The organism is Mesorhizobium sp. BH1-1-4 (assembly GCF_020165665.1).
GTDB lineage: Bacteria > Pseudomonadota > Alphaproteobacteria > Rhizobiales > Rhizobiaceae > Mesorhizobium.
Genome location: NZ_JAIUIN010000021.1, coordinates 1 through 57,447 on the forward strand (window position 1 = coordinate 1; position 57,447 = coordinate 57,447).

Below are 57,447 nucleotides of genomic sequence, written 5' to 3' on the forward strand. Positions count from 1 at the left end.
GGATCGAACCGGCCCCGCCTTCGTTGGATGGATCAGCGGGCCGCGGTCCAGCCCTTGTAGTCCTTCAGGTTCTCGGCCGTGATCAGCTTCGGGTCGAGCAGCACGGTGGCCTCCGCCGGCTTCTTGCCGGCCAGCAGTTCGGCCGCCATGGTCAGCGACTGGCCGGCCATCACATAGGGATCCTGCGAGGCCGAGGCCTTGATCATCGATTTGCCGGAAGACAGTTCCTTCTCGATATCCGGCGCGCCGTCGACCGCCGTGAAGATGAACTCGGAGCGGTTAAGCTGCTTGGCGGCAAGCTCGGCGCCGATCGCCGTCGGATCGTTGATGGCGAACACCGCGTCGATCTTGTCGAAACGGGTCAGCAACGACTGGAACACCTTCAGGCCGCCGTCGCGCGAGCCTTCGGCGTTCTGGTCGTCCGACAGGATCTTGATGTCGGGATGCTGGGCAAGCACGTTCTTGCAGCCCTTCACCCGCTCCAGGATCGACGACGACGCCGGCCCGTTGAGGATGACGTAGTCGCCCTTGCCGCCGGTGTGGTCGACCAGATACTGGCAGGCCTCTTCACCGGCCTTGACGTTGTTGGTCATCACCGTGACATCGGCGCCCGGCGCCGAAACGTCGAAGGCCGCGACGATGATGCCGGCGGCCTGCGCCTTCTTCACCGCCGGCGCGATCGCCTTGGCGTCGACCGCGTTGAGCATGATCACGTCGACGCCGGCGGCGATGAAGGAATCGACCTGCGAGACCTGCTTGTTGAGGTCATAGTCGGCCGACACCGATGTCACCTCGACCTTCGGATTGATCTTCTTGGCCGCGTCCTCGATGCCCTTGATGGTGGCGACGAAGAACGGGTTGCCGAGCAAGCCGACCGAGATACCGACCTTGTTGAGGTCCTTGGCCGATGCCGGCGCGATCGCGACGGCCGCGAAAGCGGCGCCGCAGAGCAGTTTGGCGATGGTCTTCATTACGCTTACTTCCTCCTGATGCCCCGCGCCTCTCGCGGTGCGTTACACAAGCCGGTCTTTGAGGCCGGCGACCAGGTCACTCACGTTCTCGCCCCTGCCTGGAGCCGGTAGCGGTCGAGGGCGACCGCCACGATGATGACCAATCCCTTGATGATGTACTGCCAGATGTCCGAGACACCGGCCAAGATGAGCCCGTTGGAGAGCACCGCGATGATTAGGCCGCCGATCAGCGTGCCCCAGATCGAGCCGACGCCGCCGACGAAACTGGTGCCGCCGAGGATGACGGCGGCGATGGCGTCGAGTTCGTAGCTTTGCCCGAGTTGCAGGCCGTTGGCGGCGTAGAGCCGGGCCGCCGACATGGCGCCGCCGAGGCCGGCAAGCAGGCCGGAAACGCCATAGACGAAGAGCAGCACCAGCGGCACCTTGATGCCGGTCAGCCGGGCGGCCTCGGCATTGCCGCCGACCGCATAGATCCAGGTGCCGAGCACCGTGCGTTTCAGCACCACCCAGGACAGCACCACCACCGACAGCGCGATGATGACCAGCCAGGGGATGCCGAGCACCGAACCGTTGCCGATGAAGTCGAACGGCAGGTCGGAATTGAACACCGTCGTGTCCTGCCCGAGCAAGCGGGCAACGCCGCGCACGGCGGTCAGCGAACCCAGAGTGACGATGAAGGGCGGCAGCCTGATATAGGCGATGAGCAGCCCGTTGATCAGCCCGAAGCCGAGCCCGACCAGGATGGCCGCCGGCACACCGAGCAGGCCCCAGTCCGGCACCAGCGACACCAGCACCGCCACCATGGCCGCGGCGGCGAGGATCGAACCGACCGACAGGTCGATGCCGCCGGTCAGGATTACGAAGGTCATGCCGGCGGCCAGCACGATGTTGATCGACGATTGCTGCGTGACGATCAGCAGGTTGGTGCCGGTGAGAAAGCGCGGGTTGATGAACTGGAAGCCGGCCGCCAGCAGCACCAGCACCGGCAGCATGCCAAGCGCCGCAAGCGCGGTGCGCAGCCGCCGGTTCCTGGCCACCGCCTGGTCCACACTCTTCGTCCCGGTCGTCCTGTCTGTCATCGCTGAGACGCTCCCGTCGCAAGTTCCATGATCGCTTCCTGGCGAAGCGGTTCGCCTTCCGACGCCGTCACCTCGCCAGCGATCGCACCATCGCGCATCACCAGCACGCGGTCGGCGACGCCGATCACCTCGGGCAATTCGCTTGAGATCATCAGGATGGCGATACCCTTGTTGGCGAGATTGTCGATCAGCCGGTAGATTTCCGACTTGGCGCCGACGTCGACGCCGCGTGTCGGCTCGTCGAGGATGACGACCTTCGGCTCGGTTTCGAGCAGCCGCGCGAGCAGCACCTTCTGCTGGTTGCCGCCCGACAGCGAGCCGGCATTGGCTTGCGCGGAGCCGGTGCGGATGGAGAGGTCCGCAATGGCCTTCGCCGCACGCCTGTCCGCAGTGGTGAAGTCGCGCAAGCCGCCGGCCCGCGCGTCCCTGGCCAGCACGCCCATGCTGATATTGTCGGAAATCGACATGTCGAGGAACAGGCCGAGTTCCTTGCGGTCTTCGGTGAGGTAGGCGATGCCGGCATCGAGCGCCTCGCCCGGCGAGCCGATGGCTATGGGCCTGCCGTCGAGTTCCATCGTGCCGGCGCTGCGCTTGTCGGCGCCGAAGATCAGCCTGGCGAGTTCGGTTCGGCCAGAACCGACGAGACCCGCCAGCGCCAGCACCTCGCCGTGATGGAGGTCGAACGAACAGTCCTTCAGCAGGCGCCCGTCGGACATGCCGCGCACCGAGAGCGCGACAGCGCGCTTCTCGCCCGGCGGGCGATGGTCCTTCTTGTAGAAGGCCGAGAGATCACGGCCGACCATCATCGACACCAGCCGCGAGGCGCTGAGGTCGGCGCGCTCCAGCGTCCCGACATAGCCGCTGTCGCGCAGCACGCTGACGCGATCGGCGAGTTGGTAGACCTCTTCCATGCGGTGGCTGATATAGATGATGGCGATGCCTTGCGTCTTCAGCGTCGCGATCACCTCGAACAGAAGGTCGGTCTCGCGCGAGGTCAAGGACGTGGTCGGCTCGTCCATGACGATGATGCGCGCATTGGTCGAAAGCGCCCGGGCGATCTCGACCAACTGTCGTTCGCCGAGCGACAGGCTGGAAACCAGGGCGCGCGCCGAGAACGAGACGCCGAGCCGCGCGATGATTTCGCCAGCGCGACGGTTGCACTGGTCACGGTCGACGATGCCGAAGCGGCGGGGTTCATTGCCGAGGAAGATGTTCTGCGCCACCGTCAGGTTCGGCGCCAGCGACAGCTCCTGGTAGATCACCGCGATGCCTACGGCGCGCGCCTTGATCGGATCGCCGGTCGCGGCGGGCGCACCATCGATGAGTATCTCGCCCCCCGCATCCGGCCGATAGGCGCCGGACAGCACCTTCATCAACGTCGACTTGCCGGCGCCGTTCTCGCCCATCAGCGCGTGCAGTTCGCCGGCATGGACGCTGAGCGAGACGTCCTGCAGGGCACGGATCGCACCGAAGGTCTTCGAGATGTGGCGCATCTCCAGCACCGGCTGCCGCGTCGCCTGTGTCTGCACGGCCGCGCTCATCGCGCACCACCCGCAGCCTTGACGGCGGCGCCATGTCCGGCAGCGACGCGATCGCGCCAGGCATCGCGATAGCCGGCAAGGCCACTGAATTCTGTCGCCCGCACCGGCTCCGGCGGCTCGGCGGCGAAGTCATGACCTGCACTCTCGAAGGCAAGCGCCGCAGCGCCGGTGGCACTGCCTTCCAGTGAGGCGCCTTGCAGGAAAGCCTGGCCGGGACGCAACTGCGCCAGCAGCCCGGCAAGCAGGCCGCCCGTGTTCAGCCCACCATCGACGATGACGGTATTCTGCGAATTGATGAGATCGAGGCAGAGATCGATCATCAGCGCCACGTAAAGCAGCGCCACCGCCGCGCTCTGCCCGTCACTGGGCTTACCGCCGATGATTTCGCCGCGATGGCTCGGCATTGGCCCGCCCGGCGCGAAACTGGGCAGCGCCATGAGGCGAGCATCGAGCGCCTGCTGTATCGAGCCAAGCGGGATCGCGCCTTGCCAGCCGCCGCTGATGACGGCGAATTCGCGCCCGCCCATGAAGCGGATGGTCGGCACCGGACCGCCGTCGACATCGACGTTGACCAGCATGTCGCGCTCACGGTCGAGCGCTTCGAGCGGGCAGTCGGGATTGAGCACGACGACCCAGGTGCCGGTCGAGACGACGGTCAGCGGTCCAAGGCCTTGCCGGCGATAGGCATGCAGGGCCGCATTGGAGTCGTGGACGCCATTGTGGATGGCGATCGATCGCTTGGTATCGCCGAAGCGCTGCTCGCCGATGACGGCGCCGGCACGTTCGAAAGCCGGCATCCGGCCGCGCCAGCCCTGGGCGTCGACCAGCGAGGAGAAATCACGTTCGCGCGGCGCCCACAAATGCGAATGGCACCCGAGATAGGAGACTTCCGAAACCGGCCGCCCGCCGAGGCGCCAGCTCCAGTACTGGGGATAGCCGAGGATCGATGTCGCTGCCGTAAAGGCATCGGGATCGACCTCCTGCAGCCACAGCATATGGCGGCCATAGTTGAAGCCGAGCGGCAGGCGCGGCGAAAACGTCTCGGCGAAATCCGGGATGCGGCGGTCGATCCGCGCCGCGATCTCGGCCGGTGGCTCCTGTTCGTAGTCGAGGATCGGATGCGTCAGCGCCTCGTCGTCGACAAGGGCGAAGGTGCAACCATGGCCCGACACCATCACCCCTTCGACACCATGGTTTTCGACCGCGTCGGTGACGGCACCGAACGCCCAGTCATGGAGGGCGGCTTCGTCAAGCACGCTGAAGCCGCCTTGGTGCGTCCATTTCGGCTGCGTCCTGCGTTCGTCCAGGATGCGGCCGTCCTGGCCGAAGACGAACAGCTTCGAATTGGTCTTGCCGAAGTCCAGCACCGCCACGTTCACGGCGTCGCTCCCGAGGTAGCAGCAATCCGCACCATGACGCCGGCGTCCTCCAGCATGCGCGCATCGGCATCGGAGAGGCCGTCATCGGTGACCAGCGTGCCGATGCGCGACAGCGGCAGCGCGACGTTGCGCGCGTGGATCGAGAGTTTGCGGCTGTCGGCCAGCACCACGATCTGGTCGGCGCAGAGGCTGAGATCGACAATGGAGCGGACCAGCAGCGGATGCGATTCCAGCAGCCCTTCCTGGTTGAGCCCTTGCGTGCCGAGAAAGAATTTCGAGGCATAGAAAGGCGTCGCCTGGGTCGGCGAATGGATGATGCCGGGTTCGCGGTGCAGATCACCGCCGGCGACCGTCAGGCTGCAATGGCCATGGTCGCTGAGATAGGCAGCGAGCGGCATCGAATTGGTGTAGAGCCGGATGTTGCGGTCGGCGAGCTTGACGCCGAGATGGAAGCAGGTCGAGCCGCCATGGACGATAACCGCGTCGCCGTCGCGCACCATGGTCGCGGCGACGGTTGCAATCTGCCGCTTGGCCTCGACGGCGAGGTCCCGGTTCTCGTCATAGGGCCGGGCATAGGCGACGCCCGCATGCGAGGCGCCATCGAGCGCCGATATGCCGCCATAGACCTTGCGGGCTTCACCGGCCTCGTCGATCCGGTCGATATCGCGCCTGACCGTGGCTGCCGAAACGCCGAGCCGCTCCTGCAACTCGCGCACGGAGGCGAACGGGCGATCCCGGAGCAATTCGACGATCTGACGCTGGCGGCCGAAGTCGCTCAACTCTTCCTCCCTGATGCCATTTTTCTACGGCAACTGGTGCAACTTACTCAACATTAGTCGGATTGCAAGCTAGTTTTGACGATAGTAGATCACCATTGACGTAGATCACTCATATCTGCGATATCAACGCCAGCAGCGGCCCGGCGACGGGATTTCGTGCAGACGTTGGAGGAAAGGCGCCGTGGCAACCCAAGCTGATGCACAGGAACTGGCTTCCCTGCGGGCGCTCTCGGCCAGCATCGGGCTCAATCCCCATATGACACAGGCGGCGGGCGGCAACACTTCGCTCAAGGCCGGCGACACGCTGTGGATCAAGGCCTCGGGCACCTGGCTGAAGGATGCGCTCAGCGACGACATCATGGTGCCGGTGGCGATGGCGCCGCTGCTCGAGGCGGTCGAACGGCGCGATCCAGCCGCCGACAAGCCACAGGCCTTCGCCATCGAAGACCTCAATCCGCGTGGCCTGCGGCCGTCGATCGAAACCACCGTGCATGCCTTGATGCCGCAACGCGTGGTTTTGCATGTCCACTGCGTCGACACGATTTCGCTTGCAGTGCAAGCCAATGGCGAGACCGAGATCGCCAGGCGGCTCAGCGGCATCGAATGGGCTTGGGTACCGTATTTCCGTCCGGGCCTGCCGCTTGCCCGCGGCATTGCCGAGAAGCTGCGGCCTGGGGTCGACGTGCTCATCCTTGGCAATCACGGGCTGGTGGTCGCTGCCGAAACCGTCGCCGGGGCCGAGGCTTTGCTGCACCGCGTCCGGTCGCTGCTGGCACGGCAGCCGCGCGCGACCGCCGCGCCGGATATCGCCGCCTTGACGGCGCTAGCCGACGGCTACCGATTGCCGGCGGATGTCGAGGCGCACGCGGTCGCCCTCGATCTGGAAAGCCTTGGCATGGCCGAGGCCGGCAGCCTTTATCCGGACCATGTCATCTTCCTTGGCCAGGGCTCGGTCGTTGCGAGGCCGGGCGAAGACGTGGCCGGCGTCACCGCGCGGCTCGGCGCGGCGCCCCCGGCAATCCTGTTTCCCGGTGCCGGCGTGCTGATGCGCGGCGACGCCAGCGCAGGTGCCGACGCCATGCAACGCTGCCTCGCCGACGTGACCGCGCGCGTCGACAGCAAGGCGCGGCTGAACTATCTCACCGCCGCCGAGACTGACGAACTGGTCAACTGGGACGCCGAGCAGTATCGCCAGAAGCTCAACGCCGCCAACACGGCCTGACAAGGACGGACGACATGACGCCACTTGTCGTCGGCATCGATATCGGCACCTCCGGCGCCCGCGCCGTCGCCATGCGCCAGGATTTTTCCATTGCCGGCCAATCCGCCGTGCCTCTCGACAGGTTTGGCCAGAACCCTCGCGACCCCTCGGTTTGGTGGCAAGCGGTCCAGGCGGCGTTGGCGGAACTGCTTTCTGGCGTCGACCGCGCCGCGATCCGCGCCGTCGCCATCGACGGCACGTCGGGCACGCTGCTGCCGGTCGACATTGATGGGCGGCCTCTGGCCGAGCCGCTGATGTACAACGACAAGGTCGATGACGCCGCCATCCTGGCGGCGATCGGCCGCGAGGCGCCGGAAGCGAGCGCCGCCCACGGGGCGACTTCAGGCCTCGCCAAGGCTTTGCGGTTCCAGCATCAGCCCGGCATAGCGGCGGTGCTGCACCAGGCCGACTGGATCGCCGGCAACCTGTCCGGACGCTTCGATGTCAGCGACGAGAACAATGCGCTCAAGACCGGCTATGACGTCGAGCAGCGCCGCTGGCCGGACTGGATCGCGGCCACCGGCATGCACATGGATCTGCTGCCTGATGTCGTGGAGCCGGGTGATGTCACCGGAACCCTCACCGCGGCCGCCGCCGAGCTTTTCGGGCTGCCGCGCGATGTGGTTGTGGTTGCCGGCACCACCGACGGCTGCGCCTCGTTCCTGGCGACGGGTGCGACAGCGTCCGGCGACGGCGTCACCGCGCTGGGGTCCTCGCTCACCATCAAGATCCTGTCCAACCGGCCGATCTCGGCGCCGCGCTTCGGCATCTACAGCCATCGTCTTGGCGACAGCTGGCTGGCGGGCGGCGCGTCGAATTCCGGCGGCAAGGTGTTGGCCCGGCATTTTCCGCTCGCGCGGATCATCGAACTGAGTGCCACGATCGACCCCACGACCGAAACCGGCCTCGACTATTATCCGCTTGGCACGGCCGGCGAGCGGTTCCCGATCGCCGATCCGGCCTTGCCGCCGCGTCTCACCCCACGGCCTGCCGACGACGCCGATTACCTCAAGGCGATGTTCGAGGGCATGGCGGCGATCGAAGCGCTTGGCTACGGCAGGCTGGCCGAACTTGGCGCGCCCGCCCTGACATCGGTCAGGAGCCTCGGCGGGGGCGCGGCGAACCCGGTATGGACGGCGATCCGGCAGCGCAAGCTGGGCGTCGCTTTCCTGCCGGCCCTCTCGGACGAAGCGGCCGCCGGTGCGGCACGGCTGGCGCTTAAGGGTGCAGGCAAGGCAGGCCTGCTATGAGGGCCAAAAGCATCGAACATCTAGATGGCATCGGGCCACTGGCGGAACGCTACGAAGTCTTCCTTCTCGACCAGTTCGGTGTGCTGCATGACGGCCACGCCCCCTATCCCGGCGCGGTAGCGGCGCTGTCCACGCTGAAGCGCGCCGGCAAGACGGTGGTGCTGATTTCCAATTCCGGCAAGCGTGCCGGTCCGAACGAGGATCGCCTGCTGAAGCTCGGCTTCGCGGCCGGCAGTTGGGACCATTTCGTGTCCTCCGGCGAGGTGGCGTGGCGGCGTTTCCACGAAATGGCGGCGACCGGGGCGTTGCGGCCCGGCACCAAATGCCTGCTTATCAGCCGCGACGGCGATCGCAGCGCGATCGAAGGCCTGCCTTTCGCGCTGACCGAAGCCGGCGAGGATGCCGAACTCGTGCTGATCTCGGCCAGCGAAGGCGACCGCCACGACCTCGACCACTATCGCCGGCTGCTGGCTCCGGCAGCGGTGAGGCAAGTGCCCTGCTACTGCACCAATCCAGACAAGGTCATGCTGACGGCGGTAGGGCCCCGCTTTGGCGCGGGCGAGATCGCCGATCTCTACGAAAGTCTCGGCGGCGGCGTCACCCGCATCGGCAAGCCCTTTCCGGCGATCTTCGATGCCGCGCTCGCCCTGGCAGGCGAACCGGAGCGCGCCAGCGTGGTCTGCGTCGGCGACAGCGTCGAACACGATATTGCGGGCGGCAACGGTGTCGGCATCGCCACGGCGCTGGTGTCGGGTGGAATATTGGCCGACACGGCCGACCTCGCCGCCGTTTTCGACGGGTGCAAGGCCTGGCCGGACTACATCACGGGATTGTTCAGCTTTCGCTGACCGCTTCGAGCATGCGCCTTGCGCTTTCCTCGTCGGTGATCAGGATCGTCGGCGCAATCAGGTTCATCGCTCCCAACAAGGCCTCGATCTTCTCCGCCCCGCCCGAGGTCAGGATACGGATCGGCGCCTTGCGCAGCCGGTCGACATCCACCGACATCACATGGTTGTTGACGGGATGGTCGACCAGGTCGCCATTGCGGTCGTAGAAATGGAACAGCAGGTCACCGACGGCGCCGCGCGCCAGCAGTGCCTCGCGGTCCGCTTCCCTGAGGAAGCCGCCGCGCGAGAAAGTGGTGGCCGAAGCAATGCCGCCGACACTCAGCAGAACGGCGTCGAGCGCGTCGGCCATCTCAAAAACCTCCTGCAGGCCGCAGCGTTCGATCAGCGCGATCTTGGTCTCGACGCTGTCGACGACGGCTGGCGTCGGCATCAGATAGCCGTCGCCCTGGAAAATCTGGGCAAAGCGCCAGGCGAACTCGGCCGGGTTGACCCGGCGCGCGACGCCAACGCCGCCAAGCAGCGAAATCACCCTGAAATCGGTCAGCGATTTGGCGCTGATGAACGGCAAGGTGTGGAACAGCGTATTGCCCCAGCCGACCCCGACCTGCATGCCGGACTTCATCGCATCCGACAGGAACATGCCGGTCTTGGCGGCGATCGCCGGGATCGGATCGGCGTTGGCCGCGGTCAACGGCGCCACCAGCGCCTGCTGCAGGCCGAAGGTCCTTTCAAGCGCTCGCTCCAGCCGCACGATCTCCAGAAGCTCGCTCTCGATTGTGATCTTGACCTCGTTGCGCGACCTGGCCTCCGCCAGCATGCGCACGATGGTGACGCGGCCGACGCCAAGCACATCGGCGATCTCGTTCTGCGTCATCTGCTCGACGAAATACATCCAGGCGGCGCGGATCCGGAGGCGGTCTGTCCGGCTCTCGCTGACGACCTGCTCGGCCGCTTCGGCTCCTGCTCGCCTCTCGTCGGCCCGCCTTTCCTCAATTTGTCGTCCCCTGGCCAAATCATTCCTCCCCCGCGGCGACGGGCACGTGGCCGTCGCCGATTCTGCGTGCTGGTCTAGTATCGCCTATTGATCTACCAATCGATAGGAACAATGTAGAGGTGGCGGCCGGCCCCACTGCATCTGGTCCCGCACGGCACATTCGAGGCAAACCGCGATGCTCCGACAAATCTCCGAAGACGTCCGCGTCAACCTCAAGGACCGGCTGCGGGAAGTCCGCGACATCATCCGCCAGAGCCGCCATGACGGCGCCAGCGAGGCCAGCCTGCTGCGCGAAGCGACCAGCCATCTGCCGCCGTTTCCGGGCAAAGGCATCGAAGGCCTGCTCAGCCATGCCGCCAGTGCCGTCGACGAAGCGCTCTCGATCGCCGAATCCTTCGTCCCGCATGAACGCCCGATAAGGGTGGATGGAACGACGGTAAAAGGTCTCGGCACCTATTTCCCGGCCGGGAACGAAGAACAGCAGCTGAACGCCGAGCGCCTGTTCCGGCGCGACATGTATTACCTGACCAAGGCGGTGCTTGCCGGGCTCAAGATCGACAATGCCCGTATCCATGAAGCCGGATTCGCCGCTGTCCATGCGGCCATGCGCAAACGCCGTGGCGAGATGTTGGCCGCGCTCACCGCGCCCGATGCTGGATTGCAGGCCATCGCGGCGACGTGTTCGGCGTTGCTGGTCGAGTGCCTTGGCCAGCGCCCGATCCGTTTTGGTGACGCCGCCCCGGACGCGGTGGCAATGGGTGACAAGGCGCTCGAGGTAAGCTGCCTGGCGCCGGTCGTGCTGGCCTGCGGCCTGGCGACAACCGGCCGCGATGGCGCGCCGGAGCCCGACATGCTTGAGATCGCGATCCTGGCCGCCGACATCCGTCGTGACCGCATCGTCCAGGCCTGTGCCAAGGCGAGCCCGGTCGACGAATTGACGCCTGTCTTCGCCACCTTGCTTGCCCACTTGCCGTAAGCTCCAGCAGCAGCGGTCGCGGAAACTACTCCCCGGCCGTCATGGCCATGATCGTCTTCTTGGCGCGCTGGATCGAGGCCGGGCTCATCGACAGCTCGGTCAGGCCCATCTCCAGGAAGGCTGGAATGAGATCCGGCCGACCCGCCGCCTCGCCGCACATGCCCACCATGATGCCGGCGGCGACGCCGGCCTTGGCCGTCAGCTCGATCGCCGACATCACCGCAGGATTGGTGACGTCGTTGAGCTTGGCAACGGTCGGGTTGAGCCTGTCGGCGGCCATGATGTACTGGGTGAGATCATTGGTGCCGATCGAGAAGAAAGCCACCTCCTTGGCCAGTGCCGGTGCGATCAGCACCGCGGCCGGGGTTTCGATCATCACGCCGAGATCGAACGTCGCGTGCGGCACGCCTTCGGCCTTGAGCTCGGCGGCGCATTCATCGACCAGTGCGCGGCTGCGCGTCACTTCGGAAATATCCGATACCATCGGCAGCATCACCTTGATGTTGCCGTGTACGGCGGCCCTCAGCAGCGCCCTCAGCTGACGCTTGAAGATATCGGGCCGGTCGAGGCACATGCGGATGCCGCGCCAGCCGAGGAAGGGATTTTCCTCGTCGGGAAACTCGATGCCGGCGATCGGCTTGTCGCCGCCGATATCGAGCGTGCGCACGATGACCGGATAGGGGGCGAAGGCTTTGGCCAGCGCCGCATAGGTCTCTGCCTGCATGTCTTCCGACGGCAGGTGCATATGGCGCATGAACAGAAGCTCGGTCCGGAACAGGCCGACGCCCATGGCGCCGACTTCCTGCGCGGCCTCGATCTCCTCCAGCGAGCCGATATTGGCCGCGACCTCGATCACCCTGCCGTCAGCCAGCTTCGGCGTCACCGTCTTGAAGGCGGTCAGGCCGGCACGCTCCTTTGCCGCCGCTTCGACACGGCCGGCGAAATCGGCGCGCGTCGCCGCGTCGGGATCGATGATCACCTGGCCACTATTGCCGTCGAGCGCCACCTCTCGCGCCGTGCGCAAGGCGTTGACCTGGTCGCCAAGCCCCAGCACCGCCGGAATGCCGTGCGAACGGGCGATGATGGCGATATGCGAGGTGGCGCCGCCATGGCCGCACACCACGCCGCCGATGCGTTTCAGCGGCGCGCGCGCCAGATCCCAGGCGCCGATATCATCGGCGATCAGGATCGCACCCTGCGGGATGTTTTCGAGGCTCACGTCGTCCTGTCCGAGCAGCACCAGGCAAATCTGCCGCCCGACCGCGTGGACGTCGTCCGCCCGCGCATTGAGATAATGATCGTCGACGGCGCTGAAATCGGCGGCGATGGTGGAAGCGGCGGTGATTGTGGCCGAGATCGCGTCATTGCCGCCCTTGATCGCCTTTTCGGCCTCGCCGGTCAGGCTGTCATCTGCGGCGATATCCCTGAGGGCCGCGACGATGCCGCGGTCTCCCGCCGACAGACTATCCTGCGCCAGGGCCCGATCCATGCGCGCCTGGACGGCGGCGACGGCGGCGCGGAACCTGTCGATCTCGCCGGCGATTTCTTCCGCCTGCAGCATACGGCCCTGCCCGGCGATGTCAGGCGGGAAATGCGCGAAGGCCGGCCCGATGGCGACGCCCTCGCTTGCGGCAACGCCGCGCAAACCACCTGCATCCTCCGATGCCGCCGGCACGGATTCGGTCGCCGGCGCCAGCGCCGTATCCTTGCCTGCGTCATTCGCCGGGGTGTGGGTTTCTTCGTCTTCCAGACCCGCCTTTGGGTTCTCGAGATAGCCGATCAGCGCCTCGATCGCCTCGATGGCGTCGGCGCCGTTCGCCCGCACGGTGACTTCCTGGTTTTCCTTGACCGCCAGCAGCATCAGCTTGACCGAGCTCTTGGCGCTGACCGCCTTACCGTCCTTGACCAGTTCGACGTCGGATTCGAAACCCTTCGCGAGCTTCACGAAGCGCGTGGCGGGGCGGGCGTGCAAACCTTCATGCACTCTGACGATGGTCGAGCGTTCCATGGCAAATACTCTGCTTTTTTGGGCGCCAAAGCCAGACTGGGCGGGGCGCGAGTGCTTTCAGGCGGCGATTGTGATGATCGCGTCTGTCTTCAGGGCGGCGACAAGCGCCTGGGCATCGACCGGCGATGCGCAGATCTCGCCTGGCCTCTCGGCCTCCGGGGCGCCGTTGAACGAGATGACGACGTGGCCCATTTCGAGCACCTTGCTCCAGGCGCTGGAGCCGACCGCGGTTATGACGGCTGAAACCGGGCCGATGGTGATCGAAGCGCCCTTCGCGGGCGCTCCGTCACTCGGGCCTTGCTCCGTCCTGTGCAGGACGGAGACTTCGGCAAGCTCGGGCGGCGAGCCATCCGCGAACAGGATGACCACGCCTCCTTCGGCAAGGTCCGCCACTTCGGGTCCGATTGCAGTGACCCGTGTCTTGAGAAGAACCGACATATGGCGAACCTCGTTGTTGTTGGTTTTTCAGAACACGATCAGGGAGACGACCCAGGCGATCAGCACCGAGACCGGACCCATGATCTGACGGCTGATGAGCACCGCCGGAACGCCGATTTCGATGGTCTTGGGCTTGGCCTCGCCGAGTGCCAGGCCGACGGGGACGAAGTCGCAGCCGACCTGGGTGTTGTAGGCAAACAGCGCCGGCAGGGCCATTGCCGGCGAAATCGTGCCGTTGGCGATCTGCGGGCCGATGATGGCGACGCCGATGACCTGCGCGATGACGGCGCCTGGCCCCAGGATGGGCGACAGGAAAGGCAGGCCGCAGATCGCCGAGATGACCAGCAGACCGACGATGTTGTTGGCCAGCGGACCCATCGGCTGCGCCAGCACGTCGCCGATACCGGTATAGAGGATCAGGCCGATGAGCATGGTCACGAAGGCCATGAACGGCAGCACGTTGCGGATGACCTGGTCGATGGTGCGGCGGCCGGCATTGAAGAAAATGCCGACGACACGACCCATGACGCGGCCAATCGTGCTGATGAAACCGATCAGCCCGCCTTCGCTGGGCAGCGCCGCCGGGGTCGCGGTGTTGTTGGTAGAACTCATCGATGCTGCTCCCCCTGCAGTGGTGACCGCCTCGGAACCGTCGGCCATTGTGACGTCGGCCGGCTTGACGCCCGAAACATAAATATCCTCGGTGATGAACTGCGCGAGCGGCCCGGACTGACCGACCGGTGTCAGGTTGACGGTCGGGATACGCTTGCGCGGGTAGACGCCGCAGCGTGCGGTGCCGCCGCAGTCGACGACGACCACCGCCATTTCGCTTTCGATCGGCGGCGCCTTGAAGCCGTCGACGGCTTCGGCGCCGGTCATGTCGGCGATGAGCTGCGCCACCGGATGAATGCCGCCACCGGTGACGGAAACAACCTTGCTGCGCTGTTCGGTCGGCTCGATCACGAGCGGACCGCCCCACCCTGTTTTGCCCCGGGTGATCCTTACGGCTTTGTATGTCTTGGCCATGATGTCCTCCCCGCCCTTACAGCTCGACGCCCTGGCGGCGTGCCATGATGGCGGTGATGCGCTCGGTCAGCATGCCCTTGAGCAGGATGACGACGAGGCCGACGATGGCGTACCAGATCGCCACCTTGACGTGGTAACCGGCGACGACGGCACCCTTCTTTTCCAGTTCCAGCAACGCGACCAGAATGCCGCCCCAGACGAAATATTCGCCGGGGTTGATGTGCGGGAACAGGCCGAGCGGCGGATGCACGTAGGACACGGCCGCGTCATAGAAGGCGGGCTTGTGCTTCTCTTCCAGGAACGATCCGAACGTATAGGCCATCGGATTGGTCAGGAAGAACACCGCAAGCAGCGGCAGCAGCGTATAGCGCGTCAGCGCGATCCTGCCGGCGCCACGCGCCAGGCCATGAACGCGCTCTTCGCCGACCAGTTCGGTGACGGCGTAGAAGGCGGTCATCAGCACCACCAGCGTCGGAATGATGCCGGTGACGAAACCGGCGAACACTTCGCCGCCCTTCTGGAAGATGCCGATGAAGTACTTGCCGATGGCGGTCAGCCAGCCGAGCTGCTCTTCCTGCTGGACGTCCTTCAGCTTTTCCTTGAACTGGTCGACGGTAATCGGCCCGCTGTCGGCTTGCGCCAGGACAACGAGATGGTCGGAAGCATGCTCGACGGCAAGCTTTCCATGCAATGCAGCATCCGAAACCATGGCACTCGCGACATGCAAATTGTGCACGGCCATGTCGGCATGCTGCGCCAACAACGAAAATACAGACATTTCTCCTCCTTATGCCGGCCCGCCGGGTGATCCCGGTCGGCGCACGGCCTCCTCTATGCCCTTGCTACGTTCAAACCGGACAGGCCCGGCTTCTTCCCCGGCTCCGACCGTGCTTTGTCGATCTGTTCGATCGCCCGCTTCACGGCCTCGGCCACACCGGGTTCCCCCTCCCCCATGATCGCAGGGTTGGACCGGAGTCGATCGAGGGGAACACCCTCGAATTCTTCATGTCGCTTGAATTTGGTGAAGACGGAACGGCCGCTCATCACCATCATGCGGCGCACGATCAGGTCGGGCGTAACCACGACCAGCGCGATCGTGCCCTTGGCAAATCGGCCGCGAAAATTGCCGGCGCCGACGAAGCCATCCTTGTATTGGTCGGTGACGCCACGGAAGACATCCGAATAGTGCCGCATCTGCAGCCAGACGCCGAGCGACTGCAACGCCCACACAATAACCAGCAGAAGCAGTCCCCACTGCCAAATCGCCATTCGGTTCTCCTCCCGAGCCTCAATTGAAGTGCACCTTGGACCGGCGCGCGACAACAGCAAAGTGAGAACATTTGTTTCCGTGAATGTCAATATGTATGATATTGGCCATGGCCACGGTCATCCACAGGGCCGCCGCGCGATTTCGGTGGCGGCACGTCTGTGCTAGCCTGTGACGAAATGGGATGCATGCAATGGAACTGCCCTTCAGGGATGAACTGGCCCTCATGCCCGACCTGCGCCACAGGTTGCGGCAGTTGCGCTGGTTCCGTGCCACCTTTCGCGGCAGCGCCAAGGTCGTTTCTGACACATTCGGCGTGCGCTTCGAAATCGACGAGGCCAAGCTGACCCGGGCTTTTCTCGACTGGGTCGAGGTCATGGAGGCGCAGAAGCGCTTTGCCGCGATCGATCGCGCCGACTTCATCGTCTTTGCCGCCGGCCTCGTGCTGCGCGAACTGATCAAGCAGGCACCGGCCAGGGAGATCTCCGGCCTTACCCAGCTTATCGAAACGGATCAGAATGCCAGCACGCTGGACATCATCCGCTTCTGGCCGGAAGGCTTTCTCTACACCAACTACTGCGTCTCGGTGATTTCGGCGATCCATGAGCAGGAATTCGGCTCGGCGCCCAGCATCGACAAATGCGCCGACGACCTGCGCACATGGTGGTCCTATCGCGAGAACGTCACCGAGATGCCGGCCTATGCCGTGGCATTCCTCGACCGCTTCCTGGGCGCGGAACCGAACTGGATCACGCCCGATCGCGCCCAATCCCGGCAGGCCATGCAGAGGGCGCTGGGGTCTTCCCGCGCCAGCGATGCGTTGCGCCAGCTTTGAGCCATCGCCGGTTCTCATGTCTCCCAAAAAACGCCGCACTATTGAACATTTGATTTTTTGCCGATAGCGATGTGCGAAATTTGACTTGAGGAGACGAGCGCGTGGCGCGAGCAAGGCCTATCATTTTCGATTGCGACGGCGTGCTGGTCGACAGCGAGCCCCTGGCCGCCAGGGCCTACGAGCGCGTCTACGAAAAGCACGGCATGCCGGGCGTTGACGGCGGCATCATCGCGCAGTGCGTCGGCATGAAACAGGCCGACATCATCATCAGGATCAAGGAATTGACCGGCCATCAGTTTCCGGCGGCTGCCGACGGCGATATCTGGGCCGAGACAAAAACCCTGTTTTCGCAGGAATTGAAGCCGACACCGGGAATCGCGGCATTCCTGGAAACGCTCGAAGGCGATCGCTGCGTTGCCTCGTCATCCTCCGTCGAGCGTATAAACCACAGCCTGGCCATCACCGGACTGGCAGGGTTTTTCGGCAATGCGATCTACAGCTCCTCGATGGTCAAGAACGGCAAGCCGGCGCCCGACATCTTTCTGTTCGCCGCGGCAAGGATGAGTGTCAATCCGGGCGACTGCATCGTCATCGAGGATTCGCCCTTCGGCATCCAAGGCGCGGTCGCCGCCGGCATGACGGCGATCGGCTACACCGGCGGCGGCCACACCTATCCCGAGCATGCCGCGCGGCTGATGGCCGCCGGTGCCGATTTCGTCTGCGCCGACTGGCATGAAGTTAGCCGGCAATTGGTTGGACTCGGTGTCCCTGCCTGAGTAAGGGAAGCTAGAGAGGATGGTTTGGCGGCCAGTCGCTGCGTGGAATTTCGGCGCCGACTCGGAAGTTGAATGACAAGACCCTCGTCGCATCGGCATCCACCTCGCATCGGAAGCTCAGTTGGTACCATGTGGTTGTCGTGCTGAAGGCCGCTTCGGGGCGGTCGAGAACATTACCGGTCTTCAGCGGGATCGTCGGCAGCCATTTGGGAGAATAGTCGGCACCCTGCAGCTCTTGGTCCAGCACGTTGGCGCAAAGGGTCGCAACGCGCTGACCGCGAGGTACGCCACTCATGGAACTCGTGGCCAACGCGTCGCCGGTAGCGCCCTGCGAATAGAGTTTCCGAACCCCCGGAAGACCGGAATACATCGGCGATCCAGCACCTGCGTCGTTCGTGGAATTTGAGGCGGTGGCCTTCCCGGGCCGGGACTTCAGGGCCTTCTCGGACTTGAACTTCATCGTCTTGACGGCTTTGGCTTTCGGCTTTTCGGGCGCGGGTCCGGGCTTGGCGTCGCTTTCGGTCGGCAACGGCTTTGGCGTTACGGCTGCTTGCTGATCGGCGGCTTGTGACACAGCCTGCTGTTTGTCAGCGTCCTGCGTGGCCTGCTTTTCCTCGCTCGGCATGGGCTTGGCGTCCGTCGGCTCGGTTGGGGGATTCTCATCAGCCTTGCTCGCATCCGGCCGCTGCTCCGCGTTCACCGTCGCGGCAGGCTTGTTCTCGGCGGGCTTAGGCACGACCGGAGGCTTCGAAGCGTCATCCTTCGCAGGCGACGGCGCATTGTCCTTGGCCACGGCCCCATCCAGGGATTTCTTCGGCCCTGTATCTTTATCGCCATATTGAAAAACGCGCTTCAAAGCCGTGTCGTCAGGTTGTTTGCGCGGCTGTTCGGGCGGCTTTTCAACTTTCTGCTCGGGTGGCTTCTCAGCCTTCGGTTCCGGCGGCTTCTCGGCTTTGGGCGGCTGCGGCTTCGGTTTTGGCTGATCGGGCGGAGGCACGAGCGCGACGCTTATCGGTTGCTCCTGCTGCGGCTCCTGAGAGGTTTTTGACAGGCCGTAAATGAAGAACGATGCGACAAGCGCATGCAGGATCAGCGATGCGGCCAAGCCCCAAAGCAGATTCCGGCGCCATTCGCGTGTCTCATCCTTCATCCTTTCCGATGTGGAATGAAATAGCGGCGGCTTCAAGCATAGGCTTGGAATTGACGCGATTTAGCCGCTGACAGCTTGGTGATCGCAGGCAGGCTAGGGTCGAATTCCGTCCAGAAACCGGTCCTGCAACCGGGTCTCCCCAAACCAGTTCAGCCGGTTGATGCTGACGAAACCCGCATCGATCGCCTCGTTTTCATCGCCCGGTTCGCTTGCATGGGCCCGGCCGCGCGGCACGGTGATGACCGTGCGATCTCCATCGGTCTCCACGATCTCGGCCTTGCGGCCGATCTTGTCGCGGCCGATGCGCGGTTGCCGGATTTCGGCCGGCAGCACGGTCGGCAGGTTGACGCTGAGCCAATGGCCTTCCCTCGCCCAGTCGGCGCGCGATTGCCACAATGAGCCAATCAGCGCGCCGAGCCATTGGTCGTCGCCATCGCTGAACTCAGGATTTTTCACACGCGAAAAACCGATTGCCGGCGCGCCCCAGAAGCTTGCCTCCCGGGCAATGCCAAGCGTGCCGGAATAGGCAATATCCTCGGCGACGTTGCGGCCATCATTGACGCCCGCCAGCACCAGATCCGGTTTTGCTTCCCGTGCGAAAAGCCACGTCATCGCACTCACCACGCAGTCGGCCGGTGTGCCCGAGCAGGAATACCAGTTCGTCTTGATGCGTTGCATCGTCAGCGGCCTGGCGATCGTCAGCGACGAGCCGGCGGCGGTGCGCTTGCCGTCGGGGGCGACCACCCAGACATCGTTGCTCAGCCCGCTGGCGGCATTGACCAGCCGAGACAGGCCGGGGGCTTCGATGCCGTCGTCGTTGCAGATCAGGATTCTCATTTTTTGCTCCCTTGCCCCACCGTGACACGGTGGCCTGTGCGGCATTGCGTGAGCAACGACGGGATATGGCTTTTCAAGTCGCCGAGCAGATCGGGCCCGCAGGAATGGCCCAGCGCCGTGGGGCGTCCCGCCTTCTCCCAGATGCCGACATTGCCCGACAGTGTCGGATGGGTGGGCATGCGTATCCAGTCCGCCCGCCCGGCTTTGTTGAGGAGATGACCCGGAGAGCCCGGCGGCAGATGCCCGGTGAGCAGCACCGGATATCCGGCCTCTCCAGCACGCGGCAACAGCCTGGAGGACGGGCCGGCTTCGCCCATGCCGTCATCGGCCAGCAAGGGCAGCGCCGGCAAGGGCTCGCCATCGGCCCAGTCGGCTGCCTCCCGCAAGCGGCGCCGCAGAAACCCGGAAACGCCAGGCAACAGGGATGCTCCGGCGTCCATCTGCGCCTCCAGCGACGAGCGCATGCCGGCATGGATGGCGAATGGCCCCGCCAAGGCCGCGATCAATTCCATTGATCGGCCCGACAGTGGCGTCGGCAGCAGGCAGCCCCGTGGGTGGCGCGCCACCCATTCGGAAATTTCTCGCGCCCGGGCAGCCCCCGGCACGGGATCGGCGCCGTAGGAAGCGTCGAAGACCAGAAGGTCGCAGTGCGGGATCGTGTCCATGACGAACACATTGCTGTCCGGCACCACATCGGCCGAATAGGCAACGCGGCTTTCTCCGTCGTCGACTGCGAACCAGACGCCGCCCACGACATGACCTGAACGTCCCGTGCTGACCACGAGATTGCCGATGGCAAGCGTGTCGCCCGGCTCGAAGAGTTCGACACGGTCTTCGGGCAAGGGGAATCGGCTGAAGTCGCCCGGCTCGGCATAGGCGGCAAGCGTCGCCGGCGCCTCGCCGCGGGTTTCCGCCGTCATGAAGATCGGGCCGGCATAGCCACGCGCCAACAACCAGCTCAGCGCCCCGACATGATCCTCATGGGCATGCGAGACAAACACTGCATCGATGTCGTCGACCGGCCCTTCCAGCGCCGGATAATATTCAGCCCCGGAAGCGCCGACCTTGATGCCGATGTCGAGCAGGATATGCGTGCTTCCGCTCCGGACAGCGAGGCTGGTGCGGCCTTTTTCCCCAAAGCCGCCGAGCAGGTCGAGCATCATCACGATGCAGTCCCCGCTGCCGGGATGAGCCAGCCGGATTTTATCCGCAATCGCGCTCGGGCTCCGCTCTCCAGCATGACCGGGTCGGGCTGTTCGAAATGCAGGGTGAGGTCCGGGCCAGCGGCGGGTTTGAATTCGATGCGCGCCGCGCCGCCCTGGTAGATCGCCCGCTTGACCAGGCCGTCGAAGCCCGTGGCATCGGCCGAGACTTCGAGGTCGGCGGAGCGGCAGCAGATCTTGGCGCCGGCGCGCGGCCGCTCGCCGGGCCGGCAGCGAACCACAATCTCGGTTCCGAGAACCCTGACCTTGCAATGCCCGCCTTCTTCACCCGTCAAAACATCCGCCGGCAGCAGAATGCCTTGCGAAATGAACGACGCGACCATTTCGTTTGCCGGCTCATGATAGAGCTCGCGCGGCGTGGCAAGCTGCGCCAGGCGGCCATGATCCATCACCGCGATGCGGTCGGCCAGCGCCATCGCCTCGGCCTGATCATGGGTGATGTAGACGATTGTCGTGCCGGTGCGCTTGTGGAAAGCGGCGAACTCGTCCTCCATCGAGGCCCGCAGATGCACGTCGAGATTGGCAAGCGGTTCGTCGAACAGCACCAGCGAGGGTGCAGCCACCAGGCAGCGCGCCAATGCCACGCGCTGGCGCTGGCCGCCGGAGAGGTTGGCCGGCCTGCGGTCTCCCAACCCTTGTAGATTGACCAGGGCCAGCGCATCGGCAACCTTCTGGCGGGCGACCGCCTTGTCCAGCTTTGCAACCTTGAGCGAATAGCCGATGTTTTCGGCGACGCTCATATGCGGCCATAGCGCGTAATTCTGGAAGACGATGCCGACGCGCCGCTTTTCCGGTGCGACACTGCCGCCGCTGTTCGAAACGACATCGCTGCCGATGCGGATTTCGCCCGAGGTCACCTTTTCGAAACCGGCCACCAGCCGCAGCAACGTCGTCTTGCCGCAGCCGGACGGGCCGAGCACCGCCAGGAATTCGCCGTCAGCGACGTCGATCGAGACATCCTTCACCGCGTCGAAATCGGCGAAGCTCTTGGTCACACGATCCAGGCTCAGTCGCGCCATGGCAGAACTCCGCTCGGAAGATGAGGGGCAAGCAGGTTGCTCACCAGCATCAGCACGAAGGTGACCGCGACCGTGATAACGGACATCGCCGCCGCGTAGTTGGAATCGCCGCCTTGCTCGAAGGAGAACATCACCACGCCGATGGTCTCCGAGCCCGACGACCACAGCAGCGCCGAGACCGTGAGCTCGCTGAGCGCCGTCATGAAGATCAGAAGGCCGCCGGCGACCGCCGCCGGCGCCACCAGTGGAAAGACGATGGTGCGCAGGCGCGTGAACAGGCCGGCGCCCGCCACCTGCGCGGCCTCTTCCAGCGCCCGGTCGATCTGGTGATAGCCGCTGATGGTCGGCCGCAACGCCAGCACCAGGAAGCGGGCGAGATAGGCATAAAGGATAATCCAGACGGTGTTGTAGAGCTGGATCCCGGTCAACGGGATCGGCCGCAGGAACAGGAGCAGCGAGGCGATCGCCAGCACCACGCCTGGCAAGGCATAGGGCAGTTCGACCGACAAATTGAGCAGCCGCACCCAGCGCTGCTTGCCCCAGGCGATCAGATAGCCAACCGGCACCGCGACGATGACCGCAAAGAAGGCGGCGGCGATCGAAAGCCAGAAACTGTTGAAGAAGGCGCGGTTGGCGGCATCATGCTCGAAAAGCACGAAACGGTAATTGTCGAGCGTCGCCGTCTTGGCGGTGAGCGCGATGCCGTAGCCCGGCACCAGCGAGGTCAGCACCAGCCCGAACAGCGGCAGGACCAGCACAAGCACGATGAGCAGCCACATGCCGGCCTGGACAACCGGCCGCCAGCGGCCAAGTTCATAGGGCTCGGCCGGCAGCGACGTCGAGGAGATGCGATAATCGCGGCGACGGCTCATCACCTCCTGGGCGAGAATACCCGCCATGGCAATGACGCCGATCAGCACCGACAGGAACGCGGTCTCGCCGAGCACGGCCGGACCGCCGCCGGCCAGCTTCTGATAGATGAGCGTCGGCAGCACCAGATAATTGGCGGGGATGCCCAGAAAGGCCGGAATGCCGAAATTGCCGACGCAGGAGACAAAGGCAAGTGCGGCGGCCGCCATGATCGACGGCGTCATCAGGGGCAGCACGATGGTGACCAGTACGGTGAACCAGTTCGCGCCACCGGCACGCGCGGCTTCGACCAGTTCGCGCGGCAGCTTGCGCAGGCCCGCGCGCACCAGCAGGAACACGAGCGGGCCATATTGTACGCCAAGCAGCAGGATGATGCCCGAGGTCGAATAAAGCGGGTTCTTCGTGCCGAGCGGCGGCGCCGCCCCGAACAGTTTTAGGAACGGGCTGGCCGGGCCGAACAGCTGCAGCCATGCCAGCGCCGTCACCTGCGGCGCGATCATCAAAGGCATGACGTAGCACAGCACGAGGGCGCTTCGGCCACGTATGTCGGTCAGCGAGACCAGCACGGCCACCAGCGTTCCCGACAGCACCGCCAGAAGAGTGCCGCCGATGCCGACGACCAGCGTGTGCCAGGTCGCGATCCAGGTTGCCGGGCTTTTCAGCCCGACCTCTACCGCCACGGCCGACAAGACGCCGCCGGGGGCCACGATCTCCTTGACCAGACGCAGCATGGGCAGCAGCGAAAGTAGCACGATGACGGCGGCAACCACCGCCGTCAGGACCATCTCCTGGCCCCGGCTCTCCCTGATGCGTGTCGGCATGATTGCGTTTCCTGGGATCGATACGCGCGGGCTTTGCCCGAAGCGGGGGGGATGCCGCTGACCGGCATCCCGCTGCGACCGGCGGCTCAGCCGCCGAACAGTTCCTGGAACTTCGCCTTGTCGGCGTCGGTCTTGACGACGATCGCCTTGGTGTCGAACGGCATCACCTTGACCTTGACGCCCTCCGGCAGCCAATCGGGGCGGCCGACCGACGCGCGCGCCGGCAAATAGCCCATCGACAAGGCCAGCTTCTGGCCCTCGTCCGAAAGAATGAAGTCGACGAACTTCTTGGCGCCGTCGACGTTCTTGGCCGTCTTCATGATGGCGACCGGCTCGGTCACGGCGGGCACGCCTTCGCTGGGGAACACGAACTCGACGGGCGAGCCCTTCTTCTTGGCGTTCATCGCCATGAAGTCGACGAGGATGCCGTAAGGCTTCTCGCCCGAGGCCACCGACTTCAGCACCGCGCCATTGCCGCGCACGCTGACGGTGTTGTTGGTCTTCAGCTTCTGGAAGAAATCCCAGCCATAGTCGGTATCGCCGGCGAAACCCGAAAGCAGGTACGCGGCCGCACCCGAATAGAGCGGGCTTGGCATGACCAGGCCGTCGGCATAGGCGGGCTTGGCGAGATCGGCCCAATGCTGCGGCTTTTGCGCGGCGGCGGTGTTGTAGACAATGCCGGTGGTGATCAGCTTGCTGCCGAAATAGGTCTTGTCGGCGTCATAGGCATCCGTCTCGATGCCGTCGAGCTTGGCCTCGGGATAGGCCATCAGCCGATCGTCTTTCTTAAGCAGTTCCATCGAGACCGCGTCGGCGATCAGCAACACATCTGGCTGCGGGCTGCCGGCAGCGAATTCGGCCGCCATCTTGGTCAGGATGTCGCTGGTGCCCGAGCGATAGATGGTGACGTCGATGCCGGGCTGCGCCTTCTTGAAGGCGTCCACGGTCTTGGCTGCGTCCGCCTCGGGCTGGGATGTGTAGAGTGTCAGTGTTTCGGCATTTCCCACGCCGGCAAACAAAGTAGCCGCGAGCGCCAGCTGGCTGGCCAGCAGCTTGATGAATAGCGTCTTCATGAGACCTCCTGTCTTGTCTGTGCATGACGGTCCGGCCTCTGGCCAGCACCCCGTCTCTTCCTCCCTGCACGGCGCATATGACTGGTGGATGACACTGCGCGTGAAAGGCACAAAATATGTTCATATGTTCAATGTCAATTACAAATGATCAGGACTATGCGATAATTGGGACTGCCGTTGACCGCACCCGGTTGACAGATGGGCGGCGTTTCCCGGATCAGAACAACGCTGCGGATCATGCCACATGAGGGACGATGATTATGCCCACGGAAAAGCCCACATCGGCTCGCCTGCCGATGGTCTCGTCGGACCTCAACGTCAAGACGGCATGGCTCTATTACGTCGAGGGTTTCACGCAGGAGCAGATCGCCGAGAAGCTCGATGTCTCCAGGGTGAAGGTCATGCGCACGCTGGCCGCCTGTACCGCCGAAGGCATTGTCGTCACCATGATCAACGCGCCGACCGCCGAACAGGTGGCGCTGGAGCGGGAACTGGAGAAACGCTGGGGCCTGAATGCCGCCGTCGTCATCCCCACACCTTCGGCCCACGACCATCTGGAGAAGGCCATTGGGCACGCGGTGGCTGCCTATCTCGGCGAGCAGATGCAGGACGGCATGACGCTGGCGATCGGCGGCGGCGCGACACTGCATGCCAGCCTCGGTTTCCTTGCCCGACGCCAACTGAAGCACGCCTCGGTGGTCGCGCTTGTCGGCAGCCTGCCGCATTCGCAGTGGATCAACCCGTCGATCGTCGCCGCCAAGGTTGCCGATGTCTTCGAGGTCGACAGCTACCAGATCACCGCACCGGTGATGGTGGACGACCCCTCGCTGCGCGAACTGCTTTGGGCGCAGCCGACCTTGCAGGATGTGCGCCGGCGCGCGGCCGCGGCCGACATCGCATTGCTCACCGTCGGCGATATGTCGCCCGACGCCACCATCTTCCGGCATGGCATCGTGCCCTCATCGCTGATTGCGCCTTTGAAGGCGAAAGGCGCGGTCGCCAACATGCTGTGCTATTTCGTCGATGCCACGGGCACTCTCGTCGATCACGAGGTCAACGGCCGTGTCATGGCCATCGATCTCGACGTTGTCGGACGGGTACCGAATGTCGTGCTGGCCGCCGGGGGAAAGCGCAAGGTGGCGGCTATTCTCGCCGCGCTGAAGGCCGTCAGCACCAATGTGCTGATCACCGACAGCGACACCGCCGTGGCGCTGCTGGCCAAGGCCGGTCGAGACGCTTCCGGGGTTTAAATCAAGCCGCGTTCGCGCAAAAAGTCCTCGACGCCGACATGGGTCATGGATTCGAATTCGGCGACCGCTTCGGCCACGCGTCTGCGCTGCCCTGCCAGCAACGTGAACACCTGCTTCATCTCGCCCGAAACGCCGAAACGGCTCCACCGCTCCGCTATATGCATGGGCAGGCCAATATCGGCACAGAACGCATCGAGGCTGTCATAGCCGAGACTGACGACAAGCTGCCTGGTCTCTTCCGCCGACATGCGCGGCTCGAAGGCGTGGTCATGCAGGCGCTGCGCCACCAGCTTGATATCGGAAGGCGACGCGCCCATGACCTTGCCGAACAAGGTTTTCATGTCAGATGGGTCGAATGCAGGCATAGCGGCCTCCCTTGCTCGCGATCCACTGGGGAAGATGGGTCAAGGGCCGACGCCTGGCAAGTCGTTTCTGTCGTGAGCCGGCGCATCATTTGGCGCCGGCTCGCGACTATCGTCTACACCAGCATGCCCATCGGGCTCTCGATCAGCCGCTTGAAGGCGGCCAGCAGTTCGGCGCCCAAGGCTCCGTCGACGGCACGATGGTCGGTCGACAGCGTCACCGACATCACCGTGGCTATTTTGATCTCGCCGTTCTTGACCACCGCCCGCTCCTCGCCGGCCCCGACCGCCAGGATCGTCGCATGCGGCGGGTTGATGACGGCAGCAAAATCCTTGATGCCGAACATGCCGAGGTTCGAGACCGCCGTGGTACCGCCCTGATACTCTTCCGGCTTCAGCTTGCGGCTCCTGGCGCGGCTCGCCAGATCCTTCATCTCGTTGGAGATGACAGACAGCGTCTTTTCGTCGGCATGGCGGATGATCGGCGTGATCAGGCCGCCGGGGATCGAGACGGCGACCCCGACATCGGCATGCTTGTGCTTGACCATGGCGCTCTCGGTCCAGGAGGCATTGGCATCCGGCACTGCCTTCAGCGCCATCGCCATCGCCTTGATCACCATGTCGTTGACCGACAGCTTGTAGGCCGGCGCCTCGCCCTTGTCGGTCTTCTTCATCGGAGCTGCGGCATTGAGCTGCGAGCGCAGGGCCAGCAGCGCGTCGAGTTCACAGTCGAGGGTCAAGTAGAAATGCGGGATTGTGGTCTTGGCTTCGACCAGGCGCCGCGCGATGGTCTTGCGCATATTGTCATGCGGGACGAACTCGTAGGAGCCTTGCTCGAACAGCTTCAGCACCTGGTCGTCCGACATCGCCTTTACGGCCGGCGCGGATGCAGCGGGGGCGGGAGCTTCCAGTGTGACTCCTGGAGTCTCTTTAGCACCGCCCTTGGCGATCGCTGCGTCGATATCGGCTTTCACGACACGGCCATGCGGACCGGTGCCGGAGATGGCTGAAAGCGTGAGGCCCGCCTCGCGCGCCAGGCGGCGAGCCAGTGGTGTCGCGCGCGCACCCGCCGGCGATTGGTTGATCTCCCCTCTCGTGGGGGAGATGGCAAGTGGCGGCAACGAGGGCAGGCCAGAGGGGGGCGCCTCGCTCCCTGCGGTTGGCGGGACAGCGCCCGCCTCTGTCGGCTTCGCCGACATTTCGGGGGAGATTTGCGCCTTGGCCCCATAGACCTCGCCATCGGCATAAATCCAGGCAACCGGCGCGCCGACTGGAATATCGACGCCTTCCTTGCCGGTCACGTCGCGAAGCACGCCGCTGGCAGGCGCATCGATCTCCATCGCCGCCTTGTCGGTCTCAATCTCGAACAGCACGTCGCCCTTCTTGACCTGCTGGCCTTCGGTGGCGAACCAGCGCGAGATCTGTCCGGTCGCCATGTCCATGTCGACCTTGGGAAGAATGACTTCGGTCGGCATGTCTCAGCGAACCCCTTTCACGAGGTCGCGCGCGGCGGTGATGATGTCGGGAACCTGCGGCACGGTGGCCTTTTCCAGCTCCGGATTGTAGGGGATCGGCGTTTCCGCCCCGCCCAGCCGCACGATCGGCGCGTCGAGATAGTCGAACGCCTCGCTCTCGGCGATCATGGCGCTGACCTCGGCGCCGATACCCAGCGTCTTGACCGCTTCGTAGACGCACATCAGCCGCGACGTCTTCTTGACGCTGTCGATGACGGTCTGCTTGTCCATCGGCCGGATGGTCCGGAGATCGACCACTTCGACGTCGATGCCTTCGGCTTCCAGCACGGCTGCTGCGTCGAGCGCCTTCTGCACCATGATCGAGGTGGCGACGATGGTGAGGTCGCGGCCCTCGCGGCGGATATCGGCCTTGCCGATCGGCACGGTGTAGTATCCCTCGGGCACCGGACCTTTCGCCTTGTAGAGCAGCTTGTGTTCGAAGATCATCACCGGATCGGGATCGGCGACAGCCGCCAGAAGCATGCCCTTGGCATCGTAGGGCGTCGCCGGCTGGATGACTTTCAGCCCCGGCACATGGCCGAGCCAGGCTTCCAGGCTCTGGCTGTGCTGGGCCGCCGCGCCCGTGCCGGAGCCGGCGGGGAAACGCATCACCACGGGCACGGAAACCTCGCCGCCCAGCATGAAGCGCATCTTGGCGGCCTGGTTGACGATCTGCTCCATGGCGAGCGTGGCGAAATCGGAAAACTGGAATTCGAAGATCGGCCGCATGCCGGTGACGGCGGCACCCACGGCGACGCCCGCGCCGCCCAGTTCCGAGATCGGCGTGTCAATGACGCGCTCCGTGCCGAAGCGCTCGACCAGATCGCCGGTCACCTGGAAGGCGCCGCCATAGACGCCGATATCCTCGCCCATCAGGAAGACGCGCTCGTCCATGTCCATGGCGATCGCCATGGCTTCCTGGATCGCCTGGGCGTAGCTCAGTTCACGCACCATCGCGTCCATCACGCCTGCTCCGTATACACGTAATTCCCGGTCTCGCTGATATCAGGCGACGGGCTCGCCTTGGCGAACTCGATGCCGTCGGCGATCTCTTGCGCCACCGTCTCGCGGATGGCCTCGATGCCCTTGTCGTCGATGAAGCCGAATTCCCGCAGTTCGTTCTCGAACAGCGTGATCGGGTCGCGGTTCGACATCCAGTCCTCGATCTCTTCCTTGGTGCGATAGCGATTGCGGTCGCTCTTGGAATGGCCGCGATGGCGGTAGGTCTTGGATTCGATCAGCGTCGGACCTTCGCCCGCGCGCGCCCGCTCGACGGCCTTGTAGGACGCCTCGGCGACCTCCGAAAAAATGTTGCCGTTGACGATGACGCCGGGCATCGAATAGGCGGCGGCGCGGTCGGCGATGTTCTTGACCGCGGTCGATCGGGCCGTCGATGTGGACATGCCATAGCCATTGTTCTCGCAGACGAAAATGACCGGCAGCTTCCAGACCGCCGCCATGTTGAGCGCCTCGTGGAAGGCGCCTTCATTGTTGGCGCCGTCGCCGAAGAACGAAACCACGACCTTGCCGGTCTTCATCATTTTGGAGGAGAGCGCCGCCCCGACGGCGATCGGAATGCCGCCGCCGACAATGCCGTTGGCGCCGAGATTGCCCTTGGCGACGTCGGCGATATGCATCGAACCGCCACGACCCTTGCAGTAGCCGGTGGTCTTGCCGAAGAACTCGGCGAACATGCGCTTAACCTCGGCGCCCTTGGCGATGCAGTGGCCATGGCCGCGATGCGTCGAGGTGATCTGGTCGTCTTCGCCAAGCGGCATGCAGATGCCCATGGCGCTGGCTTCCTGGCCGATCGACAGGTGCATGGTGCCGTGGATGAGGCCGCGCGTGTAGCTCTCCTCCGCGCCTTCTTCGAAGCGGCGGATGAGGTACATCTTGTAGAGCACCTGCTTGAGTTGCTCGGCGCTGTACTGGCGATACACGAAGGGCAGGTTGGCGCGGCTGTCCGCGACGGCTTTGGCTGTGGCCATGATCACGCCTCCACGGTTCCGTAGACGAGCTTGTCCTGGCGGGCGCGCAGTTCGGCGATCTTGGAACCCGCGGCCGGGGCGGCATTGGCGTAGGTGATGAGTTCGCCCTTCTTGATCGGCGCCGTCACCGAACCGCCCTGCAGCAGGCCGCAGGGAATGGCTCGTGCGGCATGCGCTTCCGGTGCCGTCATGATCCAGGCGCGGTAGCAATATTCGCCGATCGCATCGAGCTTCTCGCCGGGCTGCATGTCCTTCTTGGCCACGGCGGCCACTTCGGCCACCGGCTTGGCCAGCGGCACCATATCGGCCTTGCCGTAGAGCACGACGCGGGCGCAGGTCAGCGGCACTTCGAGCGACGTCAGGTGATAAGGGCGATGGAAGGTGAAATACGGGCCCTTGCCCATCTTCAAATCTTCCATGCGCTCCGAAATGCGCGGGTGCGACATGTCGGCGACGACGAAGACGCCGGGCGCGACACCCTTGCCGATCGAATAGTCGACGACGCCGACCCTCGACAGCACGCCGCCATCCTTCTGCGGCACCAGCACCTTGTTCAGTTCGCCGAGCGTTGCCGCCGGGCCATGCATGCCGGCCTTGTCGGGAACCAGCCCGGTGGCATTGGCGATCGCCGCCATCTCGACCATGGTCTTGGAGCCGTCGACGAATTCGACCAGCATACGCACATTCATGTGCCTGCGCCTGGCCTCATCCTCATAGGCGGGCGGCGTGGCGTCGATGTTGAGCGGATTGTTCTTGCCCTTGCCGGCGGCGACGATCGGATGGCCCATCGCCGAGACGAATTCGATCAGCTCCATGCAGGAGGACGGCTCATCGCCGGCGCCCAGCGAATAGGTGACGCCGAGCCGGTCGGCCTCGCTCTTCAGGTAGGCGCCGATGGTGACGTCGGCCTCGACATTCATCATCACCAGATGCTTGCCGTGTTCCATGGCCCGCAAGCCGATTTCGGCACCGACGGCGGGGACGCCGGTCGCGTCGATGACGACGTCGATGAGGTCGTTGTTGATGACCAGGCCGGCGTCGTTGGTGACCGCCACCTTGCCGGCCTCCATCGCGGCCGTCATCGCCGAAGCGTTCGACACTTCGCGCGCGTGGCCGGTTTGCTGGAAGGCGATGTCCACCGCGCGGCTTGCCGCGGGCAGATTCAGCTCCGAGATCGCGCCGATCTCGATGCCGGACATGTGGGCGACGCGGGTGACGATGTCGGTTCCCATTTCGCCGGACCCAATCAGGCCGATGCGGATTGGCTTGCCCGACTTGCCGCGTTCATCGAGATCGCGGGCAAGGCCCGTCAACGAAATATTGGAAGCCATACCGCTCATTCCTCCCATAGTGCAGGCTTGTTCGATTGCATGACGGGTTATTGAACATCTGTATTTCTGTCAAGACTAATGTCCAAATCTGCGTGCTTTTGCAGCACTTTCCCAACCGGACGAAAAGGCCTTCGGAGAGCCGGCAAACGCGACCTTCCGCGTTGCCATGGCCAGACAGCACCCCAACGGCGGCTCACGGGCGGCGCGGCGTGTGGCGCACAGGACACTTGTGAGGAGCCCTCACCCTGCGTAAAAGCGTTGACGGTGAACATCCATCGGTCAGGGGCTCTCCGATGAACGTCCAACAACGGGTTAGACATGTGCCGGCGGCGGGCGATGGACCGGCCCATGCGATTGCCGGCATCTTCGCCGCGGAATTGAAAGTACCGGCCGTCGGCCTCGACGACAATTTCTTCGACCTCGGCGGTGATTCGCTGATGGCGGAGACTTTGGTGCTTGCCGTGCAGAAGCGGTTCGGCGTGAAATTGCAGACTTCCGTCCTGCTCGAAGCGCAGACACCGCGCGAATTCGGCCGGTTGATCGCATCGCTGGTCCCGGAGCATCCGGCCCGCGAGCTGATCGTGCCGGTGTCCGGCGGCATCGGCCAGGAGCCGATCGCGATGATCCACGGCATCAGCGGCTCGGCCTTGTTCGCCAATCGCTTCAGCAGGCGCCTGAAAGAGAAGTACGCGATCATGGCCGTGCGCGGCATGGGCACCGAACCCGGCGAGACGCCCTATTCCACCATGGCCGAAATTGGCACCAACTATTTTGAAGCCTTCACCTCGGTGACAGGCATGCACCCCGACGTCATCGGCGGCATCTGCGTGGGCGGCCTGCTGGCGATCGAGGTCGGCCGGCTGAGTCACGAGGCGACCGGCAAGCGGCCGGCGATCGTGCTCATCGATCCACCGTCGCCAGGTTCGGCCTGGCTGAAGCCGATGCCCGACGATCGCCTCACCGAGAGGCGGCGGCGCGATATCGCGCGCAAGGTGATCTACTGGCGCCTGCTGCGCGACACGCTGAAGACGGTCGGCCTTGGACAGACACGTCTGGGGCGCCATCTGCGCAAGAAAGCCTACAAGAGCGCGCTGCTACAGGCCGCGGCCGGTTTTGTGCCCTCGTCCTATCCCTGCGACATCCTCATCGTCGCCAGTTCGGAATGGGGAGCCACCACCGTGAAGGATTACAAGGGCTGGGCGTCCGACAAGGCCAGTGTGAAAACGGTCGTCATGCCGGGCACGCATAACAAATTCCGCAAGGCCAACATGGATGCGATCGACGCGGAAATTCTCGCATTCCTCGACGACAGGCAGGTGGCGGCGCGCGAAGTCCAGCACAAGCAATGAGTTTTGGCCGGCAGATACTGGAGGCCTTCGCCGCCCATGGCGACAAGGTCGCGATGGTCAGCGACAGGTCTGATATCACCTATGCCCAGGCCCTGACGCAGAGCAGGCATCTTGCCGCCAATTTCAGCGCATCCGGCATCGAGCCGGGCGACCGCGTCGGGCTCGCCATGGTCGACAACATCGACGTGGTGCTCTCCATCCTCGCCTGCTGGAGAATCGGCGCCACCCCTGTCGTCATCGACTTTCGAACGCCCAGGAGCCAGCGAGCCAGGCAGGCCCGCGACTTCGGCCTGAGAATGGTTTTCGAAAGCCGCGCCATGCCGGGCGACGAGGTCTATCCGAGCGCCCTTTTCGACGCCGGCTGGAAATCGGCCTCGGCGCCGGGATTCGACGCCGGCGCTCCGATGGACGATGCCGCCCCGGCCTTCCTGATTTTCTCCTCGGGCACGACGGGCGATCCAAAGGCCTACACGCAGTCGCACGAGGCGCTCGCCAGGCGTATCGCGGCGCGCCGGGGGGTGGTGGAGGGAACCGCCAAGCGATTCCTGACGCCGATGGCCCTGTCTTATTCGGCAATGCGCCACCAGGTCCTGGGCTATCTGCTTTACGGCGGCGTCGTCAGGTTCTTCCCGCCCTTGTTCACCCCCTCGGAACTCATCGAGGCGCTGCTGTCGTTCCATGCAAGCGGCACGGCGCTGGCGCCATCGGTGATTGCACGGATGGTCAGGGAAGCCGGCGAACGCGCGAGCCACCTGCTTCCCGAGCTTTCCGTTCTCTACAGCATAGGCGGGCCGGCCAGGGGCGAAGACAAGATCGCGGCCTACCGCTATCTCTCGCCTGGATACCGGATAAGCTACTCCTCGAGCCTGACCGGCATCATATCCTCGCTGTCGGGCGGGGATATTCTGACAAAACCCGAAAGCGCTGGCCGTCCGGTGGCCGGCGTACAGGTCGAGGTCCTGGGCGCCGATGGCAGCGTGCTGCAGCAAGGTGAGCGCGGGCTGATCAAGGCGCGGACGCCAACCATGGCATCCGCCGTTCTGATGCCCGGCAACCGCCTTTTCGTCGATCCGCGGATCATGGGCTCCGACTGGGGCATCCCCGGCGATATCGGATTTCTGGACGCCGACGGATTTGTCACGATCGTCGATCGGGAGGCCGATATGATCGTCCGCGGCGGCGTCAGCGTCGCGCCGCAGGAGCTAGAAAAACTGATCCGCACCCATGCCAAGGTGCAGGACGTCGCCGTGGCCGGCTTCCCGGATGAGACCATGGGGCAGGAAATCGCCGCCTTCATCGTCTCCGACCGGGGAACGGTCGAGGAATTCCAGGCTTTCATGCGCGCCAACATCGCGCCCGACCGGCGGCCGCGCGAAATACGGCTCGTCGCGTCACTGCCTTACAGCGGCAACGGCAAGCTGCTGCGCCGCCAGCTGGTCGAAGCGCTGGCGCACAAAGGACCTTAGAAGAACCGTCCAATGCCGGCGAGCCACGGCGCCGGCCAGGGCTGGGACGCCAGCATGTCGAAAACCGAATAGACAAAGGCCGTCGCGGCGGCCGCGATCATCAGGGGTGCCCGCCACGACTTCGTCCCAAGCACCGTGATGCTGCCGGCAACGAAAATGAAGGTTGCCGCCAGGTGCCCGACCAGCATGATGAGAACGGCCAGGGCCAGGCAAAGGCCGATTATCGCGAGATTGCCCTTCATGGTGGGTTCCGAAACCGGCGACCATTCGCCTGGTATCCCGTCAGGCGCGGATAGGGCGGGCGTGGCTCGCCTGCGCCATCGCAGGGTCGTTCGCACTGTCGTCACCAGTGAAAACACCATCAGCAATCCAGCCGTGATGATCGGGAAGATGGCGGCCTCGAAGGGAAAGCCGGTCGCGGCGGTCACCAGCGCGGCAAACGCCAGCAATGTCATCGTGGCGCCTGCGACAAGGTCGGGCAGCGCGGGCGGCAGTGGGCCGCCGGGATTTCTGGCCCTGATCCATGACAGCGTCTGCCTGACGACGCCGACCACGGCCAGTCCAAGCAGGATGAGCACCAGCGGCTGGGCAAGCCACGACCAGCCGGAAATCTGATAGGCGAGAAAGAAATAATTCTCGAGGCTCGGCCCGAGCACGAACCCCAGCGAAAAAGCCGAGCGCGGCCAGTTGAGTTCCTTCATCGCCATGCCGACGGCGCCGACGCCGATGACCAGCGCAAAGTCGAAGGCGCTCATATTGGTCTGGTATGCGCCGACCACGATGAAGGTCACCACCAGCGGCACCAGTATGGCGGCCGAAACCTGCGCCACGCGCGCCAGCGGCCGGGTTAGCACAAGGCAAGTCACCGCGCCGACAATGTTCGCCACGGCGATGCTGAACACCATCGACATCGTCAGCGCGGCGTTCTTGCCCAGCATGTCGGGGCCTGGAACCAACCCGTGGACGACAAAGGCGCCGAGCAGGATGCTCATCGAGGCCGAACCGGGCACGCCGAACGCGATGGTCGGGATGAGCGAGCCGCCTTCCTTGGCATTGTTGGCGCTCTCGGGAGCGATGACGCCCCTGACATTGCCCTCGCCGAACTTCGGCCCGGAGCCCGGGCGACGCGACGCATAGCCATAGGCGATCCAGTCCAGCACCGCGATGCCGACACCGGGAACCGCGCCAAGCAAGGAGCCGATGGTGCTGCACCGCAGCACCAGCGGCCATTCCCGCAGCGTATCCCTGATGCCTTGCCACATCCCGGCATAGGTGGGCCGCTCCGCATTGCCCTGGATGGAGCCGCGCAGCAGAAGCGAGGACAGCTCCGGCAGGCCGAAAAGGCCGAGAAACACCAAGGCAACCGGCAGGCCGTCCCAGAGATAGATTTCCCCGAAGGTCCATCGGTCGATGCCGGCGATCTTGTCGATGCCGACAAAGGAGGCGAGCATGCCGAACATGGCCGCCGCCAGCCCCTTCAGCGGCTGGCTCCCCGCCAGCATCGCCACGATGGAGAGGCCAAAGGCGCAGATGGCGAAGAAGTCCGGCGTCTTCAGATAGAGGACAAGCGGCCGCATCACGGGTATTGCCGCGGCAAGCACCAGGGCACCGAACACGCCACCGATCATCGACGCGGAATAGGAGGCGCCGAAGGCACGCGCGGCTTCGCCCTTCTTGGCCATGGCATGGCCGTCGAGCACCGTCGCCGCCGCGCCGACCGACCCTGGAACCCCGAACAGGATGGCGGGGATCGTGTCGGAGGTGGTGTTGACCGATCCCATGCCGAGCAGGAGCGCGAAGGCGGCATAGGCGTCCATGTTGTAAGTCATCGGGATCAGCAGGGCCATCGCGAACAGTCCGCCAATGCCCGGGACGACGCCGACGACGAGACCGACGAAAACACCGGTCACCAGCATCAACATGCGAAACGGCTGGGCCATCTCGACGATGGCGGTGAGGATCAGATCCACCGTTGAGCCTCGCGGAGAATCTACTTCACCAGATTTCTGGCGGTTTCGAACACATCCGGCCCCGCGTTCAACTGCTTCGACACGAGCCGGCTTATGTCCTCGCCGCTGGTGGCGTTGACGGTCATTTCGCTGAGCTTGCCGATGTCGGCCAGGAACGCCGGATCCCGCACCATCTCCATATATCCCTTGCGCAGCGCCTCTACTGTCTCCTTGGGCGTGCCCGGCGGGACAACCAAGGGATGATGGAACTGCAGGGTCGTCTCGATGAGCGCGGCCGCCTCGCGGACCTTGGCATCCTCGATCTTGTCACTGAACCGCTCAAGCTTCGCCTCGCCAACGGCCGTGCCTGAGCCGAACGTTCCAATGAGATTGAGCGTGTCGCGGTTTCCGGAGATGTTGTAACTGGAAACGCCGCACATTCCGGCGATTTCGCCCCGCTGCATCGCCAGTTCGATATCGGCGGTACCGTCAAAGCCCGTAACGATCTTGAACTTCGCCTTCAGCCCGTTCTTGGCCAGCGCGGCGAAAATGTAGGTCACGCTGCTCTTGCCGGTCGCCCCGATCAGGAAATCGGACTGCAGGAACTTGTCCATCGTGTCGATGCCGGAGCCCTTGGCAGTCATGCAATAGGCAGGCTCGTTGACGAGCGAGCCGATCCATTGCAGCGCAAGCGGATCGAAATTGGCGTTTTGCGGATCAAGCACCGGCGCATAGGACATGGCTTCGCTGACCGAAGCGATGACGCTTCCGTCGGCCGGCTCGCTGCCCAGCACCATCTTGGTGAGCTTCAGGCTGCCGCCGCCGGGTACATTCTGGACAATGATATCCGGACTGCCCGGCAGGAACCGGCCAAAATGGCGGGCGATCAGCCGCGATGTCTGGTCATAGCCCCCGCCCGGACCATAGCCGACCTTGATCGTGATCGTCTTGAATTCGACCGCTTGCGCCCGCGCGCACATCGCCAAGGCAATACTAGCGGCAATGAAGAGAATGGCGCGCAACGCGCGGAAGATCGCAATAAACATATCAACCCCCGTGCAGAACCCGGATGGCGTTTTAGCGCTCCGGTGTCTCGATTGATAGCGCCCGCGACCAGATCGGGTTGAAATACGGTCGCGAAATTCTCGCGGTTCGAGACCGGAGTTGTGGGAAGATGGGCTTCGTCTTATGGAGCAAGCATCTGATTTTGGAGAAATGGCGAAGTATATGAGTTGGAAGCCGGCCAAGGGCCTTGTTGATCTGCTGAACCACAACTGGCCTGTCAGAAAGGCCAAGGCTTTTCGCAACGCCTTGGTTGAGCGTGATTTTCGCGCGCGCGGCATTCCAGAAGGCCTGAAATTCGCAGAGGAACTGCGGCAAACCGGCTCCCGACGCTTCTGCTTTGTCATTGCCTTCAATACGCCCTGGGTCATCGATGCGCTCACCCGCGCCTGGCAATTGTATTCGTCGGGAATGACGCTGGTCGTCATCGACAATTCAACCGATCTGTCGGCCAGGGTGCATATTGCGGATATCTGCCGGGCGCGAAAAATCACTTATTTCGGTTTGCCGCGGAACCGGGAAAGCCATCCCAATCGGTCGCACGGCATATCCATGAACTGGATCTTCCACAACATCGTTCGGTCATTGCGGCCGGAGCTTTTCGGGTTTCTGGATCACGACTGCTTTCCGATCGTCCCCGTGGACATTGCCGCGATGATGGAGGGAAAAGTCGTCTATGGCTCAAAGCGCCCGGCGCAGGCGGACCCCGAAGCCTGGTTCATGTGGGCTGGCTTCTGCTTCTTCCGCTTCAGCGCCGTGCAAGGACTGGACTTGGACTTCACACCGCGTTTTATCAGCGGGATGGATACCGGCGGCGGAAACTGGACGCTGCTGTATCGCGGGCTCGGCGAGAACGATGTTTCCGATGCGCGGAAGACGGCAGCCGATCTCGACCTTGGTGGGATAGAAGCGGACCATCGCATGCTGGGCGGAGCTTTTTTTCACGTCGGCGGCGCCTCGCATAGAAAACTGGTCATGACCCGGCAATACCGGCGGCTGATCTCCGATCATGTGTGGGAGACCCACCTTGGCGGCGGCGAAAGCCGCCTCGTCAACGACCCTTGACCGGCTCGGGTCGGCCGGCCCCAAACTCGTGAAAATGGACGACCACGCCATCGGCTTCGATGAAGATCACGGCATAGGCGGGCGGCTCGTGGCCCAGTCGCCAGTTGTCCGAAAAATCGAGTGCGCTCTGGTGGTTGGTGCTGCGCAGCGTGCTGACCGGTATGCCGCGCCAGCTGCCGGCGATCAGCCTGTGGACATGGCCGGCGAAGACGTGGCCGACATTACCGTGGCGCCGCAGAACGTCATGGAAGGCATCGGCCTCGGCGAGCATGACCTCGTCAAGCACCGGCATGTGGATCCGGAACGGCGGGTGATGCATGAAGAGGAAGACCGGCTGGTCCCGCGCTTCTTGCAGCTTCTCGTCCAGCCAGGCCAGCCGGGCCGCGCACAACCGGCCCTCGACACGGCCGTTGTCCAACGTGTCGAGCAGGATCAGCCGGCCTTCGCCGCCATCGAAGACGCTCTGGACAAAACCTCGTTCGGCTGGCGCTTCCGGGAACATTTCGAGAAATAGCGCCCTGTCGTCGTGGTTGCCGAGCATCAGTCGGCACGGCGGCGCGAAGCCCGCCAGCGCCTCCCGCAATGCCGCATAGGCGGCGCGCTCGCCATCATTGGTCAGGTCGCCCGATATCACCACCAGATCGGCGTCGGCATGGTTCCGGCCGATATCCGCCAGGCAGGCCTGCAGCCGGTCGAGCGGATCGGAGCCATGGAGAACACCGCCCGGCGTCATCAGATGCGGATCGGAAAGCTGGATGATTTTCATGGAACGCGCACTGCCTTCCCGCCGGCGCCCCTGGCATCGGCCGGAAGGCGGTCTGTCTCGACCAGCTCTACTGTGCCGTCCAGCCGCCGTCCATCGGCAAGGTCGTGCCGGTGATCTGCTTGGCCGCATCCGAACACAGGAACAATGCCAGGGCCGCAAGCTCCTCGACGGTGACGAATTCCTTGGTCGGCTGCGCGGCCAGCAGCACGTCGTGCTTGACCTGTTCCTCGGTCATGCCGCGCGCCTTCATCGTGTCGGGGATTTGCTTTTCGACCAGCGGCGTCCAGACATAGCCGGGCGCGATTGCGTTCACGGTGATGCCGTTCTGCGCGACTTCCAGCGCCACCGTCTTGGTCAGGCCAGCAATGCCATGCTTGGCTGAGACATAGGCCGACTTGAACGGCGAAGCGACCAGCGCGTGTGCGGAGGCCGTGTTGATGATGCGGCCCCATTTGCGGCTCTTCATGCCCGGCACCACGGCCTTGATGGCGTAGAAGGCGGCCAAAAGGTTGATGCGGATGATGGCTTCCCACTTGTCGTCGGGAAATTCCTCGATCGGCGCCACATGCTGGATGCCGGCATTGTTGACCAGTATGTCGAGACTGCCGAACGCCGCTTCGGCGTCATGGATCATGGCGGTGACGGCGGCGCCGTCCATCATGTTGGCATCGGAGTAGCGGCACTTGACGCCGAAATCCTTCTCGATGCCGGCGCGCTCCTGCTCGATGGCAGCCGCGTCGCCCAGGCCGTTGATGGTGACGTTGGCGCCTTCGGCGGCAAAGGCGCGGGCGATCGCGAGGCCGATGCCGCTGGTCGAGCCGGTGACAAGCGCATTCTTCGAAGACAGGGAACCCATGGGGAGATCTCGCAAGAGGTGGGAGGGACTGTTGAGGGACATAGTTTGTGCGACGCAACATGACAATGCCATGGCCATGTGTCGGCTCGATTACAGCCCCGCGACGGCCCTTGCCGGCTCCGAGACAGGGCGTCGCCGCGGTGACACGGCATTGTCATGCTGCCATGCAACATATTTGCCAGCGCATTCGCGCGGGGTCATTTTCGAACCGTTGGGGGCACCTGGATGGATATCGCCGATGTCGTGAAGCGCGCCTATGCGATGCCGCTCACCAATCCTTCCTTCCCGCCGGGCCCTTACCGCTTCTTCGACCGCGAATATATCATCATCACCTACCGCACGACGCGCGAGGCGCTCGAAGCCGTCGTGCCGGCGCCGCTGGAAATCGACGAGCCGCTGGTCAAGTACGAGTTCATCCGAATGCCCGACTCCACCGGCTTCGGCGACTACACCGAGACCGGCCAGGTCATCCCGGTGCGCTACAAGGGCCAGCATGGCGGCTACGTCCATTCCATGTATCTCGACGACGACGCGCCGATCGCCGGCGGGCGTGAGCTGTGGGGTTTTCCAAAGAAGCTCGCCAATCCCAAGATCGTCCATGAGGGCGAGGTGATCGTCGGCACGCTGCATTATGGCAGCGTTCTGTGCGCCACCGGCACGATGGGCTACAAGCACCGGGAAGCCGATCACGATTCGGTGCTCGCCTCGCTCGCCGCCCCCAATTTCCTGATCAAGATCATCCCGCATGTCGATGGCACGCCGCGCATCTGCGAGCTGGTCCGCTACTACCTCACCGACATCACGTTGACGGAAGCCTGGACCGCGCCCGCCGCGCTCGACCTGCGGCCCCATGTCATGGCCGACGTGGCGAAGCTGCCCGTGCTCGATATTGTGTCGGCCGTCCACTTCAAGGCCGATCTGACGCTCGGCCTGGGCGAAGTCGTGCATGATTACCTCGCTGACCACAGCCGCCCCGCTGCCAGCGCAACCCAGCTGGAGAAAGTCAGTGCTTGAGCGTACCCGCAACAAGGCAGCCGCCGCCACCATCGAGGAAATCACGGCGCAGTATGACCGTATCGCGCTGGTCTTCCAGGGCGGTGGAGCGCTCGGAGCCTATCAGGCAGGCGTCTATCAGGCGCTGGCCGATGCCGGCTGCGAACCGAGCTGGCTTTCCGGTGTCTCGATCGGGGCGATCAATGCCGCGATCATAGCCGGCAACGAGCCGAGCCGCCGGCTGCAGCGGCTGGAACAGTTCTGGCAGACGATCTCCGGCCGCAAGATCTGGTCCTATACGCCCGAAGGCGACATCTACCGCGATATCCGCAACCAGACCTCGTCGCTGATGACCATGACGATGGGCCAGCCCGGCTTCTTCAAGCCGCGCAATCCCAACCCCTGGTTTCAACTCTCGGGCGCGGATGGGGCCACCAGCTTCTACGACACCGCCGAGTTGAAGGACACGCTGGAGAGCCTGATCGATTTCGACGTGCTGAACGACGGCAAGAAGCGGCTGAGCGTCGGCGCGGTCAATGTCAGGACCGGCAACTTCGTCTATTTCGACACCGAGAAAGTGCGCATCGGACCGGAGCACATCATGGCGAGCGGCGCGCTGCCGCCGGCCTTCCCATCGATCCGCATCGAAGGCGAATATTACTGGGATGGTGGCATCGTTTCCAACACGCCGTTGCAATATCTGCTCGACCAGGAAGAGGACCGTTCCTCGCTGGTCTTCCAGGTCGATCTGTTCAGTGCCCGCGGCGTGCTGCCGCGCGGCATGGCCGACGTATTGTCGCGCCACAAGGACATCATGTATTCCAGCCGCACACGGCAGAACACCGACAATTTCGAGCGCATCCATGCGCTGAAGATGAAGCTGCTCGACGCGCTGAAGCGCGTGCCGCCGGAACAGCTCAGGGAAGGCGAGCAGGAGTTGATCGCCGACTACTCCAATGCCGGCGTCGTCAACATCGTCCACCTGATCTACCAGCACAAAGGTTATGAAGGCCACGCCAAGGACTACGAGTTTTCGGGCACCTCGATGCGCGAGCATTGGGAGATGGGCCTCGAGGACACCGAGCGCACGCTGCGTCACAAGAAGTGGCTGATGCTGCCGACCAATGCCGACGGCGTCACCATCCACGACCTGCATCGCGAGGATCCGACCTGAACGTTCAGGCCGGAAACGCCTTGGCTTGGAATATCGAGCCAGGCTCAGAACCTTAGATTGGCGCCGGCTCTCAGCAAGAGCCAGTAGAATACACCGGTCGCCGCCGCCGCGATCAACAGCGCCAGTTCGAAGCCGCCCGGCGTCTGCGTGAGCGGCAGGCCGGCGGTGTTCATGCCGAACATGCCGACGATCAGCGAGCCCGGCAGAAGCAGCGCGCTCATCACCGCCAGCGCCTTCAGGCTGCGGTTGGATTCGTCCGCGAGTTCGGCCGCGACCTCCTCCTGCAAGAGCCGCGCCCGGTCGTTGACCATGACGACCTCGCGGTCGAGCCGCTCCAGACGCGTGGTGAGCCGGCGCAAGGTCTCGTGCGCCGCCTCCGACAGTTTCCAATCCGAGCGGTCCTCGTCCTGAAAAAGCGCCGCCAGCGCCGAGATCGGCCGGTGCAGCGAAACCGCGAGACGGCGCACGTCCTTCAGCCGCTGCCTTTCGTCGGCAAGCCGCTCGGTCACCAGATGATCTTCCACCTCGTCGAGCCGCTTGGTGGCGGCGGCGAGCCGCAGGCTGGTGCCGCTGCAGAAGGCGAGCACGATCGTCTCGAAGAGCCCGAATGCGGTGGCGGGCCGCAGTCCCGCGGCCAGCGCCTCATGCACCTCCTCGACCGCCGCCAGCGAATGGCGGCGGCCGGTCACCAGCAGCCGCTCCGAGACCGCGAAGCGCAATCTGCCAATGGTGGTCGACTGACGCGCGATCTCGCTGTGCAGATCGGCGGAAATGCCGTGGACGACGCCATCCTCATGCGCCAGCGCGGGACTGTCCTCATGGCTTTCGAGGATCGCATGGGCCGAGGCCCGGCAAGGCGCAGGCGTGGCTGACCCAGGAATGGGCGCGCTGGTCGACGAGATCGACATGCAGCCACACCCACCCCTTTGGCATGGCGAGTGCGGCATCGATGTCGCGCGGGGCTAGCGCCACGGCTTGCTCGCCCGGCGCGCCGCGATAGGCCCAGACCAGCCCGGGCGCCGGATGCTGGTCGTCGACGGCGAGCAGGGCCAGATGCGAAGCGTCGTTCATGACTGCCGCCGATCGTTAGGGAGAACATCCCCGAAAGCGAGGCGGCGCCAAACTGGCGCCGCCGGTAGTGCATCGCTTGCGTAGACCGCTCAGAACACCTGACGGAAGACGATGAACAGCACGAAGGCCAGCGTGATCGAGCAGGGCAGCGTCAGCACCCAGGCCAGCAGCAGGTTGCGAACCGTCGACCATTGCAGGCCCGAGCCATTGGCCGCCATTGTTCCTGCGACGCCGGACGACAGCACATGGGTCGTCGACACCGGCAGACCCAGACGGTCGGCCATGCCGATGGTCACCATGGCGACGAGTTCGGCGGCGGCGCCCTGGCCATAGGTCAGGTGGCTCTTGCCGATCTTCTCGCCGACGGTGACGACGATGCGTTTCCAGCCGACCATGGTGCCGAGCCCGAGCGCCAGCGCAACGGCGATCTTCACCCAGAGCGGGATGAACTTCGTCGCATTGTCGACGGCCTTGTGATAGTCGGTCACCGCTTTCAGGTCGGCGGCCTCCATCGGCAGCAGCTGCTTCTTGTCGATCAGCTTCAGCGCCTCGCCGATCAGGTAGATGTCGTTGCGGGCGTTGCTGACCAGATCGGTCGGCACCTTCTCGACCGACGCATAAGGCTGCAGCCCGGCGGTGGTGTTGTGGATGTAGGTCTGCAGCGCGACCGTCGTCTGGTCGCTCCAGGTGCGGGTGCGCACGGCATCCTGCACGGCCGCCTTGGCATCCGTGACGGTGACGCCTGGCTTGACATACTTGCCCAGCGCCTGCTCGACCCCGACCGAAGCGGTCTTATAGGCCTCGAGATAGTTGATGTCGGGGGTGCGGTTGAGCGCGAAGGCCGTCGGCACAACGCCGATCAGGATCAGCATGATCAGACCCATGCCCTTCTGGCCGTCATTGGAGCCATGCGCGAAGCTGACGCCCGTGCAGGTGAAGATCAGCAGCGCCCGGATCCACAGGGGCGGCGGGGTGTTGCCCTTCGGCGCCTCGTAGAGGGCCTTGTTGCGCACCAGAAGCTTCATCGCATAGAGCAAGGCGGCGGCGGCAAAGAAGCCGACAATCGGCGAAACCAGCAAGGTCGTGCCGACATTGGTCGCCTGCGACCAGTCGACGCCGCTGGTGGCGCTGCCGGCCGGTGCCATGAACTGGTTGGCGAGGCCGACGCCGATGATCGAACCGACCATCGTGTGCGAGCTCGACGCCGGCAGGCCGAGGAACCAGGTGCCGAGGTTCCAAAGGATTGCCGCGACGAGCAGCGCGAACACCATCGCGAAACCGGAAGAGGAGCCGACCTGCAGGATCAGTTCGACGGGCAGCAGCGAGAGGATGCCGAAGGCAACCGCGCCGCTGGAGGTAAGAACCCCGAGGAAGTTGAAGAAGCCCGACCACATGACGGCGAATTCGGCCGGTAGCGAGCGCGTGTAGATGACCGTCGCCACCGCGTTGGCGGTATCGTGGAAGCCGTTGACGAATTCGAAGCCGAGCGCGATCAGCAGGGCGATGCCGAGCAGGATCCACGGCACGGTCTTGGCTTCCGCCAGGTCCTGGCTCAGCGCGTAGCCGACATAGACCACGCCGACCAGCACCAGCACGCCGAAGGCGGGCAGGAACCATTTGGCGCCACTCGATTGCTCAAGCGGATGATCCGGTCTCGGAATCCCCGCCTCGTTTGAAACTATATCCACCATGTCCCACTCCTTTTGCATTGCAGCAAAGAACCGGGAATGACGCTATGTCCGCACGATGAACCCTGTGTGACGACCAGGAATGGCTTGGCTGGAGCAAGCCGGGCCGACGGGTTCTCACGCCGGACCCGAACGTGTCTTCAGAATGGCCGAGAACAGTGGATCGAAGGCGCGGCTGATCGGCGCCGCCGCAGCGCCCAGCGCGATCGACCAGGGATCGGTGGTGCCGAGTTGCAGGCGCGGCAAGGTCCGGCCGGGCCGGTCGGCGATGGACGGTAGCAGCGGATGCATGGCCTCGACGAGCCGGCGCGCCAGCGCTTCGGGCGCGCCGCTGGTCAGGATGACGGTTTGCGGATCGAAGATGGTTTCGATGAGATGCACGCTCCAGCGCAGGTCATGCGCCGCACCCTCGATCCAGTGCATGATCTTCACATCCCCCGCCTCGGCCAGCGCACCGATCTTTTCGTAGAGGCGCTCGTCGGCGGGATCGAGACCAAGATGCTGGTAAAGCGAGGCCAGCGACGCGCGATGTTCGAGCGGTGTCGAGCCGGGTCCGGCCGGCGACAGCAGGGCCATGCCGATTTCGCCGGCATTGCCATGGCCGCCGCTGTACAGCTCGCCGTTTAGGATCAGTCCGGCGCCAATACCATAGCCGACATAGAGGCACACTGCGTGGTCAACGCCATGCGCGGCACCCACGATGCGCTCGGCCGTCGCGCAGGCGGCGGCGTCGTTCTGCAGGCCGACATTCAGGCCGGTGCCCGTTGCCAGCGTGTCGAGCAGCGGGAACTTCTGCCAGGCCGGCATCATCCATTTGTCGTCCGAATTCTTCAGTCCGAACGGGCCGGGCATGGCGACGCCGAGGCCCACAAGGCGTTTTTCCGACTGCGAGGAGATGCCGGTCAGCTCGCGTCGTACGCCATCGATCAGACCGAGGATCACCTCGACGCCCTTTGACGGCTCATCGAAAGGCAGGTTCGCCTCGGCGCGCGCCAGCACGCTGCCCATCAGATCGACCGCGACCGCCCGCGTCAGATGACGATCGATCTGCAGGCCGATGGCGAAGGCGCCTTCGGGCACCAGCCTGTAGGGGGTCGACGGCTGGCCCCTGCCCTTGCGCACCGCATCGAGCGCGACGACCAGACCGTCGCTTTCCAGGTCCTCGATGATGTTGGAGACCGCCTGTTTGGTGAGCTGCGTCGCCCGCGCCAAATCGGCCCGCGAGAGGGCGCCATTGAGACGCAGCGCCTCGATCATGACGCGGCGGTTGTGGGCGCTCGTGCCTTCCTGGTTGGTGCCGCTCTTGGCGCGGATCGGGCTGATGTCGTCCACCGGCGTTTCCCCTCTTGACTCCACTAGAATATTGATCGACTAATTAAGTCAAGCGAATTGACTTAATAGAAACACAAGTCACGCGACATCAACCCGGGAAGGCAGGGAACGCCGGCCCGTCACCTTCAGAAATGGGAGAAGAAGATGCTGAAATCGATTGCTAGGACGCTTCTGGGCGCAGTCTTCATCGGAGGGCTCACTGTCCCTCACGCCTTCGCCGAGACGACGCTCAACGCGCTTTTCATGGCACAGGCCGCCTATAGCGAGGCCGACGTGCGCGCCATGACGGATGCCTTCACCAAGGCCAATCCGGACGTCAAGGTCAATCTGGAATTCGTCCCTTATGAGGGCCTGCACGACAAGACCGTGCTCGCTCAAGGTTCGGGCGGCGGCTATGACGTCGTCCTGTTCGACGTCATCTGGCCGGCCGAATACGCCACCAATAAGGTGCTGGTCGATGTGTCTTCCAAGATCACCGACGACATGAAGAAGGGCGTACTGCCCGGCGCCTGGACCACCGTTCAGTATGACGGCAAGTCCTATGGCATGCCGTGGATTCTCGACACCAAATACCTGTTCTACAACAAGGAAATTCTGGAAAAGGCCGGCATCAAGACCCCGCCCAAGACCTGGGAAGAGCTCGGTGCGCAGGCCAAGATCATCCAGGACAAGGGCCTGCTGAAGACGCCGATCGCCTGGAGCTGGTCACAGGCCGAGGCCGCCATCTGCGACTACACCACGCTGGTCAGCGCCTATGGCGGCGACTTCCTCAAGGACGGCAAGCCCGACTTCCAGAATGGCGGCGGCCTGCTGGCGCTGAAATACATGGTCGACAGCTACAAGTCGGGCCTGACCAATCCCAATTCCAAGGAATTCCTGGAAGAGGACGTTCGCAAGGTCTTCGAGAACGGCGATGCCGCCTTCGCGCTGAACTGGACCTACATGTACAACATGGCCAACGACCCGAAGGACTCGAAGGTGGCCGGCAAGGTCGGCGTCGTGCCGGCGCCGGGCGTTGCTGGCACCAGCGAAGTGTCGGCCGTCAACGGCTCGATGGGCCTCGGCGTCACCGCGGTCTCCAAGCATCCCGACGAAGCCTGGAAGTACATCGAGTTCATGACCTCGCAGGCAACGCAGAACCAGTACGCGAAGCTGTCGCTGCCGATCTGGGCCTCGTCCTATGACGACCCGGCCGTCACCAAGGGCCAGGAGGAACTGATCGCCGCCGCCAAGCTCGGCCTGGCAGCCATGTATCCACGCCCGACCACGCCGAAATACCAGGAGCTGTCGACCGCGCTGCAGCAGGCCATCCAGGAATCGCTGCTCGGCACGGCTTCCCCGGAAGATGCGCTGAAGACCGCCGCACAAAACAGCGGTCTCTGAGCTGATATCCTTGATGCGGGCGGCGCCATGGCGCCGCCCGTGCTATGTCCAAATCCAGAATAAAGAGAGGCGCCTCCAATGTCGGGCACCTGGATGACAACCCGCGCGTGGCTGCTGATGCTGCCCCTGCTCGTGGTCATGGTCGCCGTCATTGGTTGGCCGCTGGTCGACACGGTCGGCCTTTCCTTCACCGACGCCAAGCTGGTCGGCACCGGCGGCAATTTCGTCGGCTTCGACAACTACACCACCATGCTGTCGAGCTCGAATTTCTCGCGCACGTTGATCACCACGACATTATTCGCGGTGGTTTCGGTTGCCGCTGAAATGGTGATCGGCGTGCTGGCCGCGCTTCTGCTCAACCAGCAGTTTCGCGGCCGCGCCGTCCTGCGCGCCTTGATGATCCTGCCTTGGGCGCTACCGACGGTGGTCAACGCCACGCTGTGGCGGCTGATCTACAATCCCGAATATGGCGCGCTCAACGCGGCCTTGACGCAACTTCATCTCATCGACGCCTATCGCTCCTGGCTGGGCGAGCCGGGAACGGCACTCGCCGCCCTGATCGTCGCCGATTGCTGGAAGAACTTTCCGCTGGTGGCGCTGATCGCGCTCGCCGCCCTGCAGGCGGTGCCGCGCGACATCACCGCCGCCTCGCTGGTCGACGGTGCGGGACCTTTCAACCGCTTCCGCTTCGTCATCCTGCCCTATCTCGCCGGCCCGCTGATGGTGGCGCTGGTGCTGCGCACCATCGAGGCCTTCAAGGTCTTCGACATCATCTGGGTGATGACCCGCGGCGGCCCGGCCAACACCACGCGCACGCTCTCTATCCTGGTCTACCAGGAAGCCTTCTCCTTCCAGCGTGCCGGCTCGGGCGCGTCGCTGGCGCTGATCGTCACCTTGCTCGTCACGCTGCTTGCCGTCGCCTATGCGGCCCTGGTCCGAAAGACCGCCGGGAGCGCCGCCTGATGGAACGCAGGAGCCTCGCCTTCACCATCTTCATCCACGCCTGCGCGCTGCTGCTCGCCGCGATCATCCTGGCGCCTATCGCCTGGCTGTTCATCATGAGCATTTCGCCGGCCGCCGACCTCGCCGCGAAGCCGCTGCGCTGGTGGCCGCGGGTCGCCGATTTCTCCCGCTACCAGCAATTGCTGTCGACCGCCGAAAACAGCGCCGGCGCCGCCTTCACCGCATCGCTGCGCAACAGCCTGGAAATATCCGGCATGGCGACGCTGGCCGCGCTCGCCTTGGCCATCCCCGCCGGCTGGGCGGTGTCGCGCACACCCGCGATCGGCTGGTCGCTGTCGATGGTCATCGCCACCTACATGCTGCCGCCGGTGGCGCTCGCCGTGCCGCTCTACATGGGCCTGTCGCATCTCGGCCTGCTCAACAATGTCTTTGGCCTGGCGCTGGTGTATCTGACCATCCTGGCGCCCTTCACCACATGGCTTATGAAATCAGGCTTCGATTCCATCCCGCGCGAGATCGAGGCGGCGGCGATGATCGACGGCGCCGGCCTGTTCCAGACATTGCGCATCATCACGCTGCCGCTGGCGGCACCGGTGATGGCGACATCGGCATTGTTCGCCCTGCTGCTGGCCTGGGACGAATTCTTCTATGCGCTGCTGTTCACCTCCGACCAGCGCGCCAAGACGCTCACCGTCGCCATCGCCGATCTGGCCGGCGGCCGTGTTTCCGACTATGGGCTGATCGCCACCGCTGGCGTGCTGGCCGCGCTGCTACCGGTGCTGATCGGCCTCGTCATGCAGCGGGCGCTGATCTCGGGCCTGACCAGTGGCGGTGTGAAAGGATGACGATGATTGCAGCAAGAAACCGGCCGGCCGGACTGGCCGCCATCGACCGCGAAATGGCACGTCAGCATGGGGATGCCATCACTTCGTTCCGGCAGAACACGGCCGAGGCGCAAAAGGCCGCCAGCTCCATCAAGCGGACCGGCCGCCTGCTCCTGCTCGGCATGGGCGGCTCGCATGCCGTAGGCCGTGCGGTCGAGCCGCTTTATCGCGCGCTTGGCGTCGATGCGCTGGCGCTGCCGCTGTCCGAACAGCTTGGCCAACCGTTGCCGCTCGAGGGGCGCACCGTGATCGTCACCTCGCAATCCGGCGAGAGTGCCGAGGTCGTCAGATGGTTTTCGCAGGCCGGCGGCGGCCCGGACATTTTCGGCCTGACGCTCGAAGGCGGTTCATATCTCGCCCGCACCGCGCCTTGCCTGGTCGGCGCCGGCGGCACCGAACTGGCTTTCGCCGCGACACGCAGCCTGACCGTGACCCTGGCCCTGCACCTCGCCATCCTGGCGGCTCTGGGCGAGGATCCCGCTCCTGCCCTTGCCGCGCTCCGGGCTCCGCAGGATTGCGACATTGCGTCCGCGCTCGCCGCGCTTGGCAAGGTGGAGACCATCGTCACCTCCGGCCGCCGCCTGCAAGGCGTCGCCGAAGCCCTGGCGCTTGGGCTGACCGAACTATCGCGACTGCCCTGCTTTTCCCTCGAAGGCGGCCAGTTGCGGCACGGCCCGATGGAGATGCTCGGCCCCAAAATCGGCGTCATCCTGTTTCGCGGCAACGACCCGACCTCCGGACTGGTGACCGCGATGGCTACATCCGTGGTCGAGGCCGGTGCGCCGCTGGTCGTCTTCGACGCGTCCGGACAGGCTCCGGTCGGCGGTGCCGTCACGCTCTCGTTCAAACCGGCCGAGGGGATGGCCGCGATCTTCGCCATGCTGCCGGTGGCGCAGCGCCTGATGATCGCCTTCGCCGACAGCCGCGTCGACAATGCCGGCACGCCCGTGCGCACCACCAAGATCACCAGGAGCGAGTGATGCGTCCGCTGGCGGTGATCGGCAACGTCAATGTCGACCTGATTGTCGGCCCCGTCGCGCCATGGCCGAAGGCGGGAACCGAGACCGTCGTCGATCATGACGAATTGCGCGTCGGCGGCCAGGCCGGCAATACCGGGCTCGCCTGGCAGGCGCTGGGCGTCGATTTCGCGATTGCCGCCAATGTCGGTGACGACCAGTTCGGCCGCTGGCTTCGCGAAGCGTTCGGACCGCGCGCCGAAAAATGGACGATCAGTCCCGAAGGCACGACCTTGTCGGTCGGCATGACCCATCCCGATGGCGAACGGACTTTCTTGACCACGCGCGGCCACCTGCCGCGCCTTGGCCTCGGCGATGTCTTGTCCGTTCTCGACGGCAGCGCGCTCTCCGGGGGCTACGCGCTGCTCTCCGGCTCCTTCCTGACCGAAGACCTCACGCGCGAGTATGACGCGCTTTTCGACTGGGCCGACAGCCACGACATATCAGTGGCGCTCGACACCGGCTGGCCGATCGACGGCTGGACCGAGGCCAATTGCGCGGCGACAAGAGCATGGCTGTCGCGCTGCGCGCTGGCGCTGTTCAACGAGGTCGAGACGGTGACCCTGGCTGGATTACCAAGTCCTGAGGAAGCGGCGCGCGAAATTCGATCCAGCATGAAGCCGGGTGCGACCTTCGTGGTCAAGCGCGGGCCGCGAGGGGCGATCGCCATCGGCCCGAACAGCGCCCTCGTCGAGGCCGCCGCGCCCGATGTCAGGGTGGTCGACACGATCGGCGCCGGCGACGTCTTCAATGCCGCCTTCCTGGCTGCTTTTGCCGAGGGACAGAAGCTCTCCGCCTGCCTTGCCGCCGCGACGCAAATTGCCTCGCGCGCCATCTCTACCTTGCCCCGCAACTATGGCGGGCCGATGCAATTCGAGGGATCCATGCATGAGCGCGCTTGAAATCCGTGGCGTCCGCAAGAGCTACGGCAGCGTCGAGACGCTGAAAGGCATCGACATCGCGCTGCAGAGCGGTGAATTCCTGGTGCTGCTCGGCTCGTCGGGCTGCGGAAAATCGACGCTTCTCAACATCATCGCCGGCCTTGCCGAGGCGACCAGCGGCGACGTGCTGATCGGCGGCCGCTCGATCCTCGGCGTCCATCCCAAGAACCGCGACATCGCCATGGTCTTCCAGTCCTACGCGCTCTATCCGAACCTGACGGTCCGCCGCAATATCGGCTTCGGGCTGGAGATGCGCGGCGTCGCGGCCGACGTGCGCGACAAAGCGGTGAACGATGCGGCAAGGCTGCTGCAGATCGAAACCCTGCTCGACCGCAAGCCGAGCCAGCTTTCCGGTGGCCAGCGTCAGCGCGTCGCCATCGGCAGGGCGCTGGTGCGCAAGCCGCAGGTCTTCCTCTTCGACGAGCCGTTGTCCAATCTCGACGCCAAGCTGCGCCTGGAAATGCGCACCGAATTGAAGCGCCTGCACCAGATGCTGCAGACCACCGTCGTCTACGTCACCCACGACCAGATCGAGGCGATGACGCTGGCGAGCCGCATCGCCGTCATGCGTGACGGCAGGATCGAGCAGCTCGGCACGCCCGAGGAGATCTACAACGACCCGGCAACGCTCTATGTCGCGGGCTTCGTCGGCGCGCCGTCGATGAACATGTTGAACGCGGTCGTCACCGGCGGCAAACTGGCCATCGCCGAGACCGATGTGCGGATCCCCTTGCCGGCCCGCTATGCGAACGCGGCGCGTGTAGGTGCGCAGGTGGTCATCGGCATCAGGCCGGAAGCGCTGCGTACGGCGACGGGAGCCGCGACGGACCTGTCATTGCCGGTGGAGATCGAGGTCGTCGAACTGACCGGACCCGAACTGGTCACCACGGCCCGGATCGGCGCGCAGCGGCTGACCGCCTCCCTGCCGCCGCGAGCCCAGGTCGCCAAGGGCGAAAAGCGCAACCTCACCTTCGACGAGGCCGCGCTTCGCTTGTTCGATCCCACGACGGGAAAGGCCCTGTAGGCGCCATCATTGAATGACCGCGGCGGCCTTCGCCCATTCAGGGAAGCCTATTGGGCGATGTCGAGAAGCGACGATACAAGCAGATCCCGTTCGTCCTTCGACAGCACGTCGGAATCGAACAGGTTCATGCTGCGCAGCCCCTCGATGGCGAGATAGCAGACCAGCAGCGATTTCAGGTCTGGCGCCTCGCCCTTCAGCCGTTCGAACAGCTGCCGCTTGAATGTCTTGATCGGCGTCATGAAATCGGGATCCTCGGCGATCGCCGAAAAAATCCAGGACGCCGATGGCTGCTTTTCCTCGCAGTCCTCGGCTGACAATCTGATGTAGACGGCAAGGGGATTTTTATCGTTGTCGTTGCTGCCGGCGGTTTCCAGCGCTTGCTCGAAATCGCGCAGATAGCCTTCGACCAGGCCCTGCATCAATTTTGCCTTGGTCGGGAAATTGTAGAGCAGCCCACCCTTCGATACGCCGGCGCGGTTGGCGACGGCATCGAGCGACAGGCTGCCGGGTCCGGATTCCCGGGCGACATCAGCCGCCGCGGCGAGAATTTTCTCGCGCGAGTTCGGTCGTTGGGCTCTCATGGCGCCTCCCATCGCAAGCTTAGGCCCAATTGACAAGACAGTCCAGACGGTACAGTAAGACCGCCACTATTTGTAATCGGGACCCGCAGTCGATATGTGTCCCGATGTCCGCGCTTCGCGCCGGATTTTCGACTGAGGGGACTTCCTTGTTCAAGCGCATACTCCGTGTCTTCATCATTATTGTCGTCCTTGCCGTGCTCGTCGTCGTGGTCGGCGGCATCGTCGGCTTTAACTTCCTGCGCGACAACGGCATCAAGCAGTATTTCGCCACCATGAAGCCGCCGGCGGCGACCGTGTCGACGACCATCGCCAAGCCGTCCAACTGGACACCGGGCGTCGAGGCGATCGGTACGGTGCGGGCCGTGCGCGGTGTCGACCTGACGGTCGAGACCGCCGGCATCGTCAAGGAAATCCCCTTCCACGCCAATCAGAAAGTGGCGGCCAACGCGGTGCTGCTGCAACTCGACGACGCCGTCGAGCGCGCCGACCTCGATGCGCAGAAAGCGCAGGCGGCGCTTGATCAGACCACGCTGACCCGCGCCATCGAACTGACAAAGCGTGGTGTCGGCTCCGACTCGACGCTGGACACGGCGCGCGCGGCGGCATCCGCTTCGGCGTCCCAGGTCACCAGGCTGCAGGCCGTTCTCGACCAGAAGCAGCTTACCGCGCCTTTCGCCGGCACGGTCGGCATTCCGAAGATCGATCTCGGCCAGTATCTGGCACCCGGCACCGCCGTGGTGACGCTGCAGGACCTCGACACGATGCGGGTCGACTTCTCGGTTCCCGAACAGCAGCTACCGCTGCTCAAGATTGGCCAGACGGTCCGCCTGGGCCTGGGCGGCAGCGACGACATGCCCTTTGCCGGCGCCATTCGCGGCATCGATCCCAAGATCGACCCCTCCAGCCGGCTGGTGAACATCCGGGCGGAAGTTGCCAATCCCGAAGGCAAATTGACCCCCGGCCAGTTCGTGCGGGTGCGTGTCGAACTGCCCGAGGAGCAGAACGTGCTGTCACTGCCGCAGACGGCACTGACCACCAGCCTCTATGGCGACTACATCTTCGTGGTGCAGCCGGCGAAGCCCGCCGAGGCCCCGGCGCAGCCAGCCAAGGCGGAAGAGAAGCCGGTCGCGGCGGCCACCAATAAGCCGGCGGACGCGATGAAACCGGCAGCCGATGCCACCAAGCCGGCGGACGCAGCCAAGCCAGCCGACAAGGCCGCTGCCGACACCGCCAAGCCAGCAGCAGCCGACCCGGCCAAGCCGACGGCGGAAGGTGACAAGCCCGCGCTGGTCCTGTCGCAGGTCTTCGTCAAGCCCGGCCGCCGCAATCAGGGCATGGTCGAGATCGTCGAAGGGCTGAAGGCTGGCGACGAGGTCGTCACGGCCGGTCAGAACCGTCTCTTCAACGGCATGTCCGTCGCCGTCGACAACACCATCGACCCAACCAAATCGGCAAACAAGCAGGCCGACCAGCAATGAGTTTTTCCGATCTCTTCATTCGCCGGCCCGTCCTTTCGACGGTCCTTGCCTGCATGATCCTGCTGCTCGGTTTCCAGGGTATCTTCAACCTGTCGATCCGGCAGTATCCGAAGGTCGACGAAACCGCGATCACCATCACGACGGCCTATCCGGGCGCCAGCGCCGACCTGATCCAGGGCTTTATTTCCGCCCCGATCGCGCGCGCCGTCGCCTCGACCGAGAACATCGACTACGTCACCTCGTCCAGCCGTCCGTCCTCCAGCACCGTGACGGTGCAGATGAAGCTCGGTTCCAACCCCGACGTCGCGCTGACCGAGGTGCTGTCCAAGGTCCAGGGCGTGCGCGGCACCTTGCCGGACGCCTCCAAGGATCCGGTCATCGTCAAGGGTACGGGTCAGCAATTCGCGATGATGTACATCTCGATGCAGAACCCGAACATGACCAAGGAGCAGCTGACCGAGTATATCGAGCGCGTCATCAGACCGCGCATGTCGACGGTCGAAGGCGTCGCCGACGTGCAGATCTTCGGTGCCCAGGAATACTCGATGCGCGTCTGGATCGACCCGGTCAGGCTTGCCGCGCGCGGCGTGACGGCGGCCGAAGTGCTGGCGGCGATCAACAACTCCAACTTCCTGTCGGCGCCCGGCAACACCCAGAACGAATATGTCGTTTCGTCTATCACCGTGCGCTCGACGCTGCAGACACCAGAGGCCTTCGCCGAGCTGCCGTTGCGTTCGACCGACGGCAATGTCGTGCGGCTGCGCGACGTGGCGCGCGTCGAACTGGCCGCTGCGAACACCGACACCAGGGTCTCCTTCAACGGCAAGCCCGGCACCTTCCTCGCCATCTTCCCGACTCCGGCGGCCAACCCGCTGACGACCGCGGCGGCGCTCACCAAGCTCGTCCCGCAGATCCAGGACACGCTGCCGAAAGGCATGACGATCGAGGTCGTCTACGACGCAACCGGACAGATCAGCGCCTCGATCGACGAGGTGTTCAAGACCATCGCCGAGGCGGTTGCCATCGTCGTCGTCGTCATCCTTCTGTTCCTTGGCTCGTTCCGTTCGGTGCTGATGCCGATCATCACCATCCCGCTGTCGCTGATCGGCGTCTGCTTCCTTTTGTTCGCGGTGGGCTATTCGATCAACCTTCTGTCGCTGCTGGCCATGGTGCTGGCGATCGGCCTCGTCGTCGACGACGCCATCGTGGTGGTGGAGAACATCCACCGCCACATGGAAGAAGACCACATGCCGCCGATGCAGGCGGCCTTCAGCGGCATGCGCGAGATCGCCTCGGCCATCGTGGCCATGACCATGACGCTGGCCGCCGTGTTCGCGCCGCTGGCCTTTACCGGCGGTCTGACCGGCGCCCTTTTCCGCGAATTCGCGGTGACGCTCGCCGGATCGGTGGTGCTGTCTGGGATCATTGCAATCACCATCACGCCGATGATGTCGGTGCGCCTTCTGAAGCCTGGCAATGCCGGCCGGTTCCAGCGCATCGTCGACGGCACTTTCGCGCGCGTGGAGCACGTCTATGAGCGCGCCGTCACCGGGTCGCTGAACTATCGCCCGCTGACGCTGCTCATCGTGCTGGCCCTTGTCGGCGTGACCGGCTTCATGTTCACCAAGACCTCGACGGAACTGGCACCGGAAGAAGACCAGGGCTTCCTGCTCTCGCTGGTTACGGCGCCGCGCTATGCGACCTCCGATTACACCGAGACCTACGTCAATCAGATCCTGGGCCTGGTGAGGGACATTCCCGAAACCCGGGCGCAGTTCTCGGCCGTCGCCTTCGGCGGCACGACCAACAGCGCCTTTGTCGGTTTCGCTTTCAAGGATTGGGCGGAGCGGAAGCGCAATTCTAAGGAGCTGCAGGCCGACATTACGGCCCGTATCGCCAAGGTGGCGGGTGTCCAGGCCTTCGTCTTCGCTCCGCCGACGCTGCCGGGCTCGGGCGGCGGGTTGCCGATTTCCATGGTGGTGCGCTCGACCGGCGATTCCGCTCAGGTTTACGAGGAAGCCGAGAAGATCAAGAACAAGGCGCAAGCCTCGGGCCGTTTCATCGTCGTGCAGAATTCGATGGCCTATGACGCGCCGCAGGTAACGGTGACCATCGACCGCGACCGTGCCGCCGCGCTCAACCTGCCGATCGCCGATATCGGCCGGACGCTGACCCTGCTGGTGGGCGGCGCCGAAGTCGCGCAGTTCGACCGCGACTCCAACAGCTACGACATCATTCCGCAGGTGCCGCAGGAGTTCCGCGACAACCCCGAAAAGCTCGGCGAGTACTTCGTGCGCAGCGTGACCGGCGAGATGGTGCCGCTGTCGGCGGTGGTGACGATCTCGAACAATGCCTCGCCGGCGGCGATCGAACAGTTCAACCAACTGAATTCGTCGACGATCTCGGCGCTGCCGCTGCCCGGCGTCACCACGGGCGACGGTTTGAAAGTGCTTGAGGACATTGCCAGGGAGAGCCTGCCCGACACCTTCTTCATCGACTATTCCGGCCAGTCCCGGCAGGAGAAGGAACAGGGCAACACCATTCTGATTGCTTTCGGCGCGGCCGTCATCGTCATCTACCTGGTGCTGGCGGCGCAGTTTGAAAGCTTCCGCGATCCGCTGATCATCATGATGGCGGTGCCATTGTCGATCTTCGGCGCGATCGTACCGCTCAATCTGGGCCTCGGCACGCTCAACATCTATACCCAGGTCGGCCTGATCACGCTGATCGGACTGATCACCAAGCACGGCATCCTGTTGGTCGAGTTCGCCAACCAGCAGCGTGAACTGCATGGCATGCGACGGCGTGACGCCATCATCGCCTCGGCCAAGGTGCGCCTGCGGCCGATCCTGATGACGACGGCGGCGATGGCTCTGGGCGTGGTGCCGCTGATCGTTTCCAGCGGTGCCGGTGCCGCGGCCCGCTATTCGATGGGCCTGGTCATCTTCACCGGCATTCTGGTCGGCACCATGTTCACGCTCTTCGTCGTGCCCATGTTCTACACCTTCATCGCCAGCAAGGACCTGCCGCATCTCGCGGAAAAGCCGGATCCAAAGCTTATGCCGGCGCTGCCGAACTGAGCCACGAAGGCGCAAGAAACAAAAAAAGAGGCCGGGATTTTCCGGCCTCTTTTTTGGCAGTCGCTCCACGGCTCCGGCACGATCGGCCGGAGGCAGCAAACCTGCCGCTACTTGACGATGACGATGCTGGTGTTGGCCGGCCCGAAGGTCTCGACGAGCTGGTAGAAGTCGGCGGCATTGTCGGGATGCAGCCGCACGCAGCCATGCGAGGCCGGCTGGCCGAGGCGCTTGATGGCATAGGTGGCGTGGACCGCGTAGCCGCCGCTGAAAAAGACCGAATGCGGCATCGGCGCATTGTCGTACTTCTTCGAATACCACATCTCATGCATGCGGGTCGGCTTGAACGAGCCGGTCGGCGTCACATGCGCCCTGTCGCCGGTGGAAACCTTCCAGGCGAAGGTCGGCCGGCCGTCGACGGAGACTTCCATCACCTGCTGCGACAGCGAGACGCGCGCCACGA

Annotated in this window: 52 protein-coding genes (1 of these 52 only partly in view); 20 read left to right on the forward strand and 32 right to left on the reverse strand. The window is 64.4% G+C overall.

The window, feature by feature from the left end:
* Positions 1-32 precede the first annotated feature (32 nt).
* From LB569_RS25610 to LB569_RS25630, 5 genes are all read right to left on the reverse strand, one after another.
* Positions 33-971, reverse strand: a complete 939-nt coding sequence (locus LB569_RS25610) for an ABC transporter substrate-binding protein (protein ID WP_140708219.1) — start codon at positions 969-971, stop codon at positions 33-35.
* 80 nt (positions 972-1,051) lie between these two features.
* A complete protein-coding gene (locus tag LB569_RS25615) occupies positions 1,052-2,050 on the reverse strand; it encodes an ABC transporter permease subunit (protein WP_140708217.1) in 999 nt (332 codons plus the stop codon).
* Positions 2,047-3,591 carry a sugar ABC transporter ATP-binding protein gene (locus LB569_RS25620; RefSeq protein ID WP_224694565.1) on the reverse strand — a complete coding sequence of 515 codons (1,545 nt, stop codon included), beginning with the start codon at positions 3,589-3,591 and terminating at the stop codon, positions 2,047-2,049. The genes LB569_RS25615 and LB569_RS25620 overlap by 4 nt, the downstream gene beginning before the upstream one ends.
* Positions 3,588-4,970, reverse strand: coding sequence for an FGGY-family carbohydrate kinase (locus LB569_RS25625; RefSeq protein ID WP_224694566.1), 1,383 nt, complete (start codon positions 4,968-4,970; stop codon positions 3,588-3,590). The genes LB569_RS25620 and LB569_RS25625 overlap by 4 nt, the downstream gene beginning before the upstream one ends.
* Complete coding sequence (locus LB569_RS25630; protein WP_140708211.1) at positions 4,967-5,749, reverse strand: DeoR/GlpR family DNA-binding transcription regulator; 783 nt, start codon at positions 5,747-5,749, stop codon at positions 4,967-4,969. The genes LB569_RS25625 and LB569_RS25630 overlap by 4 nt, the downstream gene beginning before the upstream one ends.
* A gap of 181 nt (positions 5,750-5,930) precedes the next feature.
* On the opposite strand from LB569_RS25630, the gene LB569_RS25635 reads away from it, so the two are divergent.
* From LB569_RS25635 to LB569_RS25645, 3 genes are read left to right on the forward strand one after another with little or no spacing between them, the layout of a single operon-like run.
* The gene (locus LB569_RS25635) at positions 5,931-6,971 is read left to right on the forward strand and encodes a class II aldolase/adducin family protein (RefSeq protein WP_224694567.1); all 1,041 of its coding nucleotides are present in this window, start codon (positions 5,931-5,933) and stop codon (positions 6,969-6,971) included.
* Between the two features lie 14 nt (positions 6,972-6,985).
* Positions 6,986-8,260, forward strand: coding sequence for an FGGY-family carbohydrate kinase (locus tag LB569_RS25640; protein WP_224694568.1), 1,275 nt, complete (start codon positions 6,986-6,988; stop codon positions 8,258-8,260).
* Positions 8,257-9,108 (forward strand): TIGR01459 family HAD-type hydrolase, encoded by an 852-nt coding sequence (locus LB569_RS25645; RefSeq protein ID WP_224694569.1) that lies wholly within the window; start codon positions 8,257-8,259, stop codon positions 9,106-9,108. Before LB569_RS25640 ends, LB569_RS25645 begins: the two co-directional genes overlap by 4 nt.
* On the opposite strand, the gene LB569_RS25650 is transcribed toward LB569_RS25645, so the two are convergent.
* Complete coding sequence (locus LB569_RS25650) at positions 9,095-10,120, reverse strand: sugar-binding transcriptional regulator (RefSeq protein ID WP_224694570.1); 1,026 nt, start codon at positions 10,118-10,120, stop codon at positions 9,095-9,097. The genes LB569_RS25645 and LB569_RS25650 overlap by 14 nt on opposite strands.
* A gap of 157 nt (positions 10,121-10,277) precedes the next feature.
* Here LB569_RS25650 and LB569_RS25655 point away from each other — a divergent pair, with 157 nt between their 5' ends.
* Positions 10,278-11,078, forward strand: coding sequence for a hypothetical protein (locus LB569_RS25655; RefSeq protein WP_224694571.1), 801 nt, complete (start codon positions 10,278-10,280; stop codon positions 11,076-11,078).
* Positions 11,079-11,103: 25 nt separating this feature from the next.
* On the opposite strand, the gene ptsP is transcribed toward LB569_RS25655, so the two are convergent.
* The 5 genes from ptsP to LB569_RS25680 are packed head-to-tail and all read right to left on the reverse strand — an operon-like array spanning position 11,104 to position 15,819.
* Positions 11,104-13,086, reverse strand: coding sequence for a phosphoenolpyruvate--protein phosphotransferase (gene ptsP, locus LB569_RS25660; RefSeq protein ID WP_224694572.1), 1,983 nt, complete (start codon positions 13,084-13,086; stop codon positions 11,104-11,106).
* Between the two features lie 57 nt (positions 13,087-13,143).
* Positions 13,144-13,524, reverse strand: coding sequence for a PTS glucitol/sorbitol transporter subunit IIA (locus tag LB569_RS25665; RefSeq protein WP_140708199.1), 381 nt, complete (start codon positions 13,522-13,524; stop codon positions 13,144-13,146).
* A 27-nt stretch (positions 13,525-13,551) separates the two neighbouring features.
* Positions 13,552-14,550 (reverse strand): PTS glucitol/sorbitol transporter subunit IIB, encoded by a 999-nt coding sequence (locus LB569_RS25670; protein ID WP_140708197.1) that lies wholly within the window; start codon positions 14,548-14,550, stop codon positions 13,552-13,554.
* A gap of 16 nt (positions 14,551-14,566) precedes the next feature.
* The gene (locus LB569_RS25675) at positions 14,567-15,328 is read right to left on the reverse strand and encodes a PTS glucitol/sorbitol transporter subunit IIC (RefSeq protein WP_140708195.1); all 762 of its coding nucleotides are present in this window, start codon (positions 15,326-15,328) and stop codon (positions 14,567-14,569) included.
* Positions 15,329-15,381: 53 nt separating this feature from the next.
* Positions 15,382-15,819: a transcriptional regulator GutM gene (locus tag LB569_RS25680; RefSeq protein WP_140708193.1), complete on the reverse strand. Its 438-nt coding sequence runs from the start codon at positions 15,817-15,819 to the stop codon at positions 15,382-15,384.
* A 191-nt stretch (positions 15,820-16,010) separates the two neighbouring features.
* Between LB569_RS25680 and LB569_RS25685 the strand changes: the two genes are divergently transcribed.
* Together LB569_RS25685 and LB569_RS25690 are read left to right on the forward strand one after the other, a co-directional pair.
* The gene (locus LB569_RS25685) at positions 16,011-16,652 is read left to right on the forward strand and encodes a hypothetical protein (protein ID WP_224694573.1); all 642 of its coding nucleotides are present in this window, start codon (positions 16,011-16,013) and stop codon (positions 16,650-16,652) included.
* A 101-nt stretch (positions 16,653-16,753) separates the two neighbouring features.
* Positions 16,754-17,428 (forward strand): HAD family hydrolase, encoded by a 675-nt coding sequence (locus tag LB569_RS25690; RefSeq protein ID WP_224694574.1) that lies wholly within the window; start codon positions 16,754-16,756, stop codon positions 17,426-17,428.
* Positions 17,429-17,438: 10 nt separating this feature from the next.
* Here the strand turns inward: LB569_RS25690 and LB569_RS25695 are convergent, their stop codons facing one another.
* From LB569_RS25695 to LB569_RS25720, 6 genes are all read right to left on the reverse strand, one after another.
* Positions 17,439-18,578, reverse strand: a complete 1,140-nt coding sequence (locus LB569_RS25695; RefSeq protein WP_224694575.1) for a DUF930 domain-containing protein — start codon at positions 18,576-18,578, stop codon at positions 17,439-17,441.
* 93 nt (positions 18,579-18,671) lie between these two features.
* Positions 18,672-19,415 (reverse strand): 5'/3'-nucleotidase SurE, encoded by a 744-nt coding sequence (locus tag LB569_RS25700; RefSeq protein WP_224694576.1) that lies wholly within the window; start codon positions 19,413-19,415, stop codon positions 18,672-18,674.
* Positions 19,412-20,578, reverse strand: a complete 1,167-nt coding sequence (locus LB569_RS25705; protein WP_224694634.1) for an MBL fold metallo-hydrolase — start codon at positions 20,576-20,578, stop codon at positions 19,412-19,414. The genes LB569_RS25700 and LB569_RS25705 overlap by 4 nt, the downstream gene beginning before the upstream one ends.
* On the reverse strand, positions 20,578-21,657 hold the full coding sequence (locus LB569_RS25710) for an ABC transporter ATP-binding protein (RefSeq protein WP_224694577.1): 1,080 nt from the start codon (positions 21,655-21,657) through the stop codon (positions 20,578-20,580). The genes LB569_RS25705 and LB569_RS25710 overlap by 1 nt, the downstream gene beginning before the upstream one ends.
* Positions 21,645-23,348, reverse strand: coding sequence for an ABC transporter permease (locus tag LB569_RS25715; protein WP_224694578.1), 1,704 nt, complete (start codon positions 23,346-23,348; stop codon positions 21,645-21,647). The genes LB569_RS25710 and LB569_RS25715 overlap by 13 nt, the downstream gene beginning before the upstream one ends.
* 86 nt (positions 23,349-23,434) lie before the next feature.
* Complete coding sequence (locus tag LB569_RS25720) at positions 23,435-24,421, reverse strand: ABC transporter substrate-binding protein (protein WP_224694579.1); 987 nt, start codon at positions 24,419-24,421, stop codon at positions 23,435-23,437.
* A 260-nt stretch (positions 24,422-24,681) separates the two neighbouring features.
* Between LB569_RS25720 and LB569_RS25725 the strand changes: the two genes are divergently transcribed.
* Positions 24,682-25,671, forward strand: coding sequence for a sugar-binding transcriptional regulator (locus LB569_RS25725; protein WP_224694635.1), 990 nt, complete (start codon positions 24,682-24,684; stop codon positions 25,669-25,671).
* Here LB569_RS25725 and LB569_RS25730 read toward each other — a convergent pair.
* The 5 genes from LB569_RS25730 to LB569_RS25750 form a co-directional block, all read right to left on the reverse strand.
* Positions 25,668-26,036: a hypothetical protein gene (locus LB569_RS25730; RefSeq protein WP_224694580.1), complete on the reverse strand. Its 369-nt coding sequence runs from the start codon at positions 26,034-26,036 to the stop codon at positions 25,668-25,670. The two genes, LB569_RS25725 and LB569_RS25730, sit on opposite strands and share 4 nt — an antisense overlap.
* A gap of 113 nt (positions 26,037-26,149) precedes the next feature.
* Entirely contained in the window at positions 26,150-27,508 is a 1,359-nt protein-coding gene (locus LB569_RS25735) for a pyruvate dehydrogenase complex dihydrolipoamide acetyltransferase (protein WP_224694581.1), read from the reverse strand.
* A gap of 3 nt (positions 27,509-27,511) precedes the next feature.
* Complete coding sequence (locus LB569_RS25740) at positions 27,512-28,510, reverse strand: alpha-ketoacid dehydrogenase subunit beta (protein ID WP_140708174.1); 999 nt, start codon at positions 28,508-28,510, stop codon at positions 27,512-27,514.
* On the reverse strand, positions 28,510-29,535 hold the full coding sequence (locus LB569_RS25745) for a thiamine pyrophosphate-dependent dehydrogenase E1 component subunit alpha (protein WP_224694582.1): 1,026 nt from the start codon (positions 29,533-29,535) through the stop codon (positions 28,510-28,512). Before LB569_RS25745 ends, LB569_RS25740 begins: the two co-directional genes overlap by 1 nt.
* Positions 29,536-29,537: 2 nt before the next feature.
* On the reverse strand, positions 29,538-30,866 hold the full coding sequence (locus LB569_RS25750; protein WP_224694583.1) for an NAD(P)H-dependent oxidoreductase: 1,329 nt from the start codon (positions 30,864-30,866) through the stop codon (positions 29,538-29,540).
* 293 nt (positions 30,867-31,159) lie between these two features.
* Between LB569_RS25750 and LB569_RS25755 the strand changes: the two genes are divergently transcribed.
* Both LB569_RS25755 and LB569_RS25760 read left to right on the forward strand, forming a co-directional pair.
* Entirely contained in the window at positions 31,160-32,215 is a 1,056-nt protein-coding gene (locus LB569_RS25755; protein ID WP_224694584.1) for a phosphopantetheine-binding protein, read from the forward strand.
* Positions 32,212-33,681 (forward strand): class I adenylate-forming enzyme family protein, encoded by a 1,470-nt coding sequence (locus LB569_RS25760; RefSeq protein ID WP_224694585.1) that lies wholly within the window; start codon positions 32,212-32,214, stop codon positions 33,679-33,681. Before LB569_RS25755 ends, LB569_RS25760 begins: the two co-directional genes overlap by 4 nt.
* Here the strand turns inward: LB569_RS25760 and LB569_RS25765 are convergent.
* Together LB569_RS25765 and LB569_RS25770 are read right to left on the reverse strand one after the other, a co-directional pair.
* Entirely contained in the window at positions 33,678-35,651 is a 1,974-nt protein-coding gene (locus LB569_RS25765) for a tripartite tricarboxylate transporter permease (RefSeq protein WP_224694586.1), read from the reverse strand. The two genes, LB569_RS25760 and LB569_RS25765, sit on opposite strands and share 4 nt — an antisense overlap.
* Before the next feature lie 20 nt (positions 35,652-35,671).
* Positions 35,672-36,877: a Bug family tripartite tricarboxylate transporter substrate binding protein gene (locus tag LB569_RS25770; protein WP_224694587.1), complete on the reverse strand. Its 1,206-nt coding sequence runs from the start codon at positions 36,875-36,877 to the stop codon at positions 35,672-35,674.
* On the opposite strand from LB569_RS25770, the gene LB569_RS25775 reads away from it, so the two are divergent.
* Positions 36,858-37,757: a hypothetical protein gene (locus LB569_RS25775; RefSeq protein WP_224694588.1), complete on the forward strand. Its 900-nt coding sequence runs from the start codon at positions 36,858-36,860 to the stop codon at positions 37,755-37,757. The two genes, LB569_RS25770 and LB569_RS25775, sit on opposite strands and share 20 nt — an antisense overlap.
* On the opposite strand, the gene LB569_RS25780 is transcribed toward LB569_RS25775, so the two are convergent.
* Positions 37,744-38,523, reverse strand: a complete 780-nt coding sequence (locus LB569_RS25780) for a phosphodiesterase (protein WP_224694589.1) — start codon at positions 38,521-38,523, stop codon at positions 37,744-37,746. The genes LB569_RS25775 and LB569_RS25780 overlap by 14 nt on opposite strands.
* Positions 38,524-38,590: 67 nt before the next feature.
* Complete coding sequence (locus LB569_RS25785) at positions 38,591-39,379, reverse strand: 3-hydroxybutyrate dehydrogenase (RefSeq protein WP_224540246.1); 789 nt, start codon at positions 39,377-39,379, stop codon at positions 38,591-38,593.
* Positions 39,380-39,604: 225 nt separating this feature from the next.
* Here LB569_RS25785 and LB569_RS25790 point away from each other — a divergent pair, with 225 nt between their 5' ends.
* Positions 39,605-40,393 (forward strand): acetoacetate decarboxylase, encoded by a 789-nt coding sequence (locus tag LB569_RS25790; protein ID WP_224540244.1) that lies wholly within the window; start codon positions 39,605-39,607, stop codon positions 40,391-40,393.
* Positions 40,386-41,546: a patatin-like phospholipase family protein gene (locus LB569_RS25795; protein ID WP_140708154.1), complete on the forward strand. Its 1,161-nt coding sequence runs from the start codon at positions 40,386-40,388 to the stop codon at positions 41,544-41,546. The genes LB569_RS25790 and LB569_RS25795 overlap by 8 nt, the downstream gene beginning before the upstream one ends.
* Positions 41,547-41,590: 44 nt before the next feature.
* Here the strand turns inward: LB569_RS25795 and LB569_RS25800 are convergent, their stop codons facing one another.
* The 4 genes from LB569_RS25800 to LB569_RS25815 all read right to left on the reverse strand — a co-directional run bounded on the left by LB569_RS25800 (position 41,591) and on the right by LB569_RS25815 (position 45,637).
* Positions 41,591-42,454: a CorA family divalent cation transporter gene (locus LB569_RS25800; protein ID WP_224694590.1), complete on the reverse strand. Its 864-nt coding sequence runs from the start codon at positions 42,452-42,454 to the stop codon at positions 41,591-41,593.
* Positions 42,363-42,617, reverse strand: a complete 255-nt coding sequence (locus LB569_RS25805; RefSeq protein WP_224694591.1) for a hypothetical protein — start codon at positions 42,615-42,617, stop codon at positions 42,363-42,365. Before LB569_RS25805 ends, LB569_RS25800 begins: the two co-directional genes overlap by 92 nt.
* An 89-nt stretch (positions 42,618-42,706) precedes the next feature.
* Positions 42,707-44,308, reverse strand: a complete 1,602-nt coding sequence (locus LB569_RS25810; protein ID WP_224540241.1) for an inorganic phosphate transporter — start codon at positions 44,306-44,308, stop codon at positions 42,707-42,709.
* 114 nt (positions 44,309-44,422) lie between these two features.
* Complete coding sequence (locus tag LB569_RS25815; RefSeq protein ID WP_140708149.1) at positions 44,423-45,637, reverse strand: ROK family transcriptional regulator; 1,215 nt, start codon at positions 45,635-45,637, stop codon at positions 44,423-44,425.
* 144 nt (positions 45,638-45,781) lie between these two features.
* On the opposite strand from LB569_RS25815, the gene LB569_RS25820 reads away from it, so the two are divergent.
* The 6 genes from LB569_RS25820 (at position 45,782) to LB569_RS25845 (ending at position 51,848) form a co-directional block, all read left to right on the forward strand.
* Complete coding sequence (locus LB569_RS25820; protein WP_224694592.1) at positions 45,782-47,020, forward strand: extracellular solute-binding protein; 1,239 nt, start codon at positions 45,782-45,784, stop codon at positions 47,018-47,020.
* A gap of 78 nt (positions 47,021-47,098) precedes the next feature.
* Positions 47,099-47,983, forward strand: coding sequence for a carbohydrate ABC transporter permease (locus tag LB569_RS25825; protein WP_224694593.1), 885 nt, complete (start codon positions 47,099-47,101; stop codon positions 47,981-47,983).
* Positions 47,983-48,828, forward strand: a complete 846-nt coding sequence (locus LB569_RS25830; protein ID WP_224694594.1) for a carbohydrate ABC transporter permease — start codon at positions 47,983-47,985, stop codon at positions 48,826-48,828. The genes LB569_RS25825 and LB569_RS25830 overlap by 1 nt, the downstream gene beginning before the upstream one ends.
* Positions 48,825-49,847 carry an SIS domain-containing protein gene (locus tag LB569_RS25835; RefSeq protein ID WP_224694595.1) on the forward strand — a complete coding sequence of 341 codons (1,023 nt, stop codon included), beginning with the start codon at positions 48,825-48,827 and terminating at the stop codon, positions 49,845-49,847. Before LB569_RS25830 ends, LB569_RS25835 begins: the two co-directional genes overlap by 4 nt.
* Positions 49,847-50,785 carry a PfkB family carbohydrate kinase gene (locus LB569_RS25840; RefSeq protein ID WP_224694596.1) on the forward strand — a complete coding sequence of 313 codons (939 nt, stop codon included), beginning with the start codon at positions 49,847-49,849 and terminating at the stop codon, positions 50,783-50,785. The genes LB569_RS25835 and LB569_RS25840 overlap by 1 nt, the downstream gene beginning before the upstream one ends.
* Positions 50,772-51,848 carry an ABC transporter ATP-binding protein gene (locus LB569_RS25845; RefSeq protein WP_224694597.1) on the forward strand — a complete coding sequence of 359 codons (1,077 nt, stop codon included), beginning with the start codon at positions 50,772-50,774 and terminating at the stop codon, positions 51,846-51,848. Before LB569_RS25840 ends, LB569_RS25845 begins: the two co-directional genes overlap by 14 nt.
* 47 nt (positions 51,849-51,895) lie before the next feature.
* On the opposite strand, the gene LB569_RS25850 is transcribed toward LB569_RS25845, so the two are convergent.
* On the reverse strand, positions 51,896-52,429 hold the full coding sequence (locus LB569_RS25850) for a TetR/AcrR family transcriptional regulator (RefSeq protein ID WP_224694598.1): 534 nt from the start codon (positions 52,427-52,429) through the stop codon (positions 51,896-51,898).
* 146 nt (positions 52,430-52,575) lie between these two features.
* Here LB569_RS25850 and LB569_RS25855 point away from each other — a divergent pair, with 146 nt between their 5' ends.
* Positions 52,576-53,907, forward strand: coding sequence for an efflux RND transporter periplasmic adaptor subunit (locus tag LB569_RS25855; RefSeq protein WP_224694599.1), 1,332 nt, complete (start codon positions 52,576-52,578; stop codon positions 53,905-53,907).
* Positions 53,904-56,987 (forward strand): efflux RND transporter permease subunit, encoded by a 3,084-nt coding sequence (locus tag LB569_RS25860; RefSeq protein ID WP_224694600.1) that lies wholly within the window; start codon positions 53,904-53,906, stop codon positions 56,985-56,987. Before LB569_RS25855 ends, LB569_RS25860 begins: the two co-directional genes overlap by 4 nt.
* Before the next feature lie 107 nt (positions 56,988-57,094).
* Here the strand turns inward: LB569_RS25860 and LB569_RS25865 are convergent, their stop codons facing one another.
* Positions 57,095-57,447, reverse strand: the 3' portion of a protein-coding gene (locus LB569_RS25865) for a L,D-transpeptidase (protein WP_224694601.1). Its footprint extends 103 nt past the window's final position; 353 of the gene's 456 nt are visible here — the last part of the coding sequence; its start codon lies off the right edge, out of view; its stop codon occupies positions 57,095-57,097.

Coding starts and splice junctions, on each gene's coding strand:
- LB569_RS25610 (WP_140708219.1), bottom strand. CDS start 971: ATGAAGACCATCGCCAAACTGCTCTGCGGCGCCGCTTTCGCGGCCGTC.
- LB569_RS25615 (WP_140708217.1), bottom strand. CDS start 2,050: ATGACAGACAGGACGACCGGGACGAAGAGTGTGGACCAGGCGGTGGCC.
- LB569_RS25620 (WP_224694565.1), bottom strand. CDS start 3,591: ATGAGCGCGGCCGTGCAGACACAGGCGACGCGGCAGCCGGTGCTGGAG.
- LB569_RS25640 (WP_224694568.1), top strand. CDS start 6,986: ATGACGCCACTTGTCGTCGGCATCGATATCGGCACCTCCGGCGCCCGC.
- LB569_RS25645 (WP_224694569.1), top strand. CDS start 8,257: ATGAGGGCCAAAAGCATCGAACATCTAGATGGCATCGGGCCACTGGCG.
- LB569_RS25655 (WP_224694571.1), top strand. CDS start 10,278: ATGCTCCGACAAATCTCCGAAGACGTCCGCGTCAACCTCAAGGACCGG.
- ptsP (WP_224694572.1), bottom strand. CDS start 13,086: ATGGAACGCTCGACCATCGTCAGAGTGCATGAAGGTTTGCACGCCCGC.
- LB569_RS25665 (WP_140708199.1), bottom strand. CDS start 13,524: ATGTCGGTTCTTCTCAAGACACGGGTCACTGCAATCGGACCCGAAGTG.
- LB569_RS25670 (WP_140708197.1), bottom strand. CDS start 14,550: ATGGCCAAGACATACAAAGCCGTAAGGATCACCCGGGGCAAAACAGGG.
- LB569_RS25675 (WP_140708195.1), bottom strand. CDS start 15,328: ATGTCTGTATTTTCGTTGTTGGCGCAGCATGCCGACATGGCCGTGCAC.
- LB569_RS25680 (WP_140708193.1), bottom strand. CDS start 15,819: ATGGCGATTTGGCAGTGGGGACTGCTTCTGCTGGTTATTGTGTGGGCG.
- LB569_RS25685 (WP_224694573.1), top strand. CDS start 16,011: ATGGAACTGCCCTTCAGGGATGAACTGGCCCTCATGCCCGACCTGCGC.
- LB569_RS25695 (WP_224694575.1), bottom strand. CDS start 18,578: ATGAAGGATGAGACACGCGAATGGCGCCGGAATCTGCTTTGGGGCTTG.
- LB569_RS25700 (WP_224694576.1), bottom strand. CDS start 19,415: ATGAGAATCCTGATCTGCAACGACGACGGCATCGAAGCCCCCGGCCTG.
- LB569_RS25705 (WP_224694634.1), bottom strand. CDS start 20,578: ATGATGCTCGACCTGCTCGGCGGCTTTGGGGAAAAAGGCCGCACCAGC.
- LB569_RS25710 (WP_224694577.1), bottom strand. CDS start 21,657: ATGGCGCGACTGAGCCTGGATCGTGTGACCAAGAGCTTCGCCGATTTC.
- LB569_RS25715 (WP_224694578.1), bottom strand. CDS start 23,348: ATGCCGACACGCATCAGGGAGAGCCGGGGCCAGGAGATGGTCCTGACG.
- LB569_RS25720 (WP_224694579.1), bottom strand. CDS start 24,421: ATGAAGACGCTATTCATCAAGCTGCTGGCCAGCCAGCTGGCGCTCGCG.
- LB569_RS25725 (WP_224694635.1), top strand. CDS start 24,682: ATGCCCACGGAAAAGCCCACATCGGCTCGCCTGCCGATGGTCTCGTCG.
- LB569_RS25730 (WP_224694580.1), bottom strand. CDS start 26,036: ATGCCTGCATTCGACCCATCTGACATGAAAACCTTGTTCGGCAAGGTC.
- LB569_RS25735 (WP_224694581.1), bottom strand. CDS start 27,508: ATGCCGACCGAAGTCATTCTTCCCAAGGTCGACATGGACATGGCGACC.
- LB569_RS25740 (WP_140708174.1), bottom strand. CDS start 28,510: ATGGACGCGATGGTGCGTGAACTGAGCTACGCCCAGGCGATCCAGGAA.
- LB569_RS25745 (WP_224694582.1), bottom strand. CDS start 29,535: ATGGCCACAGCCAAAGCCGTCGCGGACAGCCGCGCCAACCTGCCCTTC.
- LB569_RS25750 (WP_224694583.1), bottom strand. CDS start 30,866: ATGGCTTCCAATATTTCGTTGACGGGCCTTGCCCGCGATCTCGATGAA.
- LB569_RS25755 (WP_224694584.1), top strand. CDS start 31,160: ATGAACGTCCAACAACGGGTTAGACATGTGCCGGCGGCGGGCGATGGA.
- LB569_RS25760 (WP_224694585.1), top strand. CDS start 32,212: ATGAGTTTTGGCCGGCAGATACTGGAGGCCTTCGCCGCCCATGGCGAC.
- LB569_RS25775 (WP_224694588.1), top strand. CDS start 36,858: ATGAGTTGGAAGCCGGCCAAGGGCCTTGTTGATCTGCTGAACCACAAC.
- LB569_RS25780 (WP_224694589.1), bottom strand. CDS start 38,523: ATGAAAATCATCCAGCTTTCCGATCCGCATCTGATGACGCCGGGCGGT.
- LB569_RS25785 (WP_224540246.1), bottom strand. CDS start 39,379: ATGGGTTCCCTGTCTTCGAAGAATGCGCTTGTCACCGGCTCGACCAGC.
- LB569_RS25790 (WP_224540244.1), top strand. CDS start 39,605: ATGGATATCGCCGATGTCGTGAAGCGCGCCTATGCGATGCCGCTCACC.
- LB569_RS25800 (WP_224694590.1), bottom strand. CDS start 42,454: ATGTCGATCTCGTCGACCAGCGCGCCCATTCCTGGGTCAGCCACGCCT.
- LB569_RS25805 (WP_224694591.1), bottom strand. CDS start 42,617: ATGAACGACGCTTCGCATCTGGCCCTGCTCGCCGTCGACGACCAGCAT.
- LB569_RS25810 (WP_224540241.1), bottom strand. CDS start 44,308: ATGGTGGATATAGTTTCAAACGAGGCGGGGATTCCGAGACCGGATCAT.
- LB569_RS25820 (WP_224694592.1), top strand. CDS start 45,782: ATGCTGAAATCGATTGCTAGGACGCTTCTGGGCGCAGTCTTCATCGGA.
- LB569_RS25825 (WP_224694593.1), top strand. CDS start 47,099: ATGTCGGGCACCTGGATGACAACCCGCGCGTGGCTGCTGATGCTGCCC.
- LB569_RS25830 (WP_224694594.1), top strand. CDS start 47,983: ATGGAACGCAGGAGCCTCGCCTTCACCATCTTCATCCACGCCTGCGCG.
- LB569_RS25835 (WP_224694595.1), top strand. CDS start 48,825: ATGACGATGATTGCAGCAAGAAACCGGCCGGCCGGACTGGCCGCCATC.
- LB569_RS25840 (WP_224694596.1), top strand. CDS start 49,847: ATGCGTCCGCTGGCGGTGATCGGCAACGTCAATGTCGACCTGATTGTC.
- LB569_RS25845 (WP_224694597.1), top strand. CDS start 50,772: ATGAGCGCGCTTGAAATCCGTGGCGTCCGCAAGAGCTACGGCAGCGTC.
- LB569_RS25850 (WP_224694598.1), bottom strand. CDS start 52,429: ATGAGAGCCCAACGACCGAACTCGCGCGAGAAAATTCTCGCCGCGGCG.
- LB569_RS25860 (WP_224694600.1), top strand. CDS start 53,904: ATGAGTTTTTCCGATCTCTTCATTCGCCGGCCCGTCCTTTCGACGGTC.